Below are 44,982 nucleotides of genomic sequence, written 5' to 3'. Positions count from 1 at the left end.
GAGCTACCTTGCAGGCCTCTACCTCCGCGCCTCGATGATCTGGATAGACGACCTCGTGCGACCACTCAATTGATCACAACCTCACACAGGCCCTAATACTCCAGCTGTAGATCTCGATCTTGTGTGACTGAGCACTTCCCTCGGTGGCTGAGCGCAGGATCTGGCGAGGTGATCCGTGACTCACATACGGTGATCGCGCTGTGCCGCACCAGCTGGGCAATGGAAGTGGGGCCTCCCGCACAACTCGGGTGCCAGGACACTGCGGGGCCAGTCCCGCGCCGACACAACGGTTCGAGTATGCCTACCGAGGGACAGACAGGCACCTGACCTGGGAAAAACTTGACCCTACCTTCGGATTGGGAATCGCTTCTAACAGCATGCTCAGCCGAGCTGCCCGGTCGGCCGCATGGTGATGTGGTTGATGTCCACGCCCGCAGGCTGGTTGAGGGCGAAGACGATCGTGTTCGCGATCTGCTCGGCAGTCAGCGCCGTCTCGGGGCTGCCGCCGCGCTCGTCCCAGAACGGGGTGTCCACCACCCCGGGAGCGACGACGGTCACGCCGACCCCGTCCTGGCCGACCAGCAGCCGGGTGTTCTCGGCCAGCGCGTGCACGGCCCATTTGGTGACCGAGTACAGGTTGCCGGGCGTGTGGCGCACTCCCGCGACCGAACCCATCAGCACGATCCGGCCCTTGGAGTCCCTGAGCTGCGGCAGGGTCTCCCGCACCAGCAGCGCCGGGCCCAGGACGTTGGTGAGGACCATGGCCCGCATGTCCTCGGGGGTGTGGCTCTCCAGGTTCCCGGGCAGCGAGAACCCGGCGTTGGCAATGACGTTGTCCAGCCGGCCCCAGGTGTCCACCACGCGGCGCACGGCGGCGGCGACGTCGTGCTCGTCGCTGGTGTCTCCGGTGATCGTCAGCAGCCGCTCGCCCGCTCCGGCCGTGGCGGCGAAGGCGGCCAGCTTGTCCGCGTCCCGTCCGGTGACGGCCACCCGGTGGCCCTCCTTGAGCAGGGCGCGGGCGGTGGCGGCACCAATGCCGGTCGAGCCCCCGGTGATCAGCGTGACGGGTCCCATCGGACGGCCTCCTCGGCGATGCGGTCGGGGCACGGCCTTACCGACTGTCCCCAGAACGCCTGCACTATAGCCCCGACTCCACCACCCAGGCCTGCTCCACCGCCCCCAGCGCCACCTCCCACGGGTACGCCGCCCGATCGCTTTCCTTCGGCGCCTTCGGCACGAACTCGCCTTCCCCGTACAGCACCCGCACGCCGGCCCCGCGCAACGTCTCGACGCTTCTTCCAAACTACGGACGCGCCGCCAGCGCGGAGTTGACGCTCGGCAGCATCACGAGTGGTGTCCGCCTGCCTATCGCCTCGGCGGCGAACGCCACCGGCCACTCCGAAGCAAGCCCCAGGGTCAGCGAATTGACGGTGCTGAGAAGCGATTCCCAATCCGAAGGTAGGGTCAAGTCTTCCCAGGTCAGGTGTCTGTCTGTCCCTCGGTGGGCAGGCTCGAACCGTTGTGTCGGCGCCACGAAGGTGGCTGCCAGCCGGCGCTAGACCCGTCTCGTGACTGTCCACGATCTTGGCCAAGGGAACAGGTGTTTGACCCTTGGAAGCCATTGTCGTACCGATCTTGGTGAGCATCCGTTCGATTGTGGCGACTCGGTCGGGTGATCTTGTGGCGTGCCCTGCATGAAGGCAGGGCCTCTGGTGCAGCTCGGGTTTGTCGAAGACCATGAGCGCGCCAGGAGGCCCTGTTGCCGCAGTTGTGCGCCCTCGCATGCGCCGACTCCAACTCGGCTGCTCGTGAGTGTGATTGTCTCGCTCACCGGTTCGGGAACGCCGGGAACCGGCCGCACAGGCGACCGAGGTATCCGTCCGACATGAGCGACGCGGAGTGGGCGGTCGTGCGCGACGCGATGCCTGTGCCGGGGTGGTTGGAGGGCAGGGGTGGGCAGCCGGAGGGCTATTGCCACCGGCAGATGGTGGACGCGGTGCGCCCCGTGTGGGGTGACCTGCGCGCCATGCTCCTCTCACCTGCGGCCGCGCTGGCTGCAGGCTGCCTTCGCAGGGGCTACCCCGTCGAACAAGAAGGCTGCATCGTCCAACAGGTCCTGGCCCTACTCGAAGCAATCCCGTCCAGGTAGGCACTGGCCACAACACCCGTCCCAGGGACCGGGCTACCTCCCGCTCGAGTACTCCGGCGCCCGTCGGTCGGGTGCTGTGCCTGTCATTCCGGACGACGACGCGGCGAGCCCACAACGCCCGCAGGTCAGGCCAGTGCCGGTGTGGGGCCCGCGCTTCGACGGGCACTGGGTCCTGTGGGAATGCGCGATTCCACGCGCGATGGGCACTGATCCTGTCGATGCTGCGTGGGCAATCGGCGCGCTCCGACAACGGGGGCATTCGTCGGGCCGGGTGTGGCCGAGTATCGCGGATGGTCAGGACGAGGGCTCGGATGCTCCACGGCGCTTGGATCGCCGGTGGAGGACGGCGGCAGCGGCAATGGCAGCGGCGATGGCTGCGGCGATCGCGGCGGTGACCAGGCCGGCGCCCTGGGGGTGGGCGGTTGGCGCCCTCGGGGCGCCGGTCGCGGTGGGGGCGGACGTGGTGGGGGCGGACGCTGGCGGTGGAGGAGCCGGCGGGGTGATGCCGGAGGAGGCGGTGGTTGCGACGGCAGAGGCGTCCGGCCCGGGTGGGGTGGTGGCCGGGCTTGCGAGGACGGGGCCGGGGCGGACGAAGGAGCGGTGGGGGACGGGGTGGGGGATGCTTTCGCGGGGGTGACCTCGAAGGGGGCGACGGTGTTGTCCTGGCCGGCGTTCAGGGTGCAGGGGACGTCGACCTGGCCGGGCCCGGCCAGGTTGCCCTCGGCGTCCTTGGGCACGAGGTGGAGGGTGAAGTCGCCGGCGGTCACGCGTCCGGTGCCGGGGCGGGTGAAGGAGAGCCGGGGCGCGTTGCCGGTGGCGGGGATTTCGAAGGCGCCGGAGGCGGGGACGGCGGTGCGGGTGATGGTGAGGTGGACGGGGACGGCGGTCTCGTCCTGCGGGGCGAGGACGCGGGTTTCGGCGTCGACCGAGCCTTCGATGGTGCGTACCCAGAGGACGTAGCGCAGGCCGAGGGTGAAGGAGGCCTCGACGGTGGCGGCCGCCCGGATGGCGAAGGCCGGGCTGGACTCGCCGGCCGGCAGGGTGGCCGGGATGTCCGCGGAGATCCTGGCGGTGATGGCTTGTCCGCCGATGGTCGGGAAGAAGCAGGTGTAGTGCAGGGTGGGGGCGGCGGGCCGGGCGGCCGCGGGGGCGGTGGCGAGGGTGCCGACGAGGGCGGTGGCGGTTGCGGCGACGGCCGCGCGCCGGGTGCGCCTGCTCGGGCGGTGCGTACGGGATTCGGCGCTCATCGTGTCCCTTCCGTCGGGTGGCCGCGTCGGCGCTGTCGGCGGCCGTGGCGCTGCTGGTGGCTGCGGGTCAGGTGGCGCTGGATCCAGGCGTGGCGGAACTGGTAGACCGCGCCGACCTGGCGGAGCACGCCGCGCTGGTGGGCGTCGTCCAGGAAGGCGATCAGCGCCCAGGGCAGTTGCCCCGTGAGCGGCAGCCAGATGCGGGCCAGTGCCACCCACTGGCCCCAGGCGGTCAGGCTGAGTCCGTAGCCGAGCCCGGCGCCGAACGCGGCCTCCAGTCCGAACACGAGGCCGACCTCGAAGTCGCGCAGCGGCCCGTACACGATGCCGTTGAGCAGGCCGACGCCGATGCCGAGGACGAGTGCCCAGGTGAGCAGGTGGTAGGCGACGTTGCGGCGGTCGATGTGCAGCAGGTCGGCGGGGCTGACGACGGATTCGGCCGCCCGAGACGGTGACGCCGCGTCTGACCTCCACACCGACCTCGGCCGCCCGCTCGGACAGCACCGTCTCGACCGCTTCGAGGTTCGTCATCACGCCCTCGGACGCCGGGCCGGGCAACCGGAACGGTAGGGCGGTGACATCGACGTCGGCCGGATCGAGCATCATGCCGGCGAAGTGGCCCGCGCTTCGCGGGGGTTGCGGCTCGTCACTGTCGGAGTCCGCACCGGGGACGTCGGCGACGCCCGAGGCCGTCAGCAGCGGGTGCAGCATGCCGCGGCGGTGGAACGCCGCGACCGACGCGGCGGACAGGCCCCGCATCCCCAGTGGATCCGCCTTCCACGGGGAGCGGAGCGTCGGCTCCCGCTCCAGCACCAGGACGGAGCAGCCCGCCAGGCCGAGCTCGCAGGCGAGGAACAGACCGACCGGGCCGGCCCCGACGATCGCCACGTCGTACAGGGGGCTCACCGTGTCTGTCCGTTGATCATGTCGACCAGGCTCTGCGCCGTGTTGGCCCCGGAGTCGATCCTCTGGACCTCGGCGCCGTCGAACATGACCTCTTCGGCGGGGCGCAGGAACATGGCCTCCTCGTACGCGCCGAGCGCGGCCTCGACGTCGTCGGGGTGCGCGGCGAGGGCCTTGCCGAGTTCGGCGCCGTCGAGCATGGCCAGGTTGGCGCCCTCGCCGTTCGGGGCCGCGAGGTGTGCGGCGTCGCCGAGCAGGGTCACGCCCGGCACCCGGTCCCACCGGAGCCCGGTCGGCAGGGCGTAGTGGGGGCGCAGTACCGGTGCGGTGTCGGTGTCGGTGATCAGCGCGGTGAGTTCCGGCGCCCAGCCCTGGAACTCCTGCGCGATCCGCGCGGCGGCCGCGGCGGAATCGGTGAAGTCGATGGCCGCGAACCAGTCCCGCTCCCGGGTGAGTTGCGCGTAGGTGTGCAGGGTGGCGCCGCTCTCCCGGTGGGCGGAGATCTCCTTGCCCGGCGAGGGCGCGATCATCGACCCGCCGCCGACCGCCTTCGCGGCGGCGGCGTGCCGGGTGTCGGCCTCGAAGAGGTAGGTCTCGACGAACGAGGTGCCGGCGTACTCGGGGATGGCGTCGCAGAGCAGCGGGCGGACCCGTGACCACGCGCCGTCCGTGCCGACCAGCAGGCTCGTGACCACGGTGCACCCGCACGCGAACGTCACCTCGTGGCCGCCCTTTCCGAGCGCACGGACGCCGCCGGCCTTGTGGTCCCACCGGACGGTGCCGGCCGGGAGCGAGTCGAGCAGCATCTGTCGCAGGGCACCGCGCATCACCTCGGGGCGGCCGCCGTCGCGTCGGCCCTGTCCATCAGGACGGTCCCGTCCGTGTCGAGGACCCGCATCGTCTGGCGGCCCTCGACGACGATGGCGTGGAACTCGTCCGTCAGATCGGCCGCCTGGAGGGCGAGCTGCCCGTTGTAGTCGTGGATGTCGAGCATTCCGCCCTGCTTGCGCGCGTCCGGGGCGGGGTCGGCCTCGTAGACCCTGGACGGGATGCCGTTGACGTGCAGGACGCGGGCCAGGACGAGCCCGCCGAGTCCGGCGCCGATGATCGTGACAGGGCTGTTCATGATGCCGGCTCCTCAAGGGATCGGACCGCCCGGCGAAGTACGGTCGGTCACCTGCGGAAAGGCAGGCACTCCAACGGTGACGCGGGCCGCTCACACGGGGCTCACACGGCGCTGACGCAGTCGTGCCAACCGGAAGCCGGGTCAACGCAGTTTGGGGACCCATGCCCGCGTAGCGGAAGATCGGGGAATGGACGGCGACACGCGGCTTCACATCACGCTGCTCGGCGAGTTCCGGGCGAGTCGCGGCGACGCCGTGCTGCCCGTCGCGGGGGCGCGGCTGCAGGCTCTGGTCGTACGGCTGGCCCTCGCCGGCGGTCGCCCGGTCCCACCGGGCGTGTTGGTCGACGCGATCTGGGCCGAAAAGCCGCCGGCCGACCCCGCCCACGCCTTGCAGGCCCTCGTCTCACGGCTGCGCCGGACCCTGGGCTCGGCCGGTTACGTCACGCAGGCCACGGGCGGCTACCGGCTGCACGTGGCCGCGTCCGACGTGGACGCGCTGCGGTTCGAGCAGCTCGCCGCCGTCGGCCGGGACCGTCTGCGCGCCGGCGACCGTCATGCCGCGGCGGCCGTGCTCGGCGAGGCCGTGGCACTGTGGAGCGATCACCCGGGCACCGAGCCGACGGCCGTCGCCCCGGTGGCGCCCGCCGTCGCGACCGGGCTGGCCCACACCTCGGTCGAGGCCGTGGTCGGCCTCGCCGACGCCGAGGTGTCCCTGGGCCGTGCCGATGCCGCCGCCGCCCGGCTGACCGCACTTCTCGCCGACCACCCCGTCCATGAGCGGGCGGCCGCGCTGCTGCTGGACGCGCTCGCCGCCCAGGGCCGCCGGGCCGAGGCACTGGCCCGGTACGAGCAGGTCCGCGAAGCCCTGGCCGCCGAACTCGGCACCGACCCGGGCGCCGCCTTGCGCGAGCGCCACGCGCGCCTGCTGCGCGCCGAGCAGCCGGCCCCGGCCGCCGGCCCCTCACGGACCGCGGCCGGCCACCTGCCCGCGCCGCTGACCGGTTTCGTCGGGCGCCGCGACGACCTCGCCCGGATCGACGCGCTGCTCGCCGCGGGGCGTCTGGTCACCGTGCTCGGCCCCGGTGGTGCCGGCAAGACCCGGCTCGCGATCGAGGCCGCCCGCCGCCGGAGCCAGGCGTACCGCGACGGAGCCTGGATGATCGACCTCGCCTCGGTCACCGAGCCCGCCAAGGTGGGCATGACCCTGCTCGCCGGGACCGGGCTGCGTGGCGGCGCGATCGAGGCCCGGACCCGCGGCGAGGGCGACGAAGTGGACGTACTCGTCGGCCGGCTCGGTGGCCGGGAGAGCCTGCTGCTCATGGACAACTGCGAGCACCTGATCGACGCCGTGGCCCACCTGATCACGGCGCTGCTTTCGCGTTGCCCCGGGCTGAGCGTCCTGGCCACCAGCCGCGAGCCCCTCGCGGTCGACGGCGAGGCGCTGGTGCCGCTCGGCCCGCTCACACTGCCCGGCCCCGGCGACGATGTCGAGCAGGCCCGGAGGGCAGAGGCCGTACGCCTGTTCGCCGAGCGGGCCGCAGCCGTGTGCCCCGGCTTCGAGGTCAACGAGGCGACGCTGCCCGAGACCCGGCAGGTGGTGCGCGCCCTGGACGGGATGCCGCTGGCTCTCGAACTGGCCGTGGCCCGGCTGCGGACGCTGTCGCTGCCCGAGCTGGCCGACGGGCTGTCCGACCGGTTCCGGCTGCTCACCACCGGCAGCCGGACCGCGCTGCCCCGGCATCGGAGCCTCGGCGCGGTCATCGCCTGGAGCTGGGACCTGCTCAGTGAGCACGAACGCACGGTCGCCGATCGCGTCTCGGTCCTGCCCGGCGGTGTCACTTCGGCCTCGGCCGCCGCCGTCTGCGCCGGTACGGTGGTGCCGACCTCTGACGTCCCCGACCTGCTCGCGGCCCTGGTCGACCGGTCGCTGCTGCAGCTGGCGCCCGAGCCGGGCCGCTATCGGATGCTGGAGACGCTGCGGGAGTACGGCACGGAGCGGCTGGCCGGCACGGACGACCTCGGCACCGTCCGTGACCTGGCCGCCGGACACTTCGCCGGTCTGATGGCCCGCTACGACCCCCAGCTGCGCGGGCCCGCCCAGTCGGCAGCGGTGCGCGTGATCGGCGCCGAGTACGACAACACGCTCGCCGCACTGCGCCGGCGATGCGACACCGACGACGCCCCCGGAGCCCTCTCGCTCGCCCTGGATCTGACCTGGTACTGGCAGATGCTGGGCCGGACCTCCGACGCGGCCCACTTTCCCCGGGGACCACGCACGGACGCTCATCGGTACCGCACGCGCCTCGTTCCGCCTGCGAACGGGCAACCCGACCGGCGCGCAGAAGGCGCTGACGGATGGCCCACGCGGCGGCACTGCGGACCCGGGACCTGCCCGTCCTGGCCGTCGTGGCGGTCCATACGGCCGCCCTCGCCGACGCACTCGACCTGCATCACCAAGCCGCAGTCCGGCTCGGGGCAGCCTCTCGCCTGCGCGGCACGCACGACCGCACCGACCCGCAGGTGCGTGACCTCACCCGCAGCGCGCGGGCCGCACTGGGCGCAGACTCCTTCGCCGCAGCGTACGGAGAAGGCTGGCAGCTGGACCACACGACGGCCGCGACCGAGGCCGACCCCGCCCGGCTGTCCCGGGACCGGCGGCCGCGCTGATCCGCAACCAGCCACTCGGCCGGGCAAGCGACGTGGCGACCAGTGGCCCGCCCCGGTGATGCCACAGACCAACCGCACCGGCTGCCGCGGCGCGCCAGCCACTCGCTCGTGGCTGACTCCCACGAGTTCTTGTCATCACCCACGACGGGCCAGGGCTTGGCTCTCTGCTGCCTGCGCGCCTGAGACGGCGTGAGCGAGTCAGGAGAGCCCGTCGGCGTAGCGGGTGGGGGCGAGGTGGGCGTTCTTGTCGGTGAGGACATCACCCTTGACGACGGCGAACATGCCGGCGGTGGGGTCGATGACGACGGTACGGTTGTCGCCCTTGCGGGACAGGGTGATCCTGCCCAGCTCGTCCAGGGAGAAGATCTCGGGGCCGGCGATGTTGTGAATGCCATCCAGCGGGGCGCCTGCGGCGACTTCTGCCACCGCGTTGGCCACGTCCTTGGAGGCGATCGGCTGGATCGGCGTGGCTGGCAGCCGGACCGTGTCGCTGTCGGCGGTCCAGGACAGGACGGCGTCCATGAACTCCATGAACTGCGTCGCCCGGACGATCGAGTAGGGGATCGGTCCGGCCGCGAGGATGTTCTCCTGGAGCACCTTGGCACGGTAGTAGTCCAGCTCCGGCACCTGGTCCGCGCCGACGATCGAGAGGATGACGAAGTGGCCGACGCCGCCCTTCTGGGCCGCGGCCAGGAGGTTGTCCATCGAGGTTTGGAAGAACGCCGGGGAGGCTTCGTCGAAGGTCGGGGAGTTCGTCAGGTTGACGACGACGTCGGCTCCCGCCACCGCCTCGTCCAGTCCCTGGCCGCTGATGACGTCGACTCCGGTGGACTGCGAGTGCGGTACCGCCGCGTGCCCGGCGGCGTTCAGATTCTTGACGACCTGCGACCCGATCAGCCCGGTACCGCCGATGACTGCGAACTTCATGACATGCCTTCCGTCGGGGGCATGCCCGAAATATGGCATATGCGCCCTATGCGAGCGTGGCATGCGGAAGCGCTACGCGCCGTCTCGTCAGCCGATCTGGTTCAGGACGTTGCGTCCGCCTCCGACTCTCCCGCGATGGCCCGCATCAGCGCGTGGCTGAGCACGCCGTAAGCCTGAGGCCACCCGCCATCCCTCTGAGATCTGAGAGATCCGTGCCGGCCGAGCCCGGCGGGCTGGCACCCGCGCGCCGAGCTGACGTCTTCGAGGACGGCCTCGCAGCCGCGCGGGACCGCGGAGAGGTCCTGCAGTGCGTCGCCGCCGTGGACGTCGCCTGAGCCCGTGGCCGACGATCGCATGCAGGCCACCGGCACGGGGGCGCAGTTCCGCTGATGGACAGTCATGTCAGCGTCCCTGGTAGCCCTGCGAGGACAGCGACCGGGTAGAAGCCGGTCACACGGTTGCTGCTCGCCAGCACCACCCGTCCGATGCCCAGACGTCGCGCCGCCTCCAGCACGTGGTGGGTGCCGAGCACATTGACGTCCGAGGAGGTCGGTGAGCGGCGCCTCGTCCGCCACACCGCCGAGTTGGAGCACCTGATCGGCGCCCGCCAGCGCGGACTCCGCAGCCTCCGCGTCCCGCAGATCGACCGTACGCACGTCCTCGTTCTCGGCCTCGGGCCGCAGCGCCACCCGGTCGACCAGAACCACCCGCTGCGCCTCCTGCCGCAGCACCGTGCGCATGACGGGCCCATGCTCCCCGCCGCGCCCTCAGCGCCACCGTTCCCTGACCCACTGTGCCTCCCCCTCGCGATGCCCGGACCTGCGATGCCCGGACTCCCGCATCCTCGCCGCCGGACCGCAGCCGATCACACGGGTTCCGGGGGCCGTCCCGCCCCCGGCGTGGGTAGGGCTGCGCCCGAGCGCCGAGGCGCGGGCGTAGGTGAAATCCGCTGGCCGCCATGATCCGCACGCCGCTACGCTCGCGCGGAACTCCTCCGCCCCGCCCCCTGCCACGAGGTTGACCGTGCCCCGAGCGTTTCTTCTGGCCGCTGCCGCGAGCGTCGTCCTGCTCTCCGCCTGCACGGCGGCCCCGGCCGGGCGAACCGCACAGCCGACCGCCGCGGCCACCGGGACCACGGCGGCCGACCGCTCGCACTTCGCGGCCGTGGACAGGAATGCGTCCGCGGTCCTGCTGGCGGCCGACGCGGCACTCCGGAAGCAATTCACCGACGGACAACACACGGTCTCCCGCGGCGAACTCCTCGCGACGGCCGTCTGGTACCAGACCTTCCGCACGTACGAGCAGAACCGGGGCGACATCCACTCGCAGGCCGCGAAGGTCCTCCTCGGCACCGACCACGTCAGCGAGGCCTTCCACCGCTGGGACCACGACTTCTCCGAAGCCGACATCGCGGTGCTCCACTACTCCCGGGACGTGCTGGACGGGCCGGCCTCCGCAGCGGACGACGACGTGAAGAAGGCCCTGGCAGCCCTGGACCTGGCGGACGCCGACGCCCGCGACGTAGCCGCGGGCCGCTAGGCACCGCCGACTGCTCGGCCCGGGAACGTGCCGTCCCGTCTCCGCCGCCGTGCCCGTGAGCGGCCCCGTTGCGCCGGCTGCGCTCGGGGCCGCGCACGTTTGGTCGGGGTCAGCCCATGCTCTTCGCGCCGTCCAGGGACTCGCGGATGATGTCGGCGTGACCGGCGTGCTGCGCGGTCTCGGCGACGACGTGCAGCAGGACGCGGCGCGCCGACCAGCTGTCGTCGGCGAACCACGGGGCCTTCGGCAGCGGCTGGGAGGCGTCCAGGTCCGGGAGAGTGGCGACCAGGTCGTCGGTGCGGCGGGCGACCTCCTCGTAGTCGGCCAGCACGTCGGCGAGGGTCTCGCCGGGCAGCATCCGGAACTCGTCGGCCCGGCGGGCGAAGTCGGCCTCGGTCATGGCGGTGAAGTCGGGCATCGCCGACGGGCCCTCCAGGATGAAGGCTGCCCAGGTCCGCTCGACCGAGGCGACGTGCTTGATCAGTCCGCCCAGACACAGCTCGCTGTCGGTGGTCCGCCGGCCGGCCTGCTCGTCGGTCAGGTCACGGGTGGTGAAGCGCAGGAAGTGACGCTGCTTGGCCAGCGCCACCAGCAGGTCGGCCCGCTCGCCGGTGGGCGCGGTGGTGGGCTTGTCGGTGGTCCGGATCTCGCTCAAGGTGTCCGCCTTCTGTCGGTTCTGCTCTGTCGGTCAAGAGCTACGCTAGGGGGCATTGAGGTCAGTTCCCGACCTGAATGCCGAGGAGATTCAGAACAGTTGGTCCCGGGGGAGGGCCGCGGATCGTCAGGCGCCATCCGGCACCCACGCCGGCTTCGACGATTGCGTTGGCGCTGCGGGCGGTCGGGGGTCTGACGACTGCGCAGATCACGGCGGCCTACCTCGTTCCCGAGGCGACGATGGCGCAGCGGATCAGTCGGGCGAAGCAGCGGCTGAAGGCGTCGTCGGTACCCGTTCCCGGGTGCCGTCGGGCCGATGGAACCTGTCTCTCTGTCACCGGCCCCGGGACGGCCCCGCCCTGGGAGCCGCCGGGCCGCGCGCGCCCGGCCGGTTTGCCCGGTGGTTGCGTTCGCGGGGATTCGGGTGGGGAGGGAGGGTCAGCGGTGGAGCGATCGGCGGGCGAGGCCGAGGGTGACGTCGGTGTCGTCGTCCCACGAGCTGACCTCCAGCCAGGACAGGTAGCCGGACGTGGTGAAGGCGAGGACTTCTCCCGGGCAGGTGCCGTCCGTGGTGTGGATGAGCGCCTGGGCTGCGACCCTCGTGCCGGGTTCGGAGGGCGGCGGTTCGACGGCGCCCCGGTCGAGGCCGAAGTAGGTGGTGCCGCAGCCGCATGTGCAGCTGGCGTGCACGCTCAGGTGGGGGATCTGCAGGCGGAGAGCGACGTGCGCGGGGTCGTCATCGGCGAGGAGGATGCCGAGGACCTCGGCCACGTCGGCGCGAAGGGCGCCCGGCATGCGCCGCACCGCATCCGACCTGCGACATCGCGCAGAAGCGAAATTCCGGCGGGCGCGGTGCCGCGGCAGATGGCGCCGGCGACGATGCCGGTTCGGGCCTGCCCGCAGGGGCCGTTCAGCTGCCGGACGGCGTCCGCGCGGCCCGCTTCCTCCCTGCCGCACCGCCCGCCGGCCGCGGCCTGCACCGCCACTTCGTTGGGGTGCAGGCGCTGGACCTCGAACGCATCGGCATCCCGGCCGAGTCCACACCGGCCTACCTGGGCTCCACGATGTCCGGCCACACCTTCGGCCGGGCGGGGCCGACCTCCACCGCCGAACTCCCGAACTGAGAGCCACACATGAACATCACCGCCGTCCGCGACATCAGCCTCGCCATCAACGCGGGCCACCGGTTCATCTACCTCGTCCCGGAATCCGCCCGGCAGGCCGCCGAGCTCGGCGTGACCGATCGCGCCCCGGCCTACTTCGCGTTCCGCTCGGCACCGATGGGCGCGGTCGCGTGGCAGGTCACGCTCGCGACCTTCTACAACTTCAGCCCCGGGCGGTGCGATCGATGGCAGGCGTATGGGACGCCGCGTCGCCCGAGCGGTGGCAGACCGCCCGCTACACGGCCGCCGAGCACGCGCTACGGCGCGCCGGGGTGGGCCTGACGGGCGATCAGATAGTCGAGGCGCGATCGCTGATCGACCCCGAAGTCGCCGCGGCCGACTACGCCGGCAAACCGCTGTCCGCGGCCAACGCATCCGTCCCCCTGCCACCCGACCCGCTGACTGCACTGTGGCAGCAGGTCACCGTGCTGCGCGAGTGGCGCGGCGACTCGCACCTCGTCGTCCTCGCCCACAACCGCCTCGGACCGTGCGACTGCAACGTCATCCACACCGCTACCGGCCGGCTCCCGACGCCGATCGTGCGCGCCACCCGGCAATGGGACGACGAGGAATGGGCTGCAGCCACCGAACGTCTCGTCGCCTGCGGCTGGCTGGAGACCGACGGAACCGTGACCGACGCGGGCACCGCGGCGCGCGAGCGGATCGAGGTCGAGACCGACGAACACTGCGTCGGGCTCTGGGCCGATCGGCGCGACCGGCACCCGCCGCCTGGCCGAGCTCCTCAAGCCATCGACGAGGCGTTCACCGCGGCCGGGACCTACGCGCAACTGGGCTGATCACGATCCATCCGAGTTAAATGAGCGCCGCGCCGAACCGGCGGCCGCGACTGCGGCCCGCTCGCCGGTCGCACCGAACCTCGTCTGAGTCCTGGAGGCGCAGCCGCGTGAAGAATCCTGCGACAGCTTTCTCCGCTGTTCGGCGTGTCCAAGTCGGCAGCCGACCGGATCGCCGGGCGCATCGGGCCGTTGCTGGCGCTCAACCCCCGGCTGGGACGTAGCTGCGACACCTGACTCGAACAGGCAAGGAGCCGTCGGCCCTGCCGGTTCGCTGTTCGGCCCCGGGCAAGCCGGCGGACCATCACACCGATCACCGCCCAGCGGATCATCGTCCCCGAGTGCGCGGAGGCGCCTCCGCCGACCAAGGCGCGCTGCCCGACGGCACCTGAGTCCTACCGCCACATCCACGAGCACCCTCGCGGGCCGACCGACCGTCGCCCTCTGTGCTGTCGTGAACATGGCTAATTTGTGAGTGTTGGATGGGTGCCCGGCGGGGGTTGGGTGGGTGCCAGCCGGGCGGGGGAGCGTGGCATCGGCACTCTCCGGCCGGCACGCCCTGGTAACCCATCCGACAGGAGTCGCCTTGAGGATCAACGTGTACGTACCCGGTCGTCTCGCACGGGCCGCGGTGACGGTGCTCACCGTCGCGGCGTTCGCCTTCACCGCCGCCGGCACCGCCGCGGCGGTGAAGGCCGCCCAAGTGGGCGGCACCGTCCAGGACGCCCTGCGGGGATCGACCTCGCTCTCCCCGGAGCAGCTGGAAGCCCTGCTTTCGACCGGTGGCGGCGACAAGGCCGTCCAGAGCCTCGGCTTCAACGGGGCCTACGACCACATCGTCAACAACAACAGCAACCAGTGCCTGGCCGTCCCGGGCGGCAGCACCGCTGCCGGCACCGGGCTGATCCAGTGGCCGTGCGGCAGCTGGAAGGACCACTACTGGTCCGCCTATTACCAGTTCAAGGACTCCACCGGCGTCTACTGGTACCACGTCCAGAACTACAACAGCCAGCAGTGCCTGGCCGTCCCCGGCGCCAGCACCACGGCCGGCACCCAGGTCATCCAGTGGCCCTGCGGCACCTGGAGCGACCATTACTGGGCCTTCGTGCTGGACTCCACCAACCGGCTCCACATCGTGAACCACAACAGTGGCCAGTGCCTGGCCGTCCCCGGCGCCAGCACCACCGCCGGCGAGAAGATCATCCAGTGGCCGTGCGGCACCTGGAACGACCACTACTGGCACTGATCGCCCGAAATGGACCCGGTCAGCTGGCCGAACGCCCGCCTGACCGGAGAGTTCGCGCAACTGCTGACGCCGACAGAGGGCAACGACGCCAAGCTCACCGAGTGGATCACGTCAGTTCGCTCCGTCGACCTGCCCCACCTGCACTCCTTCACGAACGGCCTGGAACTCGACCGGGCCGCCGTCGACGCCGGACTCACCCTCCCGTTCCACAACGGCCGCACCGAGGGAGTCAACACGCGAGCCAAACGGATGACGAGGCAGATGCACGGCCGAGCCGGGTTCCCCCTGGTCCGCCACCGCATCCTCCTTCGGTGATCGCCACAGAGCGCTACCACCGATTACGAGACAGAGCCTTCAATGGACAGACCCAACCAGGAGGCCACCCGGCCATGAAGCCCGTTCGATGCCCACGTCCGTTCGGCGTGCGCGTGGCGGGCTCAGGCCTTCCTGTAGCGGGCGTGGTCGATGTGCCAGATGTAGGAGCAGGCGATGGATTCCAAGGCCCCGGCATGCTGCGCCAGCGGGGCCGAGTTGCTGGCCGTGAGTTCGCCGATCCCGTGCCGGGCAGTCGCGGCGCGCTCTTCCCCCAGGAGGGAAGCTGCTGCGTATGCGGTGGGGATGTCGCAGTTCTGCTCTCTCCTGATCAGCGAGATGAGGTTCAGCGAGTTCGGGATGCCCTTGGCGGATTCCCTCGCGTAGGAGCCGAGGTCGTTCAGCACGCCGGCGAGGTCGGCGACGGCCGACTCTGCTTGCCGCACTGCCTGGGAGTTTCGCGCTTCTTCCGGTAGCTCGTACCGCAGAACGACTTCGGCAACGGCGATGAGGGTCCGCGCGAGCACGGTGTGGGGGCGCATCGTGCGGTAGTCCTGCATCCTGACGTGATCGGGTTCGGTCAGGTGGTGCGCTTCCCAGAGGATGCCGAAGAGGACGTCCCTGAGGTACCCGGTGACCCGCAGGTACTGGGCGGTCGTGGCCCGGGTTCGCAGCCTCACGAGGAGGTCTTGGAGTGCTTCGTCGAACGGGTCGGTGTCGCCGGGTGGTTCGCCGTCGGCCAGGAGGTGGACGCAACCCTGGATCCGGCGCACCAGTGGGGCCGGGCTGCCTGCCGCCGTCGCCTCGCCGTAGGTGTCGTCGAACGCGGTGAGCCACAGGAAGAGGTCCGCGCACAGGAAGAGGCCGTCCGGCCCGGCGGTGGGAAAGGTCCGGGCCACCCCGTGCGCCACGATGTCGCAGAGGGTGCGTCGTGCGTCGTGCGGACCGATGAGCGGGAACCGCTGGAGCCATTGCCCCACGTGCGCCTGGATGTGGTCCGCGTGCGGGCTGGCCGGGAAGGGACCGGGGAAGGTGCGGGAGAGGTCGGGCATGGGCAGGGCGGCGATACCCGTCCGATCGGTGGTGGTCACGCCGCCTCCCGTGCCGCTGCGTGTCCTCTGGCCTCGGCGATCATGTGGAGGGAGGAGGGGTGGACGGTGATGGCGGGTACGGGCCGGACGGTGGTGCCGGGTGCGTGCCGCAGTGTCCAGCGGGAGGCGATGAGGGCGGTCAGGACCGTTGTCTCGGCCCAGGTGAACCCGTCGCCGATGCACATGCGCTTTCCTGCGCCGAAGGGGATGTACGCGCCCCGGGGAGGCTGGGGTCGCTCGGGAAGCCAGCGGTCCGGGTCGAACCGCAGCGGGTCGGGGTGCAGCTCCGGGTCCCGGTGGAGCGCGTACGGGCTCCACACCAGGTCGGCCCCGGCGGGCAGGAGCGCGGCGCCGAGCCGCACCGGGACGGTGGCCCGGCGGGTCACGATCCAGGCGGCGTTGTGCAGGCGCAGTGTCTCGGTGACGAGTCTGCGGGTGAGATCGAGCCGGGGGAGGTGGTCGGCGGTGGGCTGGCCGCCGGCCAGCACGGCGTCGACCTCCTGGTGCAGCCGTTCCTCCAGGCCGGGGTTGCGGCCCAGTTCGTGGAAGAGCCACGCCATGGTGACGGCGGCGGTTTCGGAGCCTGCGGCCAGCAGGCCGGTGATCTCGGACAGGATCTCCTCGTCGTCCAGGGGAAGGCCCTCCTCGTCGCGGGCTTCCAGGAGCAGGGAGACGATGTCGTCGTGGGCATCGGGGTCCGCCCGGCGGGCGGTGACGATGTCACTGACGGTACGGCGCAGCAGCGCATTTGCGGCCCGGAGCCTGCGGTTGCCTGGGAGATCCAGGCGTTCCCAGCCGGAGACGGGCACAACGGCGCGCCGGATGGCGGCCTGGAAGACGGTGTCGACGCTGCTCATGATGGCCTGCGCCGGATCGCGGCCGGGGATGGTGGAGAACAGCACCGACATGACGATGCCCTGGGTCATGAGCTGCATCTCGTGCAGCACGTCGAGCCGTGCCCCGTCTTCCCAGGCCCGGAGCGCGTCCTGCGCGGTGGTGCCCATCCGGTCGATGTAGGAGTTGATGCGCTCGCGGTGGAAGCTTGGCTGCATCAGGCGGCGGCGTTGCAGGTGATGTGGTCCATCGGCGACCGGCAGCGGTGATCCGCCGAACAGGCGGAGCTTGTCGAAGAGCCGGCCCTTGCTGAAGTTTGCGGACTGGGCGGTGAGTATCTCCCGGATGAGTTCCGGTGAGTTGACGACGAACACGGGCCGCGGGCCGACCCTGATCTGCACCACGTCGCCGTGGCCGCGCACTTCCTGCATGAAGGCCAGCCGGTCCCGGAGCAGCGGTAGCACGTGTCCGACGACGGGCAGGCGCCCTGGTGCGTGCGGCGGGGTCGTCGTGTCAACGGTCACGGGAGATACTCCGTTTCATGGCTGGTCCGCAGCAGGTGGCGGGCTGCGACGACCTCGGCCTGGATCATGGCCTGCGGTGCGTACAGGGTCTTGTCGTGCCAGAGAGCGGGGTGCCGGTGGCCGGGCGTGCGGGCCGCCCTGTCCAGGAAGGCCCCGGCGCGGTCCAGCGCGCGGGCGTGCTGTGGCTGCCGCATCGTCCCGGATGCGCTGAGCAGGATCTTCACGGCGTAGGCGGTCTCCTCGGCGGTGCCGCCCCAGATGCCCCAGGAGCCGTCCTCGTGCTGCGTGGCCAGCACCCATGCGGCGGCCGCCTCGACCGCCCGGCGCCGCCGGAACCCGCGGAGGGGGGCCAGCGCGGTGACGCACCGTTCGGTGGCGTAGTACGGGGAGGCGTGCCACTTGTCGGTCCAGTGGCCCTGCGGCTGCTGGTGGTCCACGAGCCAGTCGGCCACCCGGTCGATGACGGGGCGGTGAGTCGCCGCGGCCTCCGGGCGGTGGTGGAGATAGGCGTGGAGGGCCTGGAGGGCGTGCGCGTTGGCGCTGAGGGAGCCGCTGTCCTCGCCGATGTAGCAGTCGTAGTGGTGACCGTTGTCGAACGCGGCGAGAGGGGCGGGGTCGCGGGGCCGGTCAACCAGGGCCGCGACGAGGACGGCCATGGCGGTGTCGTCGGCGTCCACCATCAGGCCGGGTGCGCCCCGGACGCCTTCGGGGGCGTAGAGCTCGCCAGCCCATCTCTGCAGGGTGGGTTTGCCGGAGGACGCCAAGCCGGCCCGGGCCAGCGCGGCGGCGACCCAGAGCCGCTCGAAGACCGTGATCGGTGCCGCCTCCGGGAGGAGCCCTCCGTAGCGGTGCGCCACGGCGGCGAGTTCGTCTGCCGCACGCTGCTGCCGCCCGGCGGGGCCTGCGGCGCCGATCCAGGCCGCGGTGGCGGCCGGGGAGCTGCCGAGCAGCCCGTCCGCTCCGGGCAGCAGCGTTCCCGGGAGGTGCCCGGCGACGCCTTCGAAGGTGTGGTGGAGCTTGAACGGGATCCCGCCGGCGGCCCGGCACTTGCGGGCGACCGCTCCGGGTGCGGCGGCGTCGTAGCCGCCCGGGACGGCGGGACGCGGGCCGCGGTGCCAGGGGCCGAAGTGCGGGAGGTCCGCGACAGCGGGCCGGTCGAGGTGCTCGTTGACGGCGGCGACCAGGCCGGGGACGAGGATCTCGGCGGCCGCGGTGTCCGGCCACGGCCCGGTCGACGGCAGACGGCCGAGCGCGGTGAGCCCTCCGGCCGCCGCCGCGGCGAGCCGGTCCGTCGTACGACCGGCCAGGAGCTCCCGCTGCAGCACCGCGAGGAGGGCCTCGACGGCGCTCAGCGTCGGCAGGAGCCGGTAGGGCGCGGGCCCCTCGCCCCAGCTGCCGTCGGCGGCCTGCTCGTTCAGCAGGTGATCGATCCGGGCCTGTCCGCCGGGCAGCCACGGCGCCGCGGACAGCACGCGGGCCGTCTCGTACAGGGACGGGCGGACGTCGCCCCATGGGTCGGCGTCGACCGCGTCGATCAGGTCCTTCGCCGCCCCTGCGCAGGGGTCGTTCACCGGCGGGTTGCCGGCCGGGGCGGTCGCCAGGGACGTCCCGCCACCGCCGTGCTGGTGCTCGTTCATGCGTGCCTCGCAGTCGCGGATCCGGCGATGTCCTGCAGCGCCACGACGGCGGCGGCCGGGAAAGGTGCGTGGTCGAGGGCAGCCAGGGCTTCGTCCCGCCGGGTCCGGATCATCTCCTCCACGGCCTGCCGGGCCCCGGTGCGGTCGAGGATGCTCCGCACCACGTCGGCATCCCGCTCGTCGAGGTTCCGCCTGCCGAACCGTGCTCGCAGCGACCGCAGCTCGCTCCGGGAGGCCCGCTGAACGGCGAGTGCCATGAGGACCGTGGCCTTGCCCGCGCGCAGGTCGTCCAGCACAGGCTTGCCCGTCTCCCGGGGATCACCGAAGACCCCGAGGAGATCGTCGCGGAGCTGGAAAGCGTCACCGAGCGGCAGAGCGAACGCGCTGAGGGCCGCTTGGACCCCCGGGCCGGCACCGGCCAGTGCCGCGCCGATGTGCAGCGGCCGCTCGACGGTGTACTTGGCCGTCTTGTACCGGATCACCCGCGCCGCGGTGTCGACGTCGCCGGACAGCCGGCCGGTGGTCTGCAGGTCGAGGTACTGGCCGTAGACCACCTCGCCGCGCATCTCGTCCAGGAGCGACAGGACCTTCTCGGGAGTCCGGACCGCCAGGCTCGCTCCGTGCAGGAGTTCGTCGGACCAGATCAGCGCCAGGTCCCCGAGGAGCACGGCTGCGCCCAGGCCGTGGGCCTCGGCCCGGCCGGCAGGGCCGCCGTCGGCGGTGTAGGCGGCGGCCAGTGCACGGTGGGCGGAGGGCCGGCCCCGGCGGTCGTCGCTGGCGTCCATCACGTCGTCGTGGATGAGGGCGAACGCCTGGAAGAGTTCGAGGCCGGCCGCCGCGCGGACCGCCGGGGAACAGTCGCCCTGCCCGCCTCCGGCATACCAGCCGGACACGCACAGCTGGGCTATGAGGGCCGGGAGCTCCGGGCCGGGCGCGGACTGCTCCTTGGTGCCCAGGAACGTGGTCAGGGCCGTGTCGACCTCCCGCCGCACGGCCTGGAGGTCCAGTGCGGCGGGAGGGGGTGCGACGTCGAGCGTGGACTCCGCGCGTCTCTTGTGGTCAAGAACGGCCAATGCATGTTCCTTTGGCGAGCAGATGTGGTCAGGGACGCACATCCCCAGGCGTTTCAGCCGTCACGCCTGGTGTCGGTGTGGCGGAGAACACTCCGTCAACATGCTTCGATCCGTTGGTGTTCTGCCGTGGCCGGGTGGTGCGCACGCGTGCTGTCGATGTTGCTAGGCCGGTAGAGGGTCCGGGACGGGTGCGGCCGGCTTGGAGGATCCGGACGTCCGCTGCCGGGATGGGCTTTCGTGGTGGCGCGTCTGGGCGGGGTGAAGCGGGGTGAACCGGGTGGGCAGCGCCGTCAGGCTCCGGTAGATCGGGCCGCCGCCGTAGGTCAGTTCAGCCGCGGGCACGGCGAGCTTGATGTCGGGCAGATAGGCGGTGAGCCGTTCGATCGCCGCAGTGGCGACGAGGACGGCGGTGGAGCGGGCCGGGCAGGCGTGAGGGCCTGCGGCGAAGGCCAGGTGGGCCTTGTTTCCGGAGCGGTGGTCCTGGTTCGGCGGGTTGCTGTGCGGGCAGGAGTTCGCGGCCGCGTAGGAGACCATCACGGGCGCGCCGGCCGGAATGACCGCGCCGTAGAACTCGACCTCGTACCGGGGGAAGTGAAGGCTGTAGTTCGCCAGCGGGGAGTCGTTCCACAGAGCCTCGTCGATCGCGTGCTGGATCGGCAGGCTGCCGGTGGTGAGGCTGCCGAAATAGCGGTCGTCCGAGAGCATGCGGGCGAGCGTGCTGGCGATGAGGTTGGTCAGTGGCTCGTTGCCCGCACCGAGGACGATGATGACCTGCTGGAGGACGTCCTCCGGAGTCAGCCCGTTCGGGTGGTCGATGAACCACGAGGTCAGGTCGTGCCCGCGCTGCTGAACCTTGGCGGCATACAGGCTGGTCAGGTACTCGTTCAGCGACTGCGCCCCCTCGGCCATCTGCTCGGGATCGGAGCTCACCATCCCGCTCAGCGCCTTCAGCAGGCGGGGGGCGTACTCGTCCGGCATCCCGAACAGCGCGTTGAAGACCATCAGAGGGAGTTGCTTCGCGTACTGGGCGACCAGGTCGACCTCGCCGTCCCTTGCGAACCGCTCGAGGAGCGTGTCGGCATAGCGGAACGTCAGGTCTCGGACATCGTGCGGGTCGAGCAGGCTGAAGCTGTCCGTGATGACGCTGCGCAGGTGGGCGTGCTGCGTACCGTCGGCGAAGAACAAGCTGGGCCGCCACTGCACGTGCGGCATGATGGGGCTGTCCTGCGGGACCTGGTCCATCCACGGGCGGGTGTCCTTGGACCAGGTGTCCGTGTCGTGGAGCAGATCGAGTGCGGCGCGGTAGTCGGTGACCAGGTGGACGACGACGCCGGGGGAGATCTCCGCAAGGCCGACCGGCCCCTGCAGGCGCAGCAGTTCGTAGCTTCGCCTGGGGTCCGCGTCGTGTTCGGGCCCGTGTATGCGCACCGGAGTGGCGGGAGGAGTGGCGGTCACGGCGATTCGTCTCCGGCTCGGGCTATCAGGTGGGCGGTCAGGGCGATGAGCGCGTCCAGGGTGGAGTTCTTGTCCCGGGCGTCGCAGGTCACCAGCGGGGTCTGTTTGTCCAGGTCGAGCTTGGAGCGCAGGGTGTCGAGGGTGTAGTCGGGCGACGTCGGGAACGTGTTCACGGCGACCGCGTAATCCAGGCCGCGTTCCTCGATGAGATCCATGACCTCGAACGACTGGTCCAGGCGGCGGGTGTCGGCCAGGACGAGGGCACCGATGGCGCCGTCGGCGATGTCCTCCCACAGGGGCAGGAAGCGGCGCTGCCCGGGGGTGCCGTACAGGTACAGGACCACCTTGGCCTGCGGCACGGTCAGCCGGCCGAAGTCGATGGCGACCGTGGTGGTCGTCTTGCCACGCAGGCCGTCGAGGGTGAGGTCGTCCGCCGACGCGGCTGCATCGGTCATCACCTCGTCGGTGTGCAAGGTCGGGATCTCGGACAGGGTCCTGATCGCGGTGGTCTTGCCGATGCCGAGGGGGCCTGCCACCAGGATCTTCAGCCTCTGGTGGTCCTCCTCCGGCAGGTAGACGGGACGCGGGCTACTGCCTGAGCGCGCGGAGTCCACTCAGCACCTCTTCCAGGAGTTCTTTCGACGGGCGATCGGCGCCCGCGTCGGGGAGTAGAGCGTGGGGTGCCGGCACACGGACCTGCAGGTGGCCGCCGTCGAGGAGCTGGGAGATCAGCACCTTGCACACGCCGGTCTGCAGACGGAGGTAGGCGGCCGTCTCACTGACGGTCAGAGCACCTCCCGTAAGCAGCGAGACGATTTGCTGCTGCGCGGGGGTGTGGTGGGGGGCAAGCGGAAGACCGGTGGCGACCACGGCCATGAGCGAGTGGACGGTGTTGCGGGTCGGGGTGCCGAGGCCCCGGGTTGCGAGGTAGCTGGGGATCATCCGTCGTCGCTGCGGGGAGCGGCTCATGATGCCCCCTGTGTCCGGGCAGGGACGGACATGAGTTGTTCGCCGAGCTTCGTGGCCTGGCGGGCCATGACGTGCGCGACCACACCCATGGGCATGTCGAGGCCTCCTGCGACGGCGATGAAGGTGTTGGTGCGGGCACCGGCCGGCATGATCATGTACGTGCCGTGGGCGTTCTGCACGGTGATGGTGGTGATGGGCGTCCCGTCCGGCGCGTCCAGCGCCGCGTTGGCCGCGGCCCGGGCCGCGCCGTGAAGGGCGGCCGTCATGGCGGAGATGCCTTCCGCAGCCTCTCGGAGAAGTCCCTCCGTCGCGCCGATGACCATGCCGTCGCTCGACAGGATCAGGGCGTGCTTGACCTCTTTGACTTCGGTGATGGGATTCAGGACCCACGACGGGTCCTCGATCACGAGGCGCGAGGTGGAGAGGGTCACTGTGCTTCCTTCGAGTCGTTGGGGGCGAGTCCGGCGGCGAGTCCCGCCTGGAACTGGCTCCAGGTGTCACGAGCCGCTTCCGGGTTCAACTCCCGGGGCTCGACGGCGGGAGCATCGCCGCGGCTGGGCTCCGTGCGGGCACGCCGACGGCGCTGCGGCAGGTCGCTGCCATCGTCCGGCCTGTCCTCCTGGGCAGCCGGTGCGGGCCACTGGGGTGCCACGGGGGGTACGGCAGACCGGGGAGCCATCGCCGAGATCGGTACCTTCTCCTCGTCGATCGCCGTCAGCAGGTGCGGGGGGATGGTGAGGACCGCACGGACCCCGTTGTAGGGGGACACTTGGTCGATCGAGACCTTGAAACCGTGGTCGGCGACGAGCCGGCCGATGGCCGCGAGGCCCAGGGCCGGCGGATCGCCGAGCTCGGTGAGAAGCGTGTCCTGCTGCTCCGCGCCCGAGACCAGGCGGACACCCCGGCGGACGGCCTCCGCGCTCATGCCCGTGCCGGCGTCGTCGATGGTGATGCAGACGCTGCCATTGCCGGTCTGGATCACGCCGGCCTCCACCGCGAGGTCGTCGCGGGAGTGCTCCAGGGCATTGGCCATGAGCTCAGTGAGAGCCACGGCGATCGGCTCCGCGGCGCGGCCGACGACCGCAACGTTCGAATCGATCAGCCGCGAACTGATCTTGATGCGTTCGTAGCCGTGGAGCCGGGACGAGGCCCCGCTGACGATCTCGACGACGTAGGTGTCCGGACGCACGTGCCCGGGCCAGGCTCCGCAGACGATCGCGGCCTTCTGGACCAGACGGATTGCCTGCTCGTTGAGGTGGTCGACCTTGAACAGACTGTCGAGCAGCCGCGGGTCGTCGAAGTCGTTCTGCAGGAGCTCGACCTGTGTCTGCAGCCGGTACGAAAGTGCCTGGATGTCCTGGCACGCGCCACGGAGCGCTGCCCGGGCGGAGGCGTCGATCCGCCGGCGCTCCTTGGCCACCGTGTCCGAGTAGTGGCCGAGAACGGCTTCGTACAGGGGGGCGTATTCGGTCCCGGCCAGGGCCTCGTGCTTCAGTCCGGGAACCGGGTGGTGCGGGCTGACCAGGTGCAGCGCCAGGCCAGGGAGACGGTTGGCGACCAGATGTTGGAGCTCGGCGCCGAGCTGCTGGACTTGGTCGTGGAGCGCCTGCTCGCGCTTCTCGGAGGCACTCAGCGCCTCTGACTGCTTGGCGCTTCTCGTGACCAGGGCGCGGCGTGAACGTGACAGCAGCGCCGTGGCTGCGGCGCCGGCTGCGGTCGTGGCGCCGAGCACCACTGCGGCAGTCTCGGGAATCGAGGTCAACGGTTGGGTCCTCGGGCTCGAGCCGGCTCCGGAGGCCAGACACTGAGGAGCCGCCCGCTCATGGCGAACGAGCGCCCGACCCTTGGAGTCCCGGCAGATTGCGTACGGAAACTGATCATTGGAGCAGCACCGGGCACGGCCCGGGCGTTGCCATTATGTGGCATGTGCGCGACAAATGTGCCACTTCGGTCAGCAGGCGAGCACCTTGGTGCTCAGCTCATCGCCGAGCTGCCGCTCCACAACACGATGGCGCTCCCCGCGGGACGTCCAACGCCCCGGCATGCGACGGCCTGGCGGTCGTGAGCATCATCCTGAACTCCGCGGGTCTTCCATCAGGGTCACGGAGCAACAACCATGTCGATCGGCTCCGCATCTGACCGGTCATTAGATCACATCGGCGACAAGGCCCACCATGCGTGTCCAGGCCGCGATGAACACGTCCACGCCGGCGCCGCAAGGAGTCCGCGGAGGCGCCACACCAGGTAGCCCTATCCGGCACCGTCATGACGTGCCGGCACTCGGACGGCCACGCCCCGCAGCGGTCGGCCCCTGACGAATACAGCACGGTTGGAATGACGCACCCCGCCAACTGGAGCGGCGGAATGGACCGCGGCCGAACGCCAGGCTTACGCCAACGACCTGGACGAGCCCAGGGTGTTGATCGCGGTCTCCGCCGCGTCCAACCGCTCGAAGGCGGACCAGGACCCGGCCGATTGGTTCCCGCCAGCGCGAGGGCTACTGGTGTACCAACCTCGCCGACTGGACCGCGATCAAGTCTCGCCGTGGCCTGTCCATGGGCCAGCGCGAGGCTGGCGCACTGTACCAGCTCGCCGCTACTGATCACGCTCCCGAGCAGCCCGAGGACCCTACCCCCGCCTCACACCAGAGCCCGTGGCCTGCAGCTTTGAGGATGAAAACCTCTCATTCGTAGTAGGCGGCTACGAAGCCGGCTTCGGCCGATCGGATGGAGTACTGCCCCAGCGCCGGGCACAGGGCGACGGCTCGTCGGCAGATTGCCATTGCTGCCCGCTCGGCGTCCGCAAGGCGGTCCGAGGAGACGAACAGCGTGAGCGCAAAGTCCGTGTCTTGGCGGTGGGCCGCGACGTGCTGCAGTGCGTCGTCCTGACGGGCGCAGGAGGTCACCATCGCTGGGATGTCGGCAAGGGCCGGTGCAGCTGGGGCAAACCGTCCTGCGTCAGGTGGGGAGAGGCACGGTGGGGTTCGTGCGGTGAGGAACACGTGGATCATCTGCATGGCGCTCAGCCTGCCCCTTTCGACCGACGGCGCGCAGGGCGGCGACGTCATGCTGTGGCGAGGCCGGGGGCGGGATCCGCCTGGGCGGCCATGATCGTGCGGGCGGCGGCCACCAGGTCGGCTGCGGTCAGTGTGGCGATCCTCCCCCGGTGGTGGTCCAGCAGATCCTGGGCGGCTGCGCCCAGACCGTCGTCGTCGACGGGCCTGGGCGCAAGGCCCATGCCCTCCGCCAGCAGGGCGTGCAGTGTGTCGTGAAGCTGGGCGGAGCCGACCTCGCGCACGGTCAGCGACAGGTGGGCCGAGAGCTCGGTGCCGCAGCCCACGGCGCAGTGGGCCGCGCCCCTCGGTACGTAGAGGACGTCTCCGGGGGTCAGGGTGGTGCGCAGGGCGATTGCGCCCGGGGTGTGCTCGGTGCCGGGCGCCCAGTGGCCGTCGGTCGGCGGGTGGTGGAGCGTCCAGTCCTTGGCGCCCTGTACCTGGAGCACGAAGACGTCGGCGTCGTCGCGGTGGGCAGGAAGAGCCTGCCGCTCGGGCGGGGTCAGGAAGAAGAAGGACTCGACCTTGCGGCCGAGTTCGCGCTGGAGACGGCCGGTCAGTTCGGCGGTGGGCCGGTGCCAGTGCTCGAGGTTGCGGAGCAGGAGGGTGGCGCCGGCTGCGATCTCCTGTGCGATCTTGTGCGGGTCGGCGCAGGTGTGCAGAGCGGTGGGGCCGACGGGACGGACGGTGGTGTAGCGGCGTACCGGCAGGTGGCGGCCGCCTTCCACCATCTCCAGGTATGGCTCCCCGAGGAGGCCGCAGGCCAGGACCTGCTCGAGGTCCGTGACGGTGAGGGCTTCGGTCCAGGTGGAGGCGGGGTTGAACACCCTGGCTTCGCGTCGCCACGAGGTGGTGAGGAAGTCGTCGCCGTCCCCGACGAGTTCGCCGAGAGTGGGACGGGCGGGGGCCGTGGTCATGGTCGTCCGATCGTGGTGTGAGGTGCCTGGTTGTTGCTGGTCCCGTGGGCGGTGCGCGGGGGCTCGTCCACCGCGGTGCTCACTCCCAGCCCATGCTGTCGCCCAGGAAGGTGCGGTCGGGGGTGGCGGGGGCGGCGGCCTGGGTCGAGCGGGCTGTGGTGTGGTGCGCGGCGAGTGCGCGGGCGCCGAGGACGGCGCCGGGACGGGAGGCGAACGGGGACATAGATCCTCCTGGTCGTGGACGGGTGCCCGAGCGGTCGGCGGTGGCGGTCCGCCGGCTCGGCCGGTGGGCCCAGACTTTCGCGTCACGAGCCGTCCGGACCAGGGGATCGGGGTGTCCTGTACACGCGCCTGCTGGAACCTGCCAGCCGCGGACCTACCGCAGTCGGTGTGGGCGAGATGGCGTCAGCAGAGGAGCAAGAGAGAGGCGTCCGGACCGTCGGTACGACGCGGGCGGGCGTCGTCGTGGTGGCTCGCAAGCTGAGTGATTCCGGCCGCTGGCCGGCGGGCTGCCGACGGCAGCCACGTTCGCTCTTCGCCGCGGACATGCATGCGTCCGCGCTGGCGAGGGCGCTGCGGAGCCGCTCGCCCCGGGTGAGCCGACATGTCCCGACCGCGGCGCTGATTGGGACGAGCCGCTCCTCGAAAGGGACCGGGTGGCGCAGCGCGGTCTCCAGGGCCCATGCGCTGTGGGCGTCCGAGGGGACGGCGACGGCGAACTCGTCGCCGCCGATGCGGCCGGGCCAGCCCAGGCGCTGAGGCGTGCGGCGAGTGCGATGAGGACGGCATCGCCGGCCGCATGTCCGTAGGTGTCGTTGACGCTCTTGAAGTCGTCGACGTCGACCAGGAGCACGAGTGACTCGGTTGCGGTGCGGGTGATGTGGGTGGCGCTGCGGATCCAGCCGTCGCGGGTCATGAGTCCGGTGAGCGGATCCCTTCGGCCTTCGCGAGGGTTCGGTGCAGACAGCCGAGGTGGACGGCCCAGCAGATCGTCGGCAGTGCGGCGCCCCACAGGGCAGCGCTCAAGGCGGGGGCCATGCGGAGCCCTCGGCGCCTTGGCGGGAGCAGGGGCGCCGTGCCGGGCGCGTTCGTGCGGGCATGCGATCACTCCGTCCTCGACGTGGTTGTGACTTCAGGTGGAAGGCGGCCGTGGGGCCGGGCAAGACACGCCGTCCAGGGGCACTGGCTCATGCCCCTGGACGGCGTGGGGGCGGGTCAGATGTATTCGTGGGCCTGGACGGTGTCGAGGCGGCGGGCATCGGCGGCGAGCTTCAGAGTCAGGGCACGGAGATCCATCGGAGAATCTTCCTTTCGGGGTTGGGTATCACCGGTCGTTCCGGGTGCGGCGGGGTGCCGCTGGTCAGGTGAGGTCGTGGTGTCCGTCGCGCACGCTGCGGCGGGTCAGGGTTCGCGCGATCAGCCAGGCGGCAGTTGCCCAGGCGGCGCTGAGCAGGAGGGTGTGCAGGAGAAGGGTGGTGCCCGGGTGGCCGGCTTGCTGGGCCCGGTAGAACTGGAGGGCCGGGGTGAAGGGGAGCAGGTCGGCGGCGGCGCTCAGGGGGCCGTTGCCGGCGGCGGTGGGAAGGACTCCGCCGAGGGCCAGAGTGGCGTAGGCGAGGGTGTTGCTGACCGCTACCTCGGACCGTCGGCCCAGGCAGGTGCTGGTGACCACCAGTCCCATCGCGGTGGTGGCGGCCATGATCAGCAGGTAGGCCGGCAGGGCTGTCAGCTGGTCGTCGGCCAGCTCGGGCCGGGCGAGGAGGAGGGGGGTGAGGCATCCGGCGATGGCCCAGATGGCGAGGGCTTCTGCCAGGTAGGGCCAGGTGCGGGCCGCCAGGAGGGCTGCGATGGGCGGTCGGCCGGTGAGGAGTCGGCCCATCGTGCCGTAGAAGCGTTCCTCAGTGCCGATGTCCGGCAGTCGGACAACGAGCGGCCCGACCGCGAGGAAGGCCACGGCGCCGGTGAGGGCCTCGGTCAGCCCCGCCTCGCCGGCGGTGAGCCGTCCGAGCGATGCGTAGAAGGCGGTCTGCAGGACGGCCCGCGGTAGCACCCTGAGCATCAGGGTCCGGGGGCCGGCGGTGGCGAGGTAGGTGGTGCCGGACAGGCGGGCGGTGAGCAGGTAGGGCCGGAGGCGTTCGCCGAGGCGGGCAGCAGGCCCCGGTGTGGGGGCACTGGCGAGGGCAGTGGCGGGAAGGTACGACGGTCAAGGGTGTCCTCCGTCCGGGCTCTGTCCAGGAGCCGTTCGAAGATGACGTGGCCCGCGGCGTACTGGGCGGAGATGCAGACGAGCAGGGTGAGGGCGGCTGCGGGCGAGGGCGTTAGGCCCTGGGCAGCGGCCATCGACAGGTCATGCAGCCACCGCAGGTCGAGGAGTGTGGAGGGCCATTGCAGCCAGCTGGGCAGGATGTTGAGTGGGACCAGGGCGCCGCTGAGCAGGAAGACGGGGAACAGGAGCGCTTCGGCGATCCGTCCGGCCGAACGGCTGGTGATGAATAGGCCGGCGAGCAGGGTGCCGACGGCAGCCGCGGATGCGAGGGCGAGCAGCGCGGTCGCCAGGAGCAGGAGCGGGTCGGCGACGCGCAGGTGGTAGCCGAGGGCGGTGGGGACGGCGGCCGACACGGCGGTGGACAGGGCCAGCGCGGTGGTGCCGGCGCCGAGGGCCTTGCCGGCGATGATCAGCCGAAGGTCGGTGGGGCGGGCGAGGAGTGAGGTGAGCGTGCCGAAGCGGATCTCGCGGCTCAGTAGCATGCCGGCGGACCAGATGGTGGTGGACCACAAGGACAGCAGGGTGGTGCCGGTGACCAGAGCCGTGGCGTGTGCGGCGTCGCCGCGGTCGCCGGATGCCAGCAGTACGGTTTGGACGGCGGCCGGCTGGACAAGCCCGATGACGGCGATGGAGGGGCTGCTGCGGACTTCGCGCATGTGGAGTTGCGCGGATCTCAGGAGGACAGCCGTGCTCATCCGGAGACCAGGGAGAAGACGTCGTCCAGTGCGACGGGCCTCACGTCGAAGGTATGCGGGCCGATGGCGGTGAAGGCGGCGCCGATGGCGGTGAGGGTGCCGGGGTCCCAGGCGGGGATCGGGACGTCGGCCTGCCAGCCGGTGTCGGTGCGCTGGAGGCGGGCCCGGAGCAGTCCTTCGGGCAGGTCCGGCGTGGGGCCGGTGCCGCGGGCGGTGGCGGTGGCGACATGTCCGGCCAGGGCTCGGAAGTCGGTTGTGGCGAGGTCGTGGGTGATGCGGCCGTCGTTCAGCATGAGGACGCGGTCGGTCATGCGGTCGATGTCGAGAAGGTAGTGGCTGGTAAGCAGGACGGTGGTGCCGGCGGCGGCGAGGGCGCGCACGGTGTCGCGCAGCCTGGCGGCCTCTTCCGGGTCCAGGCCGATGATGGTCGGCTCGTCGAGGAGGAGGATCTGCGGCTCGGAGACAAGGCCGCAGGCGAGGTGGAGTCGCCGGCACATGCCCTTGGAGAAGGCTTCGACCCGGCGGTCCGCGGCGTGGTCCAGGCCCATGCGGGTGAGCAGCGTGGCGGAGCGGGCGGTGAGGGTACGGCGGTCGAAGCCGGCGAGCATACCGAAGAACATCAGGTTGTCACGGGCTGTCAGGCGCGGCCGTCTTGACCGCGCCAGACCGCTGGTCCTCCCAGCCGTGCGCCAGCGGGCCCTTCTCCAACTCCCGTTCCAGCTAAGCGAACTGCCGCTCGCCCAGCCTCGACGGCGGCTGCGGCCCCTTCGACTCCAGGCGCCGCCGAGCCACCGTCCCGCGAGGCCCGGCGCCACCGTTCGACCGACCGCAGCGTGACCCGCAGGTCGCCGGCGTTCATTCCATTGTGGGGCTTGTTGCGCCGGCCCTGGCCGTGCTGGCCGTGTCTTGCCGGTCCGGCCGGTTCCGAACGGGGGCGTGCCGGGCCGGGGGAGGCGCGCGGTGCGCACGGGGCGTGGCAGCGGTTCCGGGCCGGTCGTGGTGAGCAGACTGGCAAGAGCCCGTATCGCCGAGTCAACGCGGCCGGCGATCGCCACCGGGTTGCGCCGGCGGGCACCCCTCCTCCGCCCCGCTGCGCCCTTTCGCCCGGAGCAGGTCCGGCCCCGCCGGTCTGCAACCCGCGCGTGCCAGCACGAGCGTGGTGTTCCTGGCGACGGCGGCGAGGCTACGGTTCCGCTACCGAAACGATACGGAGGCCGACGATCATGGCGCGCGTCATGTCCGACCCTTGACGGAAGGTTGAGAAGATGCGCACGATCGCACGACGGATGGCGGTGGCCGCAGCAGCGCTGATCGCGGTGGGCGGCGGCATCACGTTCTCGACGGCCACCCCGGCGGTGGCCGGCGGCTGGGGGTGTTCGGGCAGCGAGGTGAGCGACTCCCCGTTCGCGGTGAAGGCCTACGGTGGTCAGGTGCTGAGCCACGTGCACCTGTTCTGGGACAGCTCGACGGGCCGCAACTGCGCGGTCAACGTCAAGGCCGGAAGCCTGTACGGAACCGCTGGCTTCATCTCGATCCGGCTGATCGAGTGCCGCGAGGACACTCCCGGCAGCAGCTCCGACTGCACCAGCATCGAGAACCGGCCCGACGGAAGCGACAACTACCGCTACTACGCGGGCCCGGTGAGCGTCCCCGGCTCCGGCCACTGCATCTGGGTCGAGGGCATCACCTCGGGCCCCAGCGCCATTGGCTACTACACCAGCCCGACCTTCCACTGCTGAACCGGAGTGCCCGCCCCGGCTCCCGCTCGGTGCGGCAGTCCGCACACGGGACGTCAGCCGCATCTGCACCGTGCGAGTTGCAGCCGCAGCCGTCGTTGACGCACCACGACCTCGCCGGCCGTTGCCCCGGCCGCCGGTCTGCGGCGGCCGGCTGTCCGCCCGGGCCCCCAATCGCTCAACGCGGAGCACTGCTCGTGGGCGCGGTCACCAGCGCGAGCGGGCCCCGCCGGGGCCTCGGGCCGGACGGATCGGGTGGCCGGGGCCGCATCCACCCGATCAGCGAGCGCATGGCTGGGTCCGGGCCGGTCGACCCGTGCTGCGGTCAGACGCCCTTCAGGACACGATCGAGGGCGGAGCGGCCTGCGGGCCCCCAGTTCGGTTTGCCTCCGGGCAGGCCGCGGTTCCCGTTCCGGCCCGTCAGCATCAGGAACAGGCTCTTCATCGCGGCCAGCCCGCGTGCTCGTCGTATCGCGGCCTCGTCCGCCTGGGCGTAGCTGTCGAAGAACCCTGAGGCGCGGCCCGCGGGGAGCAGCAGCCAGGCGGCCGCGAGGTCCCATGCAGGGTCGCCGGCGACGAGTGCGCCGAAGTCGACGCCGGCCAATGTGCCGTCGGCGGCGACGACGTTCGCGGGGCGCAGGTCGCCGTGCACCCACACCGAGGGGCCCTCCCAGCCCGGGGCCCGAAGCAGATCGCGGACCAGGTCCTCGCTGATCTCGGTCTCGGATTCGATCATGCAGAGTCACAGTACTTGAGGCGGACGGAGGCCGCCCCGCTCTTCGGGAGATCCGGCTCCTCGGCCCGTTCTCCTGAGGTCCCGGACGAAGAACCCGCAGGCGAGCGCTGCAGGAATTGGCTCCAACGCACCCCTGCGGGCCTTCTCGACCGACCGCACACCGCCCGAAGCCGGCTCTGGCCGGACGGGGTTGTCACCTCCGGCTCACGTGCGCCCCCGCCGGCCCCGGGCCCAGGGACGAATCCGCCTCCGTCCAGCTGTACAGCAGCCGGTCCCCTCCGGAAGGGGGCTGGAGGGACCCACCGGGGTCCGCCGGCCTTCTACTGGTTGCCGCCGGCGATCTGCTGCCGCAGGTCCTGCACCTGCGCCACCACATCGGGCTTGACCTTGCGGTCCTCGAGGGTCTGGGCGAGATCGCCCAGCAGCCGGGCTGCCGGCTCGCCCTGGTCCTGCCGGTCGAGCGCGCGGGCGATGCTCTCGATGTTGCGGGTCAGACGGATGTGGCCGAAGGTTTTGGCCGCGTCGGTCAGGTCTCCGTAGGCCTGCTCGGTCCACCTCCGACCCGACTCGGTGTCGGTCTGCGCCTTCTTCAGACGCGGACCTTCCTGAGCGTCACCATCAGCCTGCATGACCTTGCCCGGGACGGTCGCCGCCACCGCCAGGCAGGCGGCAGCGTGCCTGGCGACGGCGTGGTCGGGAATCTGGTTCGCGACCTCGTCCAGAACTGCGTTGGCGCCGTCCAGCACCCGGGTGCCGCCCAGTGACATCACCCGTCCAACGGTGTCCGTGCATACGTCGTCCGCCAGCTTCTCCTGGGTGCGGCTGGCCGGGCGATTCACCCGGAGCATGAGCGGCGCGGCCATGACCTGCCCGGTCGGATCACCGGCGACGGACGTCAACGCTCGGCCGGTGGCCGTCGCAGCGCGGCATAGACGCGGTACGTGCCGGGCTCGGCGATCTGCCAGCCGCCGAGTCCGGAGCTCAGCACGATTTGCTCGTACAGGGCCTCGCCCGGCTCCAGTACCTGTGGTTCGGGGTTCATGCAGTACCGAAGGTATGGCTGGTGAATGCGGGCCTCGGTGTCGCCCTCCCGCTGGATGACGACACCGAGGTCGCCGCTGATCAACTTGTTGCGGTCGACCATCACGCGCTGGGTGGAGATGTTGGCCAGCTTCAGCTCCCCGATGACCGGCTCCAGCATTTCGTAGCGGTACCTGCCGTCCTGGTCCCGCTCGCGGTCGTGGCTGACGCGGAGCGACAGCTCCAGCGGGCTCGGGGCGGAGTGCTGTCGCACCTGCTCGAAGGCATGGTGGTCGAACCAAGGGATGTTGCCCATCTCCACGAACCGCTCCGGGGCGTGCCGCAGGAAGCGCAACTCGTCCTCGGAGAAGAAGTATCGGAAGTCGGTGAAGAATGCCTGCGCCCCGCCGTTGACCAGGAACGGGTAGTTCATGAAGCTCCGGGAATCGGGCTCGTCCACGAGCGGGATCCACGGAGTTTTCCAGCGACTTCTGCCAGGGGTGCGCGAGGTTGAAACAGTGCCCGATCTCGTGCACGGCCGTCCAGAAGCGCATCCGGCGGACGAACGCGTCGGGCGCGGGGTCGTTCGGCGGCGCGTCCGAGATGAAGGAGTCGGAGAAGATCGCGCAGCCCTGCCTCTGGGCGGTGCCGATGTCGTCGAACATGATGCCGCCGAGGCTCTGGCCGATCTCGTGCCGACCTGCGAACAAGGTCCACACCTGCCACTGGGCGACGCCTTGGCCGTCGGGCCCGGGCTTCCACTCGGACCAGTGCTGCTGCATCGCGTCATGCATCTCGATGTCGGACCAGAGGCCGTCGACGGAGGCCGAGAGCGGGATCACGTGGCTGCCACCGGTGCGGGTGACCTTGATTCCCTGCCGGGTGAACGCCTCCTCCACCGTGAGGGTGATGTCGGGGAGGTCGGCGGGCCGTACCGGGTGGTCGTGCAGCGGGTAGTCGACGGTCTGCTCGGCCCCCTCGACGCGGTCGCACTCGATCCCGACCTCAAGAAAGTTCGATCGCCGGAAGGAGTAGGCGAGCACCAGGTCGGCGGCACCCGGGCGGCTGAAGCTCACCTGGGCGCCGAGCGGCTGCAGTGGCGGGCGGCCGGTGAGCTGCACGCGGATCGAACTGGTCGGACGCAGGGAGGCGTTGCCGTCGCGGTAGCTGATGGGGCCGGTGTAGGAGCCGTCCGGTTGCTTGGTCACCTGGGCGATCCAGGTGAGCCCGCCGGTGGTGAGGCGCCAGATCTTGCCAGAGACGGTCATCGTGGGAGCCGGCCCGTCCACGTCCACGCGCAGTTCCTCGAACAGGCCGAGGGCGGGGCCGGGCGGGATCGTCTGCCGGCCGGACCGGCCGCCGACCCGACGCCGGCAGACGACGCGGACGCACCCCGGCCCGCCGACCGGGCTGTTCGCCGCCCACCGATCCGCCCACGACCACATTCCTGTCCGGTGCAGATTGCGGCCTGGGAGGCGGACCGCCGGGACCGGTGTGGTCCGCGCCCCGATCAGCAGGGGGACAGAACGGCCATGTCCGAGCCGAAGCAGACGACCAGCTGCCCGTCCGGCGCCACCGCCAGTCCGCCGACCGTGGCAGGGAAGGTGTAGGTGCCGATCTGCTGCCCCGTGGTGGGGTCCCACACGCGGACGGTTCCGTCGACGCTTCCGGCGGCGACGACGATGCGGCCGTCCAGCAGCCCCACCGCGCCGGCCGACACCTTGTCGGTGTGTCCCGTCAGGGGCGGTCCGACGAGTTCACCCGTGGCCAGGTCCCAGAGCTGGACCGTCTCCGCCCGGTACCCGGTCAGGATCAGGTTGCGACCTTCGAGCGTCTCCACGGCGAGGGCGCCGCCCTGCTTCGGCCGCACGCCGATCCACGCACGCGCAGCGAGGTCCCACACCCGTCCTTCCGAGGTCACGGCGACGAAGCGGTCCTCCACCGTGGCGAAGGACTGGATGTACGGGCTCGTGTACTCGCTCGTCGACAGCCCGTGCACCTCCTCCCGGGTGGTCAGGTCCCGGACCTGGACCTTCTCGTGCCGGTCGCGCGTGAGGAGAGCGGGCCGTCCCCCCACCGTGCCCACCGTCAGCATCTCCACGGCGGCGGTGTGGCCGGTCAAGGCCTCGCCGAGCTGCTCCCCGCCGTCGAGGTCCCAGATCCGCACCAGCGTGTCCGGGCCGCCGGTGACGACGACCGAACGGCCGTCGACGATTCCGGTGGTGACCTTCCGTACGGGCCCCGCGTCGGCGGCCGTGCGGCTGTCCGGCTCCTTCTTGCCCGCGAGGTCCCAGACACGGACCGATCGGTCGTCGCCGCCGGTTACGGCGAGGTGGCGCCCCTGCACCACCGCTGTCGCTGCTCCCCGCACGGTCCCTTCGTGGCCGGTCAGCGGCCGGTGAAGGTGCCCGTCGGCGGACAGGTCCCATACGGCGACCGGCCCGCGGGGGCCGAACCCGATGACCGCGGTGGGGCGCCCACGGAGCACCGTCAGGGCCGCCGCCCCTGCGAACCCGCCGGCCGGCTCACCTACCTGCTCGCCCGTGGCCAGGTCCCAGACGTACGTCGCGTAGGCGTTGGCGCTGATCGCCACCGGGCACTCGAACGCCGGGTCGGTGGCCAGGAGGTGCGTCATGGCGTTGACCTCCAGGGTGATGCAGCGGCGCATCCCGTCGTCGGTGTCGTCACTGTTGTCGCCGTCGGCCTCCAGCGGGTGGGAATCCTCGGCGTCGTCGCCCGGGGTGCGCAGCTCCCGTCCGGTGATCAGATCCCACCGCCGGACGGCCCCTTCGGCGTGGCCGGTGACGGCGACGGGACGGCCGTCCACCACCGCCGCCGCAAGGGCCTGCACATTGCCGGTGCGGACGGTCAGAAGCTCACGGCCGAGGGTGAGGGAGGCCAGGTCCCACACCCTGAGCAGGCCGTCGGTGCAGCCGGCGACCACCACGGGCCGGCCCTCGACCGGTGCGGTGGCGAGCGAGATCACCCGGTCGTCGTCGCCGGCGCGGTACTCGCCGACCGGCTTCCCCTCGACGAGGTCCCACACCAGGACGGCCCCGTCGGAGCCGCAGGTGACGGCGACGGGACGCCCCTCCAGCACCGCCGCCGTCAGACCACGCACGGCGCCGGTGTGACCGGTCACGGCCTGCCCGAGCTTCCTGCCCGTCACCGGGTCCCACCAGTGCAGCGTGCCGTCCTCGCAGCCGGCCACGGCGAACCCCCGGCCCCCCACGACCACGGTCGCCACCGCAGTCACCCCGGCCGGCGAGGGCAACGCATGCCGGAGCCGGGAGTCCAGGCCGTTCCCGGTCGCCCACCGCACCGTCCAGGAGTCGTCGGCCTCCTGAGGCAGCGGCACCTCGGCGAGGCCTCTCGCCAGCGACTGGTTCCCGTACCGGGCGGCGTCCAGCGCCAGCAGCTGCCGCCGCACCTGCGCCCCGGCGTCACGGTGCACATGCCCCGACGCCCGGTACACGGCAGCAGCCGCCGCCTCCTGCGGCCCGACAGCGCCGTCCAGCGCCGCCGCCACCTGTTCCGGATCGCCCTCCACAAGCCATCCGGGCTCGGTCAACCGCCCGCGCCCTACCGCAACTTCACCGACCGGACCATCGCCCCGGAAATCACCAGACATGACCGGCACCCTAGCCGCACCCACCCCGTCCGTCGGCTCCCGGACCAGAACCTCGGACGGTGCGGCCGGCATCCTGCCGGCCGTCGGCCACCCCGGGCGAAGGCGAGAACGGTGGCGCCCGCAGCGCTGTGGAGCAGGAGCGCCCGTCGGAGATGCCGGGCCGTCCGTACGACACCCTCCTGTGTTCGGGAGATCAGCCCACGAAGCCGGATCAAGGCGTTGAGGTCTGCTCCATGGACGTATGCGTCCATGAACCTGTGGGAAGCGGCGACACGGGCCCGTGCGAAGGCGGTCGGCCCGTACGCCCGGCGCTCGGTCCGACGGCGACTACGGCTGCGTTCCCGGCAGCAGCTCCACGCGGGTGTCAGCGCCTTCCCGGATGACGTAGACGGCGTCGCCGTCGGCCTGCCATCCGACCGGGAGGACGGAGAGACCGGAGGGCCCTACGGAGGCTCTCGATGTCCCGAACCGTCCGAACGCCCCCCGACAAATACCGCGTCCGAGAGGGTACGCGGGTGTCCGCGTCGCTGTACGACCTGCGCTACACGCATGCCGAACCTTCCCGGGCTGCCCGGGGGCCTCCTGTTGCTCGGTTGGATTCGACACCCACGAGCTGTGCGGGAGGCCCCACTTTCATGCCCAGCCAGCCAGAAGATCACCCAACCGAGTCGGCAGGCTCGAACTCACGATCACCAAGCTCGATAGAGCAACGGCTAGTTACGGCATGCTCCGTCTATCCCGGCACAGCAGACGGTGGACGAGGGCACGCCCCGCCGAGGCTCAGCGGCTGGGCGTGTGCCCGGTGTGTGACAAAGGCGGTCTCCCCCCGGGACGGTTGCGGAACCTGCGCTGCGAGCTCTCGGCCAAGTACCCCGAGGAGCCGGCCGCCGTCGCGTCAACGACGGAGGCAGGGGACACCGAGTACCGGCGCCTGGTCGCCATGGTCGAGCAGGGGGAGGAGGGCACGCGAGGACGGCAGCGCAAGGCATCGGACCGTCCGGTGCGCATCGAAGCGGCGGTTCGGGCGGCGCCGTCCCCGTCGGCGACGTGTTCGGCCCGGTCCGCGCCGTGGTCTGGCCGCTGTTCTGAGCCTTCGGCCGGCGTCAGGCCGGGGGGACCAGGCGGTTCTCGTGGGCGAAGACCACGGCCTGGATCCGGTCGCGGAGTTCCAGCTTGTGCAGGATCCGCCCCAGATGGGACTTCACGGTCGCCTCCGCGAGGTACAGGGCGGCCGCGATCTCGGCGTTGGACAGGCCGCGGCCGACCTCGACGAGCACCTCGCGCTCGCGGACGCTGAGCCGGTCCAGCCGCTCGTCGCGCTCGGCGGCGCCGCCGTCGGCCAGGTGCGGACGGAAGTCCTCCAGCAGGCGCCGGGTGATCCGCGGGGAGAGCACCGCGTCGCCCGCCGCGACGCTGCGGATCGCGGTGAGCAGCTCCTCGGGCCGGGTGTTCTTCAGCAGGAAGCCCGAGGCCCCGGCGCCGAGCGCGGCGAAGGCGTACGCGTCCAGGTCGAAGGTGGTCAGGATCAGCACCCTACTCTGTGGGCAGGCCTCGACGACCTGCCGGGTCGCCTCGATCCCGTCCGTCCCCGGCATCCGGACGTCCATCAGGACGACGTCGGGCCGCAGCTCCCGGGCAAGGCGGACGGCCTCGGCGCCGTCCGCGGCCTCGCCGACCGGCGCCATGTCGGGCTGGGCCTCCAGGACGGTGCCGAAGGCCATCCTGAGCAGCGCCTCGTCGTCGGCGATCACGATCCGGATCGTCATGCGGAGGCCGCTCCGTCGTTGTTGAGGAGGAGTCGGGTCCGCACGCCCCAGCCGCCGCCCGGAAGCGGTCCGGCCCGCAGCGTCCCCCCGTAGGCGGCCGCGCGCTCGCGCATGCCGGGGATGCCGTGGCCGGACGGTCCGGCGGCGGGAAGCGCCGGCCGGGGGCCGCTGTCGGTGACGTCCACGCCGACGGCCTGGGCCGAGCACTCGACCAGGACCGTCGCGCGGGTGCCGTCGGGGGTGTGCTTGAGGGTGTTGGTCAACGCTTCCTGCACCAGACGGTAGACGGTGAGTTGTGCGGTGGCGGGTACGTGGGTGTGACCGCCGCGGACCTCCAAGCGGGTCGGCAGCCCGGCGGCGCCCATCTGGTCGGCGAGCGCCTCCAACTGGGCGATGCCGGGCAGCGGGTGGCGCTCCGCGTCCGGCTCGCCGGTCCGCAGGACGCCCAGCGAGCGCCGCATGTCGGTCAGCGCCTGCCGGCCCGTCTCGGAGATCTGCAGCATCGCGGCGGTGGCCCGGTCCGGGGAGCGGTGCTGCGCGTAGACGGCGGCGTCGGTGAGCGCGACCATGACGGACAGGTTGTGGGTGACGATGTCGTGCATCTCGCGGGTGATCCGGGCCCGCTCCTCGGCGACAGCCAGCCGTGCCTGCTGCTCCTGGTGCAGCGCCAGCCGTGCCGCCCGCTCCTGCACGGCGGCGAGGTAGGCCCGGCCGGTCCGCACGTTCACCCCGAGGACGGCGGCGGCGACGACCGTCGCGGAGAGCGCGACGAACGGGGTCGGGAACGCGCCGTCCGGTGCCCAGCGCAGGCAGGCCAGCACCGCCCCGCCCTCCACGACGGCGGCTGCGAGCAGTGTGCCGCGCGGGCCCGTGTGCGCCGCCGCCGTGTAGAGGGCCACCAGCAGGGCGATGTCCGCGGGCAGTTGGACGTCCGCCAGCCACTGGGCGAAGGCCGCGGCCGCCACGGCGGCGAACACCGCGAGCGGGGCCCGGCGCCGCCACACCAGGGGCAGCGCCAGGGCGGCGGTGAGCGCCGCTGCCACGGGCAGCTCCCGCGCCGGGTACGTGGTCACGACGTTGAGGAGGAGCAGCGCCGGCAGCACCGAGTCCCACACCAGGGGCGGTACCCGGTCCCGGTGGCGCACCGTCACACCTCTCCGTCGATTCGGCATCGTGGCGGACCGGCCGGGCCCGCCACCGCGTACAGCCGGAGCCTAGGCCGCGAGGCCCGCACCGCACATGAGCCCGGCGTCGGATCGCAGCACGCCGGGGTACGACCACAGGAGGAGACCCACCACCTCCCGCGGTCGTAGGCCGGCCGCCGGTCCGGGGCGCCCGGGTGCCACCCCGGTCGCACCGCGGCCCGCCCCGGTCGCGACCCCGGTCGCAGTAGGCGGCGACCCGGGGCCGATGCGGCGGCGCGGGCCCGGCGCCGAGCATGGCCGGGTGACCGAAACCATCCCGGGGCTGACCCTGTCCCTTCCGGAAGTCCTCGTCCTGCTGGGCGCCGTCGCGCTGCTGGTGGCGCGCTGGCTCCCCCCGGCCGCCCGCCGGCCCGTCACCGCCGCGGCCGGGGCGGTCCTCGTACCGTCGGCGATCGTGCTGGGCATCGTGGGGATCCGCTGGCAGATGCTGCCGGTCCTGGCCGGCGGCGCCGTCGCCGCGGCGTTCGCCCTCCCGCCCCTGCTGCGGCGCCGTACCGGCCGACCGGCGCGGCGGGCCCGCTGGTGGCTGGCCCTGCCGGGATCGCTGGCCTGCGCCGGACTGATCGCCACCGGCCCGGTGGCCGCCTGGGCCTTCCCCGTGCCCGTCTTCCCCGAGCCGACGGGCGACTTCGCGGTCGGCACCCGGGTGGTGCAGTGGACCGACCCGCTCCGCCCCGAGAGCTTCACCGCCGATCCGGACGACCGGCGCACGGTCGTGGTCCAGCTCTGGTACCCGGCGCAGAAGAGCCCCGCCGGCACCCAGCGGGCCCAGTACCTGGGACGCACGGAGGATGAGGCGCGGACCGTCTCGGAGGCCCTCGCCGACGGGGTCGGCCTGCCCGGCTTCCTGGTCGACGGCGTCCCGCGGGCCCGCAGCCGTGCGGTCTTCGACGCCCCGGTGGCCGGCGGGGCAGAGCGGTTCCCGGTCGTCCTGTTCTCCCCGGGGTCGGGCGGGGTGCGGACCCAGAACACCGCCTGGGCGGAGGAGCTGGCCAGCCACGGCTACCTGGTCGCCGCCCTCGACCACCCGTACGACTCCGCCGTCGTCGTCCTCGCCGACGGCCGCACGATCCGCGCCACCACCGCCTCCTCCGGGGACCGGGACAGCGACGAGGAGCTGGCGACGGGGTGGACCGCCGTCCGGGCCGCCGACCTCGGCTTCGTCCTCACCCGGCTGGAGCGCCTGGACCGCGGTGAGACCGCCGACCCGCTGACCGGACGCCTGGACACCGGCCGCGCCGCGGTGGCCGGCCACTCCCTGGGCGGTGCCGCCGCCCTGCAGGCGGCCCGGCAGGACCACCGGTTCGGCGCCGTCGTCGACCTGGACGGCTACCCCCACGGCCCCGCCTCGCCCGCCCTCGGGCAGCCGGCGCTCGCGCTCACCCAGGAGATCACCGCCGGCACCGACCCGCGCTACCTGCCCCGCCTCACCGACGCCCTCGAGCACAGCACCGCGACGAGCTACCGCCTCACCGTCCCCGGCGCCGGGCACCTCACCTTCATCGACGGGCCGCTGTACCTGCCGCCGGTGCCCTCCATCGTGGGCACCCTGGGCCGCACCGAGAGCCCGCGCGTCGTCGCCGGAGCCACCCTCGCCTTCCTGGACGCCGTCCTGCGAGGCCGCCCGGGCGACCCGGCCGACACCCTCCGGGCCTACGGCAAGGTTTACACGGTCTCACCATTAGTAGGGCTTGGTCACGTCGACGCGTGATGGCGTGCCCTTGTGTCGGGTGGTGTCGTTGATGTGGTTGACACCTGGGGAGATGGCCGAGGTTCGGGAGGACCTGGAGGCGTTCACGGCGGAGATGTTCGTGGCGTTCACGCGTGCTGATCAGCACCGGTGGGGGCTGGCGTATACACGTGGATTGCTGCTGGACGGCCGACGCAAGTCGGTGGAGCCGATGGCCGCCCGGCTCGGGGAGGACGGCAACCGTCAGGCTCTGGCCCACTTCGTGACCTCCAGCCCATGGGATCCGGCCCATGTCCGGGCCCGCTTGGCGTGGAGCATGGCCGATGCCGTCGACCCGACGGCGTTGATCATCGACGACACGGGGTTCCTCAAGGACGGTGACGCCACTGCGTGTCTCGCGGCAGTACACCGGAACTGCGGGCAAGGTTACCAACTGCCAGGTGGGCGTATCGCCGCACCTGGCTACCGACCACGCCTCCGCCGCCGTCGACTGGCGGCTGTTTCTCCCCAAGTCCTGGGACCCGGCCCCCGAAGGCCGAGCCAGCGAAGGTCGCCCGCCGCGAGCGCTGCCAGATCCCCGCAGACCTGGGGCACGAGGAGAAGTGGCAGCTCGCGCTGGACATGGTCGACGAGACGCGTTCCTGGGGTGTGCACGTCCCGTCGGCCATCGCGGACGCGGGCTACGGGGACGCGGCGGCGTTCCGTCTGGGCCTGAACGAGCGCGCGGTGAACTACATCGTGGGCATCTCCACCACCCTCAGCGCCCGGCCGGGCCCCGCCCTACGGCGGGACCGGGCGGCCGCCCACTCCGCGTCCGTCATGTCCGACGGATACCGGCGCACCCGGTCCGGATGGTCGGCCGCGTTGCCGTACACGTGCGCAAGGCAATCGCAGGACACGGCGGACGAGTTGAAGTCAACATGCTCGGGAACGTACAACAAAGACAACAGGGCCTCCGGGAACCACTCGGAATGGGATCGCACCCCCGAGCTACCTGGAGGCCCTGCTTTCACGCGCGGAAAGCGCCGCAGTCACCCGATCGAGACTCCCGTTCGATCGACAGCCTTCGAGATCGGTACGGGCAACAACCACTTACGTGTCGGGATGCTCCGGCAGGGCGAGCCAGTCCGACCAGGAGATCTCGCGGCCGAGGAAGCGCGGCTGCTCGAACGGCCAGTCGGCGGCGATCCACTGCGGCACCAGCGCGTCAAGGGCCTGCTCGACCTTGCTGCCCACCAGCTCGTCCACCACCCACCAGGAGATCTCGCCGTCCGCGCCGGCCCTCTCCGGTGGGTCGATGTAGACACAGCCGAGCAGAGCTGTCTCCGCCGCGTCGAACAGCGCGTAGTTGAAGGACTGGTGTGCGGCGATCTCCTTCTCGTGCCGCAACAGGTCGGCCTGGTCGGCCTCGTAGGTCATGGTGGCCGCGGGCCAGCCCCAGGCCGGGCCGAAGATGGTCCACAGCCGCTCGCGCGAACCCATCACAGCCGGATAGTCGAGCGGGGTGTCCGCCTCCCGGATCGGCCGCAGGTGATGGCCACCTCCCGGCAGCGGTACCAGGACGGGATGGACGAAGTCATCGGGAAGCCAGCTCATGGCGCCTGACCGTAGCAGCGCGCGGCCGTCCGCTCCCCTCGATCTTCCCCGTATACCGCCAGGCCCTGCTCTCCTGCCGGGCAGGGCCCGCGATCACCCGATCGAGACTCCCGTTCGATCGACAGACTCCATGATCGGTATGGCAACGGCTTCTCAAGCCTGCTCAGGGCAGAGTTGACCCGCTCGATGCGGAACATGGCGACGTCGACGTATCCGAGGTCTTCCCAACCTCGTTCGAGGGTCAGACGCAACCGTGCCGCGAGTGCCTCCAGTGGCGGCTTCAACCCCGCCACCAGCTGGAAGGAGCCGGCGGCAGACTCCCACATGCTCTGCTGGAAGGCAGGATTGCGCTTCCCACCCTGATACGACGGAGCTGTCTCCCACTCCGGCTCAGGCCCCGGAACCTCGATCTCCGCCATGCCGACCTCCCCGCCAGAGCACTACCGCTACATTTCGGCGATCACCGTAACCCACAGCCCAGATCAGCCCGCGCCCGGTGAACGCATGCGGTCAGAGCACTAGGGTGCCCAGCAGGTGTCAGGCAAGTCAGGCAAGTACTCCGGAGCGAACTTGCCTGACTGATATCCAAGGGTCTGTTAGGCAGGTTCGTGGTCTCGGTGTCATCGCGCGCAGTCAGCAGCCCAGTCGGCTCGGGTCCGTTGGAGTGCTTGGTGCAGCCGCTCGGCAGGTACCTCGAAGGCGCGTTCGTGCTCAGGCTTTCGGATGCTGATCCGCCGGCGTAGCGAGGTCGTGTCGGACATTCAGCAAGACCGCCGTCGTCATCACCGCGAAGTCCGCCGGGCACAGGGTCTTGGGCCTCGCCACCGCAGCGTCCGTCTCGCTTGACCTCTTGCGCGTCAGTCCGGCAGCCAGTGCAGCTCGTGCGCCAGGGTTTTGGCGACGGCACGGATGCGGCGGTGTAGTTGCGAGTGCTCGCGTGGGAGGACCAGGTGGAACGTCAGGCTGGGCGCGCCCCGCAGCGGTCGCCAGGTGAGACCGGCCGGTTGTGCCGTGGCCGCGGCTTCTCCGGCCGGGGCGAGGGTGACCCCGTCGCGCAGGTCGCGCTGAGACATGTCGAAAGAGACTGCGGGCGTGTGGAATCGGGGGTGTGGTCGGGTGTCGCGGAACACTGCGGACAGCTGATCGTGGATCACGGGGTTGGCCGCACGGTCCGGGAGTCGCAGCGGGTACGTGGCCGCGTCGGCGATCTCGATCTCCGGGTGTTCGGCCAGCGGATGGTGCTGCGCCAGCTGGACCCCGATGCGCGCACGCCGCAGCAGGAACCGGCGCACGCCACGGCCCGGTTGTTCACCGCGGGTGATCCCGGCATCGATGCGGCCGTCGGCGACCGCGGGGGAGATCTCCGGTGTCGCCATCGGGACCGCGCCGACCTCGAGTCCGCTGTTGCCGCGAATCAGCCTGTCCACCAGGGCCGGTGCCGTCTCGGCCCCGGCGCTGAGGCTGTATCCGATGCGCAGCGTGCCCAGTTCACCGGCCGCCGCGCTCCGGGCGGTGTCCCACGCCCGGTCCAGCGCCGCCAGCGCGGGCGGCGCGGATTCCGCCAAAGCCGCACCGGCCGTGGTCAAAACGACGCTACGCGTGTTGCGGACCAGCAGGGCCGTACCGAGTTCCGCCTCCAATCGGCGCATCCGGGCGCTGAGTGCGGGCTGTGCGATGCCGATCCGTGCGGCCGCGCGGGTGAAGTTCAACTCCTGCGCCAGCACCAGGAAGTACCGCAGGCTCACCGTATCCGGCGCCACGTGCCCTCCCTGCCGATTGATAACGAGCCGTTCTGAGTCTATCCCGTACCGGTCTTTCCCTCGGCCGCACATCAAGCCCTAACCTGCACATATGGCGATTCAACTGACCGCAGTACCCATCGCCGGGATCGATCGATCTGAGTGTCAATTCGAAGTCGGACCTGTCCGGCCGAACACAGGAGGTTTCCATGGCTAAGGGCTACTGGGTCAGTGTCTACCCCGCCATTTCCGACCCTGAGAGGCTGACTGCCTACGACAAGCTGGCCGGTCCGGCTGTCCGGGCTGGGGGCGGGCGCACCCTGTCCCGTGGCGGTCGAATCGTCGCCCACGAGGCCGGAATCACGCAACGCGTCGTTCTGATCGAGTTCGACAGCTTTGAGCAGGCCGTCGCGGCATACGAGAGCGAGGCATACCAGAAGGCGCTGGTGGCCCTCCCCGACGGCGTCGAGCGCGACTTCCGCATCATCGAAGGCATCGACTGACCGGCAGGCCCAGCCATCGCTGAGCATCGCGGGTGGAGCCCCCGGTGGGTGGACTCCATGAAGGGCAGGTCCCTGAGCCAGGCGAAGAGCAGGTGGGCGTCCTCGCCGGGCAGCACCGAGGCG

General features: G+C 71.5%; 38 protein-coding genes and 8 pseudogenes. 13 read left to right on the top strand and 33 right to left on the bottom strand.

The features are described from left to right. Nucleotides 1–381: 381 nt before the first annotated feature. The 5 genes and pseudogenes from AB0P35_RS33255 to AB0P35_RS33235 all read right to left on the bottom strand — a co-directional run bounded on the left by AB0P35_RS33255 (nt 382) and on the right by AB0P35_RS33235 (nt 5,425). A complete protein-coding gene (locus tag AB0P35_RS33255) occupies nt 382–1,074 on the bottom strand; it encodes an SDR family oxidoreductase (protein ID WP_363518344.1) in 693 nt (230 codons plus the stop codon). A 1,200-nt stretch (nt 1,075–2,274) separates the two neighbouring features. Beyond that, nucleotides 2,275–3,396: a DUF6801 domain-containing protein gene (locus AB0P35_RS33250; protein ID WP_363518348.1), complete on the bottom strand. Its 1,122-nt coding sequence runs from the start codon at nt 3,394–3,396 to the stop codon at nt 2,275–2,277. Then, entirely contained in the window at nt 3,393–3,872 is a 480-nt protein-coding gene (locus AB0P35_RS33245) for a hypothetical protein (RefSeq protein WP_363518343.1), read from the bottom strand. The genes AB0P35_RS33250 and AB0P35_RS33245 overlap by 4 nt, the downstream gene beginning before the upstream one ends. Next, nucleotides 3,841–4,293, bottom strand: a pseudogene (locus AB0P35_RS33240) (FAD-dependent monooxygenase); the annotation flags it as partial. The pseudogene AB0P35_RS33240 and the gene AB0P35_RS33245, both read right to left, overlap by 32 nt. A 5-nt stretch (nt 4,294–4,298) precedes the next feature. Next, nucleotides 4,299–5,425: pseudogene (locus tag AB0P35_RS33235) on the bottom strand (NAD(P)/FAD-dependent oxidoreductase). A 187-nt stretch (nt 5,426–5,612) separates the two neighbouring features. On the opposite strand from AB0P35_RS33235, the gene AB0P35_RS33230 reads away from it, so the two are divergent. Further along, complete coding sequence (locus AB0P35_RS33230) at nt 5,613–8,285, top strand: BTAD domain-containing putative transcriptional regulator (protein ID WP_363518342.1); 2,673 nt, start codon at nt 5,613–5,615, stop codon at nt 8,283–8,285. A gap of 5 nt (nt 8,286–8,290) precedes the next feature. Here AB0P35_RS33230 and AB0P35_RS33225 read toward each other — a convergent pair whose 3' ends face one another. Next, nucleotides 8,291–9,019, bottom strand: coding sequence for an NAD(P)H-binding protein (locus AB0P35_RS33225; protein WP_363518341.1), 729 nt, complete (start codon nt 9,017–9,019; stop codon nt 8,291–8,293). Nucleotides 9,020–10,042: 1,023 nt separating this feature from the next. Here AB0P35_RS33225 and AB0P35_RS33220 point away from each other — a divergent pair. Beyond that, nucleotides 10,043–10,558: a hypothetical protein gene (locus tag AB0P35_RS33220; RefSeq protein ID WP_363518339.1), complete on the top strand. Its 516-nt coding sequence runs from the start codon at nt 10,043–10,045 to the stop codon at nt 10,556–10,558. Nucleotides 10,559–10,667: 109 nt separating this feature from the next. Here the strand turns inward: AB0P35_RS33220 and AB0P35_RS33215 are convergent, their stop codons facing one another. Continuing rightward, nucleotides 10,668–11,213: a DinB family protein gene (locus AB0P35_RS33215; RefSeq protein WP_363518337.1), complete on the bottom strand. Its 546-nt coding sequence runs from the start codon at nt 11,211–11,213 to the stop codon at nt 10,668–10,670. 134 nt (nt 11,214–11,347) lie between these two features. Between AB0P35_RS33215 and AB0P35_RS33210 the strand changes: the two are divergent. Then, a pseudogene (locus AB0P35_RS33210) lies at nt 11,348–11,494 on the top strand (RNA polymerase sigma factor); the annotation flags it as partial. 156 nt (nt 11,495–11,650) lie between these two features. Here the strand turns inward: AB0P35_RS33210 and AB0P35_RS33205 are convergent. Next, nucleotides 11,651–12,007 (bottom strand): hypothetical protein, encoded by a 357-nt coding sequence (locus AB0P35_RS33205; protein WP_363518335.1) that lies wholly within the window; start codon nt 12,005–12,007, stop codon nt 11,651–11,653. 71 nt (nt 12,008–12,078) lie between these two features. Here AB0P35_RS33205 and AB0P35_RS33200 point away from each other — a divergent pair. From AB0P35_RS33200 to AB0P35_RS33175, 6 genes and pseudogenes are all read left to right on the top strand, one after another. After that, nucleotides 12,079–12,336 (top strand): annotated as a pseudogene (locus tag AB0P35_RS33200) (YbhB/YbcL family Raf kinase inhibitor-like protein); the annotation flags it as partial. Nucleotides 12,337–12,345: 9 nt separating this feature from the next. Next, nucleotides 12,346–12,657, top strand: a complete 312-nt coding sequence (locus tag AB0P35_RS33195) for a hypothetical protein (RefSeq protein ID WP_363518333.1) — start codon at nt 12,346–12,348, stop codon at nt 12,655–12,657. Continuing rightward, on the top strand, nt 12,648–13,172 hold the full coding sequence (locus tag AB0P35_RS33190; RefSeq protein WP_363518331.1) for a hypothetical protein: 525 nt from the start codon (nt 12,648–12,650) through the stop codon (nt 13,170–13,172). Before AB0P35_RS33195 ends, AB0P35_RS33190 begins: the two co-directional genes overlap by 10 nt. A gap of 117 nt (nt 13,173–13,289) precedes the next feature. Continuing rightward, nucleotides 13,290–13,382 (top strand): annotated as a pseudogene (locus tag AB0P35_RS33185) (IS5/IS1182 family transposase); the annotation flags it as partial. A gap of 373 nt (nt 13,383–13,755) precedes the next feature. Further along, a complete protein-coding gene (locus AB0P35_RS33180) occupies nt 13,756–14,415 on the top strand; it encodes an RICIN domain-containing protein (RefSeq protein ID WP_363518329.1) in 660 nt (219 codons plus the stop codon). Between the two features lie 51 nt (nt 14,416–14,466). Next, nucleotides 14,467–14,730: pseudogene (locus AB0P35_RS33175) on the top strand (transposase); the annotation flags it as partial. Nucleotides 14,731–14,852: 122 nt separating this feature from the next. Here AB0P35_RS33175 and AB0P35_RS33170 read toward each other — a convergent pair. From AB0P35_RS33170 to AB0P35_RS33095, 16 genes are all read right to left on the bottom strand, one after another. Then, nucleotides 14,853–15,818 (bottom strand): hypothetical protein, encoded by a 966-nt coding sequence (locus tag AB0P35_RS33170; RefSeq protein ID WP_363518327.1) that lies wholly within the window; start codon nt 15,816–15,818, stop codon nt 14,853–14,855. After that, nucleotides 15,815–17,176, bottom strand: a complete 1,362-nt coding sequence (locus AB0P35_RS33165) for a cytochrome P450 (RefSeq protein ID WP_363518325.1) — start codon at nt 17,174–17,176, stop codon at nt 15,815–15,817. The genes AB0P35_RS33170 and AB0P35_RS33165 overlap by 4 nt, the downstream gene beginning before the upstream one ends. Next, nucleotides 17,173–18,813 carry a prenyltransferase/squalene oxidase repeat-containing protein gene (locus AB0P35_RS33160; protein ID WP_363518323.1) on the bottom strand — a complete coding sequence of 547 codons (1,641 nt, stop codon included), beginning with the start codon at nt 18,811–18,813 and terminating at the stop codon, nt 17,173–17,175. The genes AB0P35_RS33165 and AB0P35_RS33160 overlap by 4 nt, the downstream gene beginning before the upstream one ends. Then, the gene (locus AB0P35_RS33155; protein WP_363518321.1) at nt 18,810–19,886 is read right to left on the bottom strand and encodes a polyprenyl synthetase family protein; all 1,077 of its coding nucleotides are present in this window, start codon (nt 19,884–19,886) and stop codon (nt 18,810–18,812) included. Before AB0P35_RS33155 ends, AB0P35_RS33160 begins: the two co-directional genes overlap by 4 nt. 162 nt (nt 19,887–20,048) lie before the next feature. Then, complete coding sequence (locus AB0P35_RS33150; RefSeq protein ID WP_363518319.1) at nt 20,049–21,341, bottom strand: cytochrome P450; 1,293 nt, start codon at nt 21,339–21,341, stop codon at nt 20,049–20,051. Then, entirely contained in the window at nt 21,338–21,889 is a 552-nt protein-coding gene (locus AB0P35_RS33145; RefSeq protein WP_363518346.1) for an ATP/GTP-binding protein, read from the bottom strand. The genes AB0P35_RS33150 and AB0P35_RS33145 overlap by 4 nt, the downstream gene beginning before the upstream one ends. A gap of 40 nt (nt 21,890–21,929) precedes the next feature. Further along, nucleotides 21,930–22,310: a DUF742 domain-containing protein gene (locus tag AB0P35_RS33140; protein ID WP_363518317.1), complete on the bottom strand. Its 381-nt coding sequence runs from the start codon at nt 22,308–22,310 to the stop codon at nt 21,930–21,932. Then, nucleotides 22,307–22,741, bottom strand: coding sequence for a roadblock/LC7 domain-containing protein (locus AB0P35_RS33135; protein WP_363518315.1), 435 nt, complete (start codon nt 22,739–22,741; stop codon nt 22,307–22,309). The genes AB0P35_RS33140 and AB0P35_RS33135 overlap by 4 nt, the downstream gene beginning before the upstream one ends. Then, the gene (locus AB0P35_RS33130) at nt 22,738–24,045 is read right to left on the bottom strand and encodes a sensor histidine kinase (RefSeq protein ID WP_363518313.1); all 1,308 of its coding nucleotides are present in this window, start codon (nt 24,043–24,045) and stop codon (nt 22,738–22,740) included. Before AB0P35_RS33130 ends, AB0P35_RS33135 begins: the two co-directional genes overlap by 4 nt. Before the next feature lie 948 nt (nt 24,046–24,993). Further along, nucleotides 24,994–25,326 (bottom strand): hypothetical protein, encoded by a 333-nt coding sequence (locus AB0P35_RS33125; RefSeq protein WP_363518311.1) that lies wholly within the window; start codon nt 25,324–25,326, stop codon nt 24,994–24,996. A gap of 47 nt (nt 25,327–25,373) precedes the next feature. Continuing rightward, nucleotides 25,374–26,279 carry a cupin domain-containing protein gene (locus AB0P35_RS33120; RefSeq protein ID WP_363518309.1) on the bottom strand — a complete coding sequence of 302 codons (906 nt, stop codon included), beginning with the start codon at nt 26,277–26,279 and terminating at the stop codon, nt 25,374–25,376. 79 nt (nt 26,280–26,358) lie between these two features. Continuing rightward, the gene (locus tag AB0P35_RS33115) at nt 26,359–26,502 is read right to left on the bottom strand and encodes a hypothetical protein (RefSeq protein WP_363518307.1); all 144 of its coding nucleotides are present in this window, start codon (nt 26,500–26,502) and stop codon (nt 26,359–26,361) included. A 153-nt stretch (nt 26,503–26,655) separates the two neighbouring features. Next, the gene (locus AB0P35_RS33110) at nt 26,656–27,195 is read right to left on the bottom strand and encodes a diguanylate cyclase (protein WP_363518305.1); all 540 of its coding nucleotides are present in this window, start codon (nt 27,193–27,195) and stop codon (nt 26,656–26,658) included. A 444-nt stretch (nt 27,196–27,639) separates the two neighbouring features. Next, nucleotides 27,640–28,335 (bottom strand): hypothetical protein, encoded by a 696-nt coding sequence (locus tag AB0P35_RS33105; protein WP_363518303.1) that lies wholly within the window; start codon nt 28,333–28,335, stop codon nt 27,640–27,642. Beyond that, nucleotides 28,335–29,237 carry an ABC transporter permease gene (locus AB0P35_RS33100; protein ID WP_363518301.1) on the bottom strand — a complete coding sequence of 301 codons (903 nt, stop codon included), beginning with the start codon at nt 29,235–29,237 and terminating at the stop codon, nt 28,335–28,337. Before AB0P35_RS33100 ends, AB0P35_RS33105 begins: the two co-directional genes overlap by 1 nt. Beyond that, complete coding sequence (locus AB0P35_RS33095; RefSeq protein ID WP_363518299.1) at nt 29,234–30,052, bottom strand: ABC transporter ATP-binding protein; 819 nt, start codon at nt 30,050–30,052, stop codon at nt 29,234–29,236. The genes AB0P35_RS33100 and AB0P35_RS33095 overlap by 4 nt, the downstream gene beginning before the upstream one ends. A 450-nt stretch (nt 30,053–30,502) precedes the next feature. Here AB0P35_RS33095 and AB0P35_RS33090 point away from each other — a divergent pair, with 450 nt between their 5' ends. Beyond that, nucleotides 30,503–30,976: a hypothetical protein gene (locus AB0P35_RS33090; RefSeq protein WP_095878666.1), complete on the top strand. Its 474-nt coding sequence runs from the start codon at nt 30,503–30,505 to the stop codon at nt 30,974–30,976. 322 nt (nt 30,977–31,298) lie between these two features. Here AB0P35_RS33090 and AB0P35_RS33085 read toward each other — a convergent pair. From AB0P35_RS33085 to AB0P35_RS33060, 6 genes and pseudogenes are all read right to left on the bottom strand, one after another. After that, a pseudogene (locus AB0P35_RS33085) lies at nt 31,299–31,667 on the bottom strand (phosphotransferase); the annotation flags it as partial. A 362-nt stretch (nt 31,668–32,029) separates the two neighbouring features. Further along, nucleotides 32,030–32,608 carry a hypothetical protein gene (locus AB0P35_RS33080; protein ID WP_363518297.1) on the bottom strand — a complete coding sequence of 193 codons (579 nt, stop codon included), beginning with the start codon at nt 32,606–32,608 and terminating at the stop codon, nt 32,030–32,032. Continuing rightward, nucleotides 32,605–33,189 (bottom strand): hypothetical protein, encoded by a 585-nt coding sequence (locus tag AB0P35_RS33075; RefSeq protein WP_363518295.1) that lies wholly within the window; start codon nt 33,187–33,189, stop codon nt 32,605–32,607. The genes AB0P35_RS33080 and AB0P35_RS33075 overlap by 4 nt, the downstream gene beginning before the upstream one ends. A 1,050-nt stretch (nt 33,190–34,239) precedes the next feature. Further along, nucleotides 34,240–36,300 (bottom strand): hypothetical protein, encoded by a 2,061-nt coding sequence (locus AB0P35_RS33070; protein WP_363518293.1) that lies wholly within the window; start codon nt 36,298–36,300, stop codon nt 34,240–34,242. A gap of 1,163 nt (nt 36,301–37,463) precedes the next feature. Next, complete coding sequence (locus AB0P35_RS33065) at nt 37,464–38,126, bottom strand: response regulator transcription factor (RefSeq protein WP_363518291.1); 663 nt, start codon at nt 38,124–38,126, stop codon at nt 37,464–37,466. Continuing rightward, nucleotides 38,123–39,277: a histidine kinase gene (locus tag AB0P35_RS33060; protein ID WP_363518289.1), complete on the bottom strand. Its 1,155-nt coding sequence runs from the start codon at nt 39,275–39,277 to the stop codon at nt 38,123–38,125. The genes AB0P35_RS33065 and AB0P35_RS33060 overlap by 4 nt, the downstream gene beginning before the upstream one ends. Nucleotides 39,278–39,536: 259 nt before the next feature. Between AB0P35_RS33060 and AB0P35_RS33055 the strand changes: the two genes are divergently transcribed. Both AB0P35_RS33055 and AB0P35_RS33050 read left to right on the top strand, forming a co-directional pair. Further along, entirely contained in the window at nt 39,537–41,042 is a 1,506-nt protein-coding gene (locus AB0P35_RS33055; RefSeq protein ID WP_363518287.1) for a hypothetical protein, read from the top strand. Nucleotides 41,043–41,094: 52 nt separating this feature from the next. After that, nucleotides 41,095–41,792 (top strand): annotated as a pseudogene (locus tag AB0P35_RS33050) (IS701 family transposase); the annotation flags it as partial. A 321-nt stretch (nt 41,793–42,113) separates the two neighbouring features. On the opposite strand, the gene AB0P35_RS33045 reads toward AB0P35_RS33050, so the two are convergent. From AB0P35_RS33045 to AB0P35_RS33035, 3 genes are all read right to left on the bottom strand, one after another. Continuing rightward, nucleotides 42,114–42,617 (bottom strand): GNAT family N-acetyltransferase, encoded by a 504-nt coding sequence (locus AB0P35_RS33045; protein ID WP_073492597.1) that lies wholly within the window; start codon nt 42,615–42,617, stop codon nt 42,114–42,116. Then, entirely contained in the window at nt 42,614–43,036 is a 423-nt protein-coding gene (locus tag AB0P35_RS33040; RefSeq protein ID WP_363518285.1) for a hypothetical protein, read from the bottom strand. The genes AB0P35_RS33045 and AB0P35_RS33040 overlap by 4 nt, the downstream gene beginning before the upstream one ends. Before the next feature lie 438 nt (nt 43,037–43,474). Continuing rightward, complete coding sequence (locus AB0P35_RS33035) at nt 43,475–44,377, bottom strand: LysR family transcriptional regulator (protein WP_363518283.1); 903 nt, start codon at nt 44,375–44,377, stop codon at nt 43,475–43,477. Between the two features lie 188 nt (nt 44,378–44,565). Here AB0P35_RS33035 and AB0P35_RS33030 point away from each other — a divergent pair, with 188 nt between their 5' ends. Next, the gene (locus AB0P35_RS33030; RefSeq protein ID WP_363518281.1) at nt 44,566–44,859 is read left to right on the top strand and encodes a DUF1330 domain-containing protein; all 294 of its coding nucleotides are present in this window, start codon (nt 44,566–44,568) and stop codon (nt 44,857–44,859) included. Nucleotides 44,860–44,982 lie beyond the last annotated feature (123 nt).

Source organism: Kitasatospora sp. NPDC085879 (assembly GCF_040686255.1).
GTDB lineage: Bacteria > Actinomycetota > Actinomycetes > Streptomycetales > Streptomycetaceae > Kitasatospora.
This window is presented reverse-complemented; position numbering and strand designations above follow the sequence as displayed.

Coding starts and splice junctions, on each gene's coding strand:
- AB0P35_RS33250 (WP_363518348.1), bottom strand. CDS start 3,396: ATGAGCGCCGAATCCCGTACGCACCGCCCGAGCAGGCGCACCCGGCGC.
- AB0P35_RS33195 (WP_363518333.1), top strand. CDS start 12,346: ATGAACATCACCGCCGTCCGCGACATCAGCCTCGCCATCAACGCGGGC.
- AB0P35_RS33255 (WP_363518344.1), bottom strand. CDS start 1,074: ATGGGACCCGTCACGCTGATCACCGGGGGCTCGACCGGCATTGGTGCC.
- AB0P35_RS33055 (WP_363518287.1), top strand. CDS start 39,537: ATGCGGCGGCGCGGGCCCGGCGCCGAGCATGGCCGGGTGACCGAAACC.
- AB0P35_RS33105 (WP_363518303.1), bottom strand. CDS start 28,335: ATGCTCAGGGTGCTACCGCGGGCCGTCCTGCAGACCGCCTTCTACGCA.
- AB0P35_RS33065 (WP_363518291.1), bottom strand. CDS start 38,126: ATGACGATCCGGATCGTGATCGCCGACGACGAGGCGCTGCTCAGGATG.
- AB0P35_RS33090 (WP_095878666.1), top strand. CDS start 30,503: ATGCGCACGATCGCACGACGGATGGCGGTGGCCGCAGCAGCGCTGATC.
- AB0P35_RS33040 (WP_363518285.1), bottom strand. CDS start 43,036: ATGGCGGAGATCGAGGTTCCGGGGCCTGAGCCGGAGTGGGAGACAGCT.
- AB0P35_RS33100 (WP_363518301.1), bottom strand. CDS start 29,237: ATGAGCACGGCTGTCCTCCTGAGATCCGCGCAACTCCACATGCGCGAA.
- AB0P35_RS33115 (WP_363518307.1), bottom strand. CDS start 26,502: ATGTCCCCGTTCGCCTCCCGTCCCGGCGCCGTCCTCGGCGCCCGCGCA.
- AB0P35_RS33225 (WP_363518341.1), bottom strand. CDS start 9,019: ATGAAGTTCGCAGTCATCGGCGGTACCGGGCTGATCGGGTCGCAGGTC.
- AB0P35_RS33120 (WP_363518309.1), bottom strand. CDS start 26,279: ATGACCACGGCCCCCGCCCGTCCCACTCTCGGCGAACTCGTCGGGGAC.
- AB0P35_RS33125 (WP_363518311.1), bottom strand. CDS start 25,326: ATGCAGATGATCCACGTGTTCCTCACCGCACGAACCCCACCGTGCCTC.
- AB0P35_RS33045 (WP_073492597.1), bottom strand. CDS start 42,617: ATGAGCTGGCTTCCCGATGACTTCGTCCATCCCGTCCTGGTACCGCTG.
- AB0P35_RS33160 (WP_363518323.1), bottom strand. CDS start 18,813: ATGAACGAGCACCAGCACGGCGGTGGCGGGACGTCCCTGGCGACCGCC.
- AB0P35_RS33230 (WP_363518342.1), top strand. CDS start 5,613: ATGGACGGCGACACGCGGCTTCACATCACGCTGCTCGGCGAGTTCCGG.
- AB0P35_RS33140 (WP_363518317.1), bottom strand. CDS start 22,310: ATGAGCCGCTCCCCGCAGCGACGACGGATGATCCCCAGCTACCTCGCA.
- AB0P35_RS33110 (WP_363518305.1), bottom strand. CDS start 27,195: ATGACCCGCGACGGCTGGATCCGCAGCGCCACCCACATCACCCGCACC.
- AB0P35_RS33030 (WP_363518281.1), top strand. CDS start 44,566: ATGGCTAAGGGCTACTGGGTCAGTGTCTACCCCGCCATTTCCGACCCT.
- AB0P35_RS33205 (WP_363518335.1), bottom strand. CDS start 12,007: ATGCCGGGCGCCCTTCGCGCCGACGTGGCCGAGGTCCTCGGCATCCTC.